Source organism: Ruegeria sp. SATB045, assembly GCF_059613525.1.
In genome coordinates this window covers 1-51,525 of record NZ_JBXWSR010000010.1, presented here as the reverse complement: position 1 = coordinate 51,525, position 51,525 = coordinate 1, and the positions used below count along the sequence as shown (strand labels likewise).

The 51,525-nt window shown below is 55.3% G+C and carries 40 protein-coding genes and 1 pseudogene; 19 read left to right on the top strand and 22 right to left on the bottom strand.

Annotation, left to right across the window (positions count from 1 at the left end; genetic code table 11):
* Nucleotides 1-72: 72 nt before the first annotated feature.
* From AC2FNR_RS01765 to AC2FNR_RS01755, 3 genes are all read right to left on the bottom strand, one after another.
* Nucleotides 73-237 (bottom strand): hypothetical protein, encoded by a 165-nt coding sequence (locus tag AC2FNR_RS01765; RefSeq protein WP_496847765.1) that lies wholly within the window; start codon nt 235-237, stop codon nt 73-75.
* 270 nt (nt 238-507) lie between these two features.
* Nucleotides 508-1,746, bottom strand: a complete 1,239-nt coding sequence (locus AC2FNR_RS01760; RefSeq protein WP_496847764.1) for an L-rhamnose isomerase — start codon at nt 1,744-1,746, stop codon at nt 508-510.
* A 9-nt stretch (nt 1,747-1,755) separates the two neighbouring features.
* Complete coding sequence (locus tag AC2FNR_RS01755; protein WP_496847763.1) at nt 1,756-3,858, bottom strand: bifunctional rhamnulose-1-phosphate aldolase/short-chain dehydrogenase; 2,103 nt, start codon at nt 3,856-3,858, stop codon at nt 1,756-1,758.
* A 187-nt stretch (nt 3,859-4,045) separates the two neighbouring features.
* Between AC2FNR_RS01755 and AC2FNR_RS01750 the strand changes: the two genes are divergently transcribed.
* The 8 genes from AC2FNR_RS01750 to AC2FNR_RS01715 all read left to right on the top strand — a co-directional run bounded on the left by AC2FNR_RS01750 (nt 4,046) and on the right by AC2FNR_RS01715 (nt 11,410).
* Nucleotides 4,046-4,846 (top strand): DeoR/GlpR family DNA-binding transcription regulator, encoded by an 801-nt coding sequence (locus AC2FNR_RS01750; protein ID WP_299895660.1) that lies wholly within the window; start codon nt 4,046-4,048, stop codon nt 4,844-4,846.
* Nucleotides 4,847-4,885: 39 nt separating this feature from the next.
* Complete coding sequence (gene rhaS / locus AC2FNR_RS01745) at nt 4,886-5,887, top strand: rhamnose ABC transporter substrate-binding protein (RefSeq protein ID WP_496847762.1); 1,002 nt, start codon at nt 4,886-4,888, stop codon at nt 5,885-5,887.
* A gap of 69 nt (nt 5,888-5,956) precedes the next feature.
* Nucleotides 5,957-7,489 (top strand): sugar ABC transporter ATP-binding protein, encoded by a 1,533-nt coding sequence (locus AC2FNR_RS01740; RefSeq protein WP_496847761.1) that lies wholly within the window; start codon nt 5,957-5,959, stop codon nt 7,487-7,489.
* A gap of 10 nt (nt 7,490-7,499) precedes the next feature.
* Entirely contained in the window at nt 7,500-8,483 is a 984-nt protein-coding gene (locus AC2FNR_RS01735; protein ID WP_496847760.1) for an ABC transporter permease, read from the top strand.
* Entirely contained in the window at nt 8,480-9,466 is a 987-nt protein-coding gene (locus tag AC2FNR_RS01730; RefSeq protein WP_496847759.1) for an ABC transporter permease, read from the top strand. Before AC2FNR_RS01735 ends, AC2FNR_RS01730 begins: the two co-directional genes overlap by 4 nt.
* Nucleotides 9,466-9,780, top strand: coding sequence for an L-rhamnose mutarotase (gene rhaM, locus AC2FNR_RS01725; RefSeq protein WP_496847758.1), 315 nt, complete (start codon nt 9,466-9,468; stop codon nt 9,778-9,780). Before AC2FNR_RS01730 ends, rhaM begins: the two co-directional genes overlap by 1 nt.
* On the top strand, nt 9,777-11,153 hold the full coding sequence (locus tag AC2FNR_RS01720) for an FGGY-family carbohydrate kinase (protein WP_496847757.1): 1,377 nt from the start codon (nt 9,777-9,779) through the stop codon (nt 11,151-11,153). Before rhaM ends, AC2FNR_RS01720 begins: the two co-directional genes overlap by 4 nt.
* Nucleotides 11,129-11,410, top strand: a complete 282-nt coding sequence (locus tag AC2FNR_RS01715) for a hypothetical protein (protein ID WP_496847756.1) — start codon at nt 11,129-11,131, stop codon at nt 11,408-11,410. The genes AC2FNR_RS01720 and AC2FNR_RS01715 overlap by 25 nt, the downstream gene beginning before the upstream one ends.
* A gap of 279 nt (nt 11,411-11,689) precedes the next feature.
* Here the strand turns inward: AC2FNR_RS01715 and AC2FNR_RS01710 are convergent, their stop codons facing one another.
* Nucleotides 11,690-12,352, bottom strand: coding sequence for a hypothetical protein (locus AC2FNR_RS01710; RefSeq protein WP_496847755.1), 663 nt, complete (start codon nt 12,350-12,352; stop codon nt 11,690-11,692).
* An 807-nt stretch (nt 12,353-13,159) separates the two neighbouring features.
* On the opposite strand from AC2FNR_RS01710, the gene AC2FNR_RS01705 reads away from it, so the two are divergent.
* Nucleotides 13,160-14,425, top strand: a complete 1,266-nt coding sequence (locus AC2FNR_RS01705; protein ID WP_496847754.1) for a TAXI family TRAP transporter solute-binding subunit — start codon at nt 13,160-13,162, stop codon at nt 14,423-14,425.
* 227 nt (nt 14,426-14,652) lie between these two features.
* Nucleotides 14,653-16,530, top strand: coding sequence for a DUF3604 domain-containing protein (locus AC2FNR_RS01700; protein ID WP_496847753.1), 1,878 nt, complete (start codon nt 14,653-14,655; stop codon nt 16,528-16,530).
* Nucleotides 16,531-16,830: 300 nt separating this feature from the next.
* Here the strand turns inward: AC2FNR_RS01700 and AC2FNR_RS01695 are convergent, their stop codons facing one another.
* The 9 genes from AC2FNR_RS01695 to AC2FNR_RS01655 form a co-directional block, all read right to left on the bottom strand.
* Nucleotides 16,831-17,721, bottom strand: coding sequence for a DUF2950 family protein (locus AC2FNR_RS01695; protein ID WP_496847752.1), 891 nt, complete (start codon nt 17,719-17,721; stop codon nt 16,831-16,833).
* A gap of 1 nt (nt 17,722) precedes the next feature.
* On the bottom strand, nt 17,723-19,024 hold the full coding sequence (locus AC2FNR_RS01690) for a DUF3300 domain-containing protein (RefSeq protein ID WP_496847751.1): 1,302 nt from the start codon (nt 19,022-19,024) through the stop codon (nt 17,723-17,725).
* Nucleotides 19,025-19,861: 837 nt separating this feature from the next.
* Nucleotides 19,862-25,396 carry an AAA family ATPase gene (locus tag AC2FNR_RS01685; protein WP_496847750.1) on the bottom strand — a complete coding sequence of 1,845 codons (5,535 nt, stop codon included), beginning with the start codon at nt 25,394-25,396 and terminating at the stop codon, nt 19,862-19,864.
* The gene (locus AC2FNR_RS01680; RefSeq protein ID WP_496847749.1) at nt 25,389-26,702 is read right to left on the bottom strand and encodes a tryptophan 7-halogenase; all 1,314 of its coding nucleotides are present in this window, start codon (nt 26,700-26,702) and stop codon (nt 25,389-25,391) included. The genes AC2FNR_RS01685 and AC2FNR_RS01680 overlap by 8 nt, the downstream gene beginning before the upstream one ends.
* A complete protein-coding gene (locus tag AC2FNR_RS01675) occupies nt 26,699-28,021 on the bottom strand; it encodes an FAD-dependent oxidoreductase (protein WP_496847748.1) in 1,323 nt (440 codons plus the stop codon). Before AC2FNR_RS01675 ends, AC2FNR_RS01680 begins: the two co-directional genes overlap by 4 nt.
* Nucleotides 28,022-28,026: 5 nt before the next feature.
* Entirely contained in the window at nt 28,027-28,548 is a 522-nt protein-coding gene (locus AC2FNR_RS01670) for a hypothetical protein (RefSeq protein ID WP_496847747.1), read from the bottom strand.
* A gap of 24 nt (nt 28,549-28,572) precedes the next feature.
* Nucleotides 28,573-30,840 (bottom strand): TOMM precursor leader peptide-binding protein, encoded by a 2,268-nt coding sequence (locus tag AC2FNR_RS01665; RefSeq protein WP_496847746.1) that lies wholly within the window; start codon nt 30,838-30,840, stop codon nt 28,573-28,575.
* Between the two features lie 14 nt (nt 30,841-30,854).
* Nucleotides 30,855-31,085: a hypothetical protein gene (locus AC2FNR_RS01660; RefSeq protein ID WP_170754847.1), complete on the bottom strand. Its 231-nt coding sequence runs from the start codon at nt 31,083-31,085 to the stop codon at nt 30,855-30,857.
* Between the two features lie 150 nt (nt 31,086-31,235).
* Nucleotides 31,236-32,522 carry a cytochrome P450 gene (locus AC2FNR_RS01655; RefSeq protein ID WP_496847745.1) on the bottom strand — a complete coding sequence of 429 codons (1,287 nt, stop codon included), beginning with the start codon at nt 32,520-32,522 and terminating at the stop codon, nt 31,236-31,238.
* A gap of 26 nt (nt 32,523-32,548) precedes the next feature.
* On the opposite strand from AC2FNR_RS01655, the gene AC2FNR_RS01650 reads away from it, so the two are divergent.
* Nucleotides 32,549-33,865 (top strand): SagB family peptide dehydrogenase, encoded by a 1,317-nt coding sequence (locus AC2FNR_RS01650; RefSeq protein WP_496847744.1) that lies wholly within the window; start codon nt 32,549-32,551, stop codon nt 33,863-33,865.
* Between the two features lie 277 nt (nt 33,866-34,142).
* Here the strand turns inward: AC2FNR_RS01650 and AC2FNR_RS01645 are convergent, their stop codons facing one another.
* Nucleotides 34,143-35,099 (bottom strand): LysR family transcriptional regulator, encoded by a 957-nt coding sequence (locus tag AC2FNR_RS01645; RefSeq protein ID WP_496847743.1) that lies wholly within the window; start codon nt 35,097-35,099, stop codon nt 34,143-34,145.
* Between the two features lie 157 nt (nt 35,100-35,256).
* Here AC2FNR_RS01645 and AC2FNR_RS01640 point away from each other — a divergent pair, with 157 nt between their 5' ends.
* A complete protein-coding gene (locus tag AC2FNR_RS01640) occupies nt 35,257-36,831 on the top strand; it encodes an arylsulfatase (protein ID WP_496847742.1) in 1,575 nt (524 codons plus the stop codon).
* 498 nt (nt 36,832-37,329) lie between these two features.
* Here AC2FNR_RS01640 and AC2FNR_RS01635 read toward each other — a convergent pair whose 3' ends face one another.
* From AC2FNR_RS01635 to AC2FNR_RS01625, 3 genes and pseudogenes are all read right to left on the bottom strand, one after another.
* Entirely contained in the window at nt 37,330-37,569 is a 240-nt protein-coding gene (locus AC2FNR_RS01635) for a hypothetical protein (protein WP_496847741.1), read from the bottom strand.
* Nucleotides 37,570-37,693: 124 nt separating this feature from the next.
* Entirely contained in the window at nt 37,694-39,154 is a 1,461-nt protein-coding gene (locus AC2FNR_RS01630; protein WP_496847740.1) for a catalase, read from the bottom strand.
* 178 nt (nt 39,155-39,332) lie between these two features.
* Nucleotides 39,333-39,649, bottom strand: a pseudogene (locus AC2FNR_RS01625) (DDE-type integrase/transposase/recombinase); the annotation flags it as partial.
* Between the two features lie 333 nt (nt 39,650-39,982).
* Here AC2FNR_RS01625 and AC2FNR_RS01620 point away from each other — a divergent pair.
* The 4 genes from AC2FNR_RS01620 (at nt 39,983) to AC2FNR_RS01605 (ending at nt 43,240) form a co-directional block, all read left to right on the top strand.
* A complete protein-coding gene (locus AC2FNR_RS01620; protein WP_496847739.1) occupies nt 39,983-40,630 on the top strand; it encodes a glycine-rich domain-containing protein in 648 nt (215 codons plus the stop codon).
* Between the two features lie 694 nt (nt 40,631-41,324).
* A complete protein-coding gene (locus AC2FNR_RS01615) occupies nt 41,325-41,663 on the top strand; it encodes a hypothetical protein (protein ID WP_170356634.1) in 339 nt (112 codons plus the stop codon).
* Nucleotides 41,656-42,882, top strand: a complete 1,227-nt coding sequence (locus AC2FNR_RS01610) for an HlyD family secretion protein (protein WP_496847738.1) — start codon at nt 41,656-41,658, stop codon at nt 42,880-42,882. Before AC2FNR_RS01615 ends, AC2FNR_RS01610 begins: the two co-directional genes overlap by 8 nt.
* Nucleotides 42,883-42,913: 31 nt before the next feature.
* A complete protein-coding gene (locus AC2FNR_RS01605; RefSeq protein ID WP_496847737.1) occupies nt 42,914-43,240 on the top strand; it encodes a potassium channel family protein in 327 nt (108 codons plus the stop codon).
* A gap of 98 nt (nt 43,241-43,338) precedes the next feature.
* Here the strand turns inward: AC2FNR_RS01605 and AC2FNR_RS01600 are convergent, their stop codons facing one another.
* From AC2FNR_RS01600 to AC2FNR_RS01585, 4 genes are all read right to left on the bottom strand, one after another.
* The gene (locus tag AC2FNR_RS01600; protein WP_496847736.1) at nt 43,339-43,773 is read right to left on the bottom strand and encodes a c-type cytochrome; all 435 of its coding nucleotides are present in this window, start codon (nt 43,771-43,773) and stop codon (nt 43,339-43,341) included.
* 11 nt (nt 43,774-43,784) lie between these two features.
* Nucleotides 43,785-44,651: a CopD family protein gene (locus AC2FNR_RS01595; RefSeq protein ID WP_496847735.1), complete on the bottom strand. Its 867-nt coding sequence runs from the start codon at nt 44,649-44,651 to the stop codon at nt 43,785-43,787.
* A 2-nt stretch (nt 44,652-44,653) separates the two neighbouring features.
* The gene (locus AC2FNR_RS01590; protein WP_496847734.1) at nt 44,654-44,995 is read right to left on the bottom strand and encodes a copper resistance CopC family protein; all 342 of its coding nucleotides are present in this window, start codon (nt 44,993-44,995) and stop codon (nt 44,654-44,656) included.
* A gap of 131 nt (nt 44,996-45,126) precedes the next feature.
* Entirely contained in the window at nt 45,127-45,840 is a 714-nt protein-coding gene (locus tag AC2FNR_RS01585) for a DUF6629 family protein (RefSeq protein WP_496847733.1), read from the bottom strand.
* Nucleotides 45,841-46,764: 924 nt separating this feature from the next.
* Between AC2FNR_RS01585 and AC2FNR_RS01580 the strand changes: the two genes are divergently transcribed.
* The 3 genes from AC2FNR_RS01580 to AC2FNR_RS01570 all read left to right on the top strand — a co-directional run bounded on the left by AC2FNR_RS01580 (nt 46,765) and on the right by AC2FNR_RS01570 (nt 50,305).
* A complete protein-coding gene (locus AC2FNR_RS01580; protein ID WP_496847732.1) occupies nt 46,765-47,520 on the top strand; it encodes a hypothetical protein in 756 nt (251 codons plus the stop codon).
* Nucleotides 47,517-49,283, top strand: a complete 1,767-nt coding sequence (locus tag AC2FNR_RS01575) for an AAA family ATPase (protein WP_496847731.1) — start codon at nt 47,517-47,519, stop codon at nt 49,281-49,283. The genes AC2FNR_RS01580 and AC2FNR_RS01575 overlap by 4 nt, the downstream gene beginning before the upstream one ends.
* A gap of 452 nt (nt 49,284-49,735) precedes the next feature.
* Nucleotides 49,736-50,305 (top strand): hypothetical protein, encoded by a 570-nt coding sequence (locus tag AC2FNR_RS01570; RefSeq protein ID WP_496847730.1) that lies wholly within the window; start codon nt 49,736-49,738, stop codon nt 50,303-50,305.
* A 55-nt stretch (nt 50,306-50,360) separates the two neighbouring features.
* Here AC2FNR_RS01570 and AC2FNR_RS01565 read toward each other — a convergent pair whose 3' ends face one another.
* A complete protein-coding gene (locus AC2FNR_RS01565; RefSeq protein WP_496847729.1) occupies nt 50,361-51,059 on the bottom strand; it encodes a hypothetical protein in 699 nt (232 codons plus the stop codon).
* Between the last annotated feature and the right edge of the window lie 466 nt (nt 51,060-51,525).

Here is a 51,525-nt window from a genome sequence, read left to right as displayed (position 1 = left end):
ATCAAGCGAACGCGACCGCAATATCAACGCGTCTCAAAAGCCGACTTCTTCAACACAATCAGCCCAAAGCGGTCATCGGAAATTTGTGCTGCGCGCACGCAGAGCAAATTCTGCCGCGTTCGCATCGTCGTTGTCCCAGCGAGGCGGCGAGAATTCCGGCCATTCGAACGTCGCATGGCGGATGTCCTTAACAAACTTCTCACCCTGGCTTTGCTTGGTTCCGGGTTTATGTCTCATCTCCACTCCTTGGCGGTTACGATGCGCCAAGAACCCTCCCTTATCAAATCAGCCTCAACTGTCCCACTGGTACTGACGTAAGGCACTCTGACATTTTTTATTGCGAGCGCACGCAGCAAAAGTTTTGCCACAGGTGTTTGGAAGCTTTTCTGCTTCGCAGGAAGATAACCAGCCGTTCGTCGTGCGTCGCTTCACATTGCGTTCCGAATCCAAATGCTTCTCGATCAGGTAGGTCCCGTAACATCGAGCCGGTGATCCTTGCAAAGGACCTCAACCGCGGTGTGCTACTTTGGTTTGGTATCTGTCGAGTTCTTTGATCAACGCCTGGCCGTTTGGAACATTCTCACGAGCCGAGAACTCATTCCAAATCTCGCCGAACGGCATGTCCTTGTACTCTTCGGTGACCGCAAAACGTTTCGAAAAGTCGAGGTTGTTCTCGGCAGTCTTCAATTCTTCCAATGGAAGCAACAAAGCACGAAGCAAAGCTTTTTGCATGTTGCGTGTGCCAATGACCCATGCTGCTGTCCGACTGATCGTCGCGTCAAAGAAGTCCAATCCGATGTGTGTTCTGCCAAGCAGATCGGCACTAACCAGTTCCTGTGCCATTTGCAGGATATCGTCATTCAGAAGGATAACGTGATCGCTGTCCCACCTCATGGGGCGTGAAACATGCAAGAGGATTTCGTCCAGCGATAAGGCAACCGCGCTCAGCTTGTCGGCGATGTTCTCGGTCGGGTGGAAATGCCCCATGTCGAGGCACAGAAGCGTACCATTGCGGATCGCATAGCCCATATAGAATTCGTGGCTGCCCACGGTGCAGGCTTCGACACCGATCCCAAAAAGCTTGCTTTCGACGGCATCCAGCATCTGTGCTTTGTCCTGATGCGATGCCAGCATGGCATCAAGCGAAGCTTCCAATCGAGCGCGGGCCGACATGCGGTCGAACGGCATGTCTTTGTAACCGTCCGGCACCCAAATGTTGTTCACACAAGGCGAGCTCAGAGTTGCGCCCATTTGTGCGGCGATTTCGCGCGAACGGCGGCCATGCTCAATCCAGAAATCGCGAATACCCTTGTCCGGATGGCTGAGTGTCAGATTATCGTCTGCCTTGGCATGGGCAAAGAAAGTCGGGTTAAAGTCCAGCCCAATGCCCTGATCCTTGGCCCAATCGACCCACGGCGCGAAGTGTCTGACTTCGATCTCGTCGCGGTCGGGGGTTTCATCCGTGTCCAGATACATCGCATGGAGGTTCAAACGATGTTTGCCAGGGATAATCGAATAGGCAAACTCCAGATCGGAGCGCAGTTCATCTGGCGTGCGGGCGCGGCCCGGGTGGTTGCCAGTTGCCTGAATACCGCCTCCTGATGAGCCGGATTTCTGTTCAAACCCGACCACATCATCGCCTTGCCAGCAATGCATCGAGATCGGGATGGTTTTCAGGCGTTCCAGTGCTGATTCGGTATCGACGCCCCAATCGGCAAAGGCGGCTTTTGCGGTCTCGTAGCTCATTTTCGCCTCCTAGCGCGTGAAGGCCTGTACGTTGCCGGCGTCCACATTAATAATGTTTCCCGTGGACTTGGCCGAGGTGTCGGCCGCGAAGAAATAGCAGGCCTCCGCGATGTCTTCGGGCAGGACCGAGCGCTTCAGCATGGAGCGCTGGCGATACATCTCTTCCAGCCCATCCTTGTCAGTGCCGTAGGTGTCTGCGCGCTGCTCCAACCAATCGCCTTCCCAGATTTTCGATCCGCGCAGCACCGCGTCCGGATTCACGACATTGACGCGAATACCGGCCTCCGCCCCTTCCAGAGCGAGGCAGCGGGCAAGGTGAATTTCCGAGGCCTTGGCGGTGCAATAAGCGGCGGCGTTGGGCGAGGCAGCGAGGCCGTTCTTGGAGGCCACGAAGACGACAGAGCCGCCCATATCCTGCACCCGCATGATCCTGAAGGCTTCGCGGCTCACCAGGAAATAGCCCGTGGACAGGATGTCCATGTTCTTGTTCCAAAGAACCAGGGAGGTTTCTTCGATGGGTGCAGAGGAAGCGATACCGGCGTTCGAAACCAGAATATCGATCCCGCCGAATTCAACCGACGCCTCGGCAAAAGCTGCCGCGACTGCGTCTTCGCTGGTGACATTCATGGTGACGCTGCGGACGACGTCTTTGCTATACCGGTTGGCGAGGTTGTCTTGAGTTGAGGCCAAACCCTCTTCGTTGATGTCTGCGAGGACAACGCAGGCACCTTCTTGCAGATACCGTTCCGCAGTCGCCGCGCCAATGCCACCAGCGCCACCGGTGACTAGGGCCACCCGCCCGGCAAGCGACTTGGGTTTCGGCATGCGCTGTAGCTTGGCCTCTTCAAGGAGCCAGTATTCGATGTCGAAGGCTTCCTGTTCCGGCAGGCCCTGATATTCACTGACTGCCGAAGCGCCGCGCATCACGTTGATCGCGTTGACGTAGAATTCGCCTGAGATGCGGGCCGTTGCCTTGTCCTTGGCAAAGGTGATCATGCCAACGCCAGGCACGAGATAGACAACCGCGTTCGGGTCGCGAAGCGCCGGGCTGTCGTTGTGTTTGCAGCGGTCGTAGTAGGCGGCATAGTCCTTGCGGTAGGCCTCGATTTGATCCGGCAGCCCTTCCAGAACATCGTCGATATTTCCCGCTTCGGGGTCGAAGGGCACAACCAGCGGGCGGATTTTCGTGCGCAAGAAATGGTCTGGGCAGGATGTGCCGAGGGCCGCCAGTGGTTCCATGTCCTTGGCATTGACGAATTCCAGCACTGCATCGCTGTCGTTAAAGTGACCAACCATGTGCTGATTACCCGACACGAAGCCGCGGATCGCGGGCATCAGCCGCGCGGCAATGGCGTTCCGTTCTATGGCGGGCAGGCTGTCGTGCACTGCACCACCGAAGGGGGCGACGTCCTTACTGCGCTCACCTAGCCATTTGGTTGCGACGTTGATGACGTCGATCGTCTGGTCATAGCAGTCCTTGGCCGTGTCGGCCCAGGTGAACAGACCATGGCTTTCCAGCACCACGCCATCGGCATCGGGGTTTTCAAGACAGAACTTGTCCAGCCACAATCCCAATTCGTAGCCCGGCTTCTTCCACGGCAACCAACCGATGCGGTCGCCGAATATCTCCTGCGTCAACTCTTTCGAGTTCTTCGACGCGGCAATCGCGATGATCGCGTCAGCATGAACATGATCGACGTGTTTGCGCGGAACATAGGCGTGCAAAGGCGTGTCAATCGAAGCGGCGCGCGGGTTCAGCTTGAAGGTACAGTGCGGCAGATAGCCGACCATCTCGTCTTCAAAATCTACGCCGCGATACAGTGACTTCAGGGCGCGCAGCTTGTCCATGTAAAGCGTGGAAAACCCGTCCATATTCATCGAGCCGATGTCACCACCCGAACCTTTGACCCAAAGCACCTCAACCTCTTCTCCGGTTAGGGGATCGGTCTCGATCACTTTGGCAGACGTATTCCCGCCGCCATAGTTAGTGACCCGTTTGTCGGAACCAAGAATATTCGAGCGGTAGAGCAGAAGCTCCGATTCGCTTTTCCCTTTTGCGTCCTCGTCACTCCAACGGCTTTCCAGAAGCTGGTTTTTTAATAACTTCAACATGTTGTCTCCCGATTGACGCAGAGCGCCCGTAATCCTGACTTGCTACTAGGCTGGGCCGGGCGGCTAAATTTGTCAATCAGTTTCGATCATTTTCGATCACGCTGCACTGCAGAATGATTGATATTGATCGTTTTTGATTGACAGATGATGCGAATCTCGACAGCGTAAGACAACAAGGGAGGCCGCAATGCACGAAAAAGAACGCCACACGATTATCCTGTCCGCGGTCGAAGAACGTCCCGTGGCGACAGTTGTCGAACTGTGCAATCTCACCGGTGCCTCCGAAGCCACCATCCGTCGCGACATCGCAACGCTGGACCAGGAAGGCCAGTTGCGGCGCGTGCGGGGTGGGGCCGAGGCATTGAGCCCGCCGCAGTTCGTTGGCCTGGCAGGGCGCCCCTTCTCGGTCAACGAAACCATGAGGATCGCGGAAAAGCAGGCCATCGCGGCGGCGGCTGTCGATCTTTGCGAGGATGGTGACGCGATCATTATCAACGGTGGCACGACGACGTTTCAAATGGTTCACCCATTGGCCAGTCGGCGGATGCAGGTCTTCACCAACTCGTTCCCGATTGCCGAACATCTGCTGAAGCATTCGAAGAACACGATTATGCTCTCGGGCGGCACGATCTACCGCGAACAAAACATCATCCTTTCGCCCTTCGACAATGACGTCACACGCAACTTCTGTGCGACGCGCATGTTCATGGGTGCCCAGGGGCTTGGGCCACTAGGCTTGATGGAGGCAGATCCGCTGTTGATCCAGGCCGAACAAAAACTGATCGGTCAGGCCGACGAGCTTGTCGTTCTGGCCGATAGCTCGAAATTCGAGCAACGCTCAAGCCTTGTTCTTTGCCCTTTGAACCGGATCACAACTGTTATCACCGATGACCAGATTTCTGACAAAGCGGCCGCCATGCTGGAGGCCGCAGAAGTGACGCTGATCGTTACCCAATCCGGGGGCGCTCAGAGAAACGTGGCCTCGTAGGGGGGCTTTCACCGCGAACGTACTTTAGGGAGGATTCCAATGAAACGTCGCACTTTTACCGCTCTCACCACGAGCTTCACGTTGGCTGCCAGCCTGTTTGGCTCAACCGCCATGGCACAGGACAACATGCGCATCGCGCTTGTCGTGAAGGCCCTTGGCATCGGTTTCTTTGAGGCCGCTGCAGAAGGCGCCGAAGAGGCCGCCAAAGAACTGGGTGGTGTCGAGATCATCTACACCGGCCCCACTGACACCACCGCCGAAGGCCAGATCGAGGTGATCAACTCGTTGATTGCGCAGGGCGTGGATGCCATTGCGGTGTCGGCCAACGATACCGACGCGCTGGTGCCGACGCTAAAGAAAGCGATGCAGCGTGGCATCACGGTAATTAGCTGGGACTCGGGCGTGGCGGAAGAAGGCCGCGCGGTGCACCTGAACCCGTCTTCTAACGCGCTGATCGGTAACATGATCATCAAACTGGCCGCAGATCATCTGCCAGATGGCGGTGACGTTGCCGTTCTTTCAGCCACCACGACCTCGACCAACCAGAACGTCTGGATCGAAGAAATGAACAAGGTGATGGGCAACTATCCCGGCATCAACGTTGTGGCGACGGTCTATGGCGACGACTTGGCCGACAAATCCTATCGCGAGGCCACGGGCCTGATGCAATCGTATCCCGATTTGGATGCCATCATCGCGCCGACCTCGGTTGGCATCGTTGCGGCGGCTCAGGCCGTGGTTGACGCTGGCAAAGTGGGTGAGGTCAACGTGACCGGTCTTGGTCTGCCGTCGGAGATGGCCGGTGCCATCGAGAACGGCGCGTCGAAGTCCTTCGCGATCTGGAACCCGATTGATCTGGGGTACTCGGCCACGATGATTGCGCACGCGTTGGCTTCAGGCAGCGCGAGTGCCGAACCGGGTGCCGAGATCTCGATTGGCCGCGTTGGTACGATCACGCTGGACGAGACAAATTCCGCCGCAATGGCGGACCCGTTCATCTATGACGCTTCGAACATCGATCAGTTCAAGTCGATCTTCTAAGCACACCATTTCCTGCGCGGCCACTATTGCCGCGCAGGACATTTTCATTCCCGATAGCCGAGGCCTTCGATGCTGAAACAAGCCGAAATAGCGATGACGCCCGACAACACGGTCGAGGAAGTCGCTGTACTGGCCCTGAACGGGATCACAAAGACCTTTCCGGGCGTCAAAGCTCTTTCAGAGATTTCGCTTCGCCTCGTTCCCGGCAAAGTCACGGCCTTGGTTGGAGAGAACGGAGCGGGCAAGTCCACGGTCGTCAAAATTCTGACCGGCATCTATCAGCCCGATGGCGGCTCGATCCTTGTAGACGGAAAGCCAACCGGCTTTCCCGTACCGCAGGCCGCGTCCGACAATGGAGTCACGGCCATTCACCAAGAAACGGTGCTGTTTGACGAACTGTCCGTAGCCGAAAACATCTTCCTGGGCCACGCCCCGCGCGGGGCCTTCGGGTTGATCGACCGGAAAAAGATGGCCGAGAAGGCACGCGAAATCCTGAGCGGCATCGGTGCGAACATCGATCCCGAACACAAGCTCAAGGACCTTGGCATCGCCAACAAGCACCTTGTGGCAGTTGCCCGAGCCCTGTCTATCGATGCGCGCGTGGTCATCATGGACGAGCCGACCGCAGCCCTTTCACACAAAGAGATTGAAGAACTTTATGAGCTGGTCGAGGCCCTGAAGGCCCAGGGCAAGGCGATCCTCTTCATCAGCCACAAGTTCGATGAGATTTTTCGAATTGCAGACAACTACACAGTTTTTCGCGATGGCCAGTTGATCGGAGACGGCGCCATCGCGGATGTCAGTGAACCTGAACTTGTCAAGATGATGGTGGGCCGGGATGTCAGTCAGATCTTTCCTGAGCGGGAGTCCAACCCGGGTGACACCGTCCTCAAGGTTGCTGGATATTCCCACCCGACAGAGTTCGAAGACATCGACTTCACCCTGCGGAGGGGCGAAATTCTCGGTTTCTACGGCCTTGTCGGCGCGGGTCGGTCAGAGTTCATGCAGGCTCTCTTCGGGATCACGCGCCCCTCGGCCGGAACTGTCGAGATCGACGGAAATCGCGTGCAGATTAAATCCCCTGCCGATGCAGTCGACAGCGGCATCGTCTATGTGCCCGAGGATCGCGGCAAGCAAGGCGCCATCCTTGATCTGCCCATCTTCCAGAATGTCACACTCCCGTCGCTGGGACGCATCTCCAACAAAGGCTTTCTGAAGCTGGCCGAGGAATTCAAGCTGGCTCGCGAATACACGGAACGGCTGGACCTGCGCGCGGCGTCGCTAGACACCCATGTGGGCAATCTTTCGGGCGGTAACCAGCAGAAGGTCGTGATCGCCAAGTGGCTTGCGACCCAGCCCAAGGTCATCATCCTGGATGAACCCACGAAGGGCGTCGACATCGGATCAAAAGCCGCCGTGCATGAATTCATGGCCGAACTCGCGGCTCAGGGCTTGGCGGTGATCATGGTCAGCTCAGAAATCCCCGAGGTTCTGGGCATGTCCGACCGCGTCATCGTCATGCGCGAAGGCCGGATGGTCGCGGAGCTGGCAAATGGCGATCTGCAACCCGAAACGCTTGTCCGCCACGCCGCCGGTATTTGAGGGAAAGCCCATGCTGAAACGCCTTTTGACATCACGTGAAGCCCTTCTTGTCGGCGCGATCATCCTTTTGTTGGTGCTGATTTCGTCCCGCTTCCCCGCCTTCGTGGCACCCGGCAACCTTGCCAACGTATTCAACGATACTTCGCCGCTGATACTCTTGGCCATCGGCCAGATGATCGTCATCCTGACCAAATGCATCGACCTCAGTGTCGCCGCCAATCTGGCGCTGACGGGCATGGTCGTCTCGATGGTGAATGTCGCCGCACCCGGCTTGCCGATTGTCGTGATCCTTGTGATCGCTGTGGGACTTGGCACCCTGATGGGCATGTTCAACGGTATTCTCGTGTGGAAGCTTGCCATCCCGCCCATCGTCGTGACGCTAGGCACCATGACCATTTTCCGGGGCATAATCTTCGTGATCTCGGACGGAAAGTGGGTCAACAGCCACGAAATGAGCCCGGCATTCAAAGCTTTCCCGCGCACGGAAATCCTTGGCCTGCCGGTTTTGGGCTGGATAGCGATTGTCGCCGTCATTGCCTTCACAATCGTTATGACCCGCACCTCTCTGGGTCGCGCATTTTATGCAGCGGGCGGGAACCCGCACGCGGCGACCTATGCAGGGATCAACGTGGGCAAGACCCAATTCTGGGCCTTCACCATCTCGGGCGCTCTGGCCGGGTTGACGGGTTACCTGTGGGTTTCGCGGTTCGCCGTATCCTACGTTGACATCGCCGGAGGCTTTGAGCTTGACGTAGTGGCGGCCTGTGTGATTGGTGGCGTCTCGATCATGGGTGGCATCGGCACCGTCGCGGGTGCACTGCTTGGCGCGCTGTTCCTTGGCATCATCAAGAACGCCCTGCCGGTCGTCGACATCTCGCCCTTCTGGCAGCTCGCTATCTCGGGCGGCGCGATCATCATCGCCGTGGCCTTAAACGCCCAGGCCAACCGCGAAAAGGGCCGTATCATCCTTAAACGCGCGGAGCATGCGACATGAGTACTACCGACCGTTTCGTTCCCGACCGCCTGCAGTCGCCGCTGGAACAGAGGTTGAAAAGCTGGGAGACGCTGCTCTTACTGGTTGCTATCGGCATCTTTGTCGCCAACAGTTTCGCCTCGCCCTATTTCCTCAACGCCTGGAACCTAAGCGACGCCACCTTCAACTTCACCGAAAAAGCGATGATCGCCTTTGCGATGGCCCTGTTGATTATCTCCGGCGAGATTGATTTGTCGGTTGCCTCGATCATTGCGCTGGCCTCCACCGCCATGGGGGCCGCCGTTCAATTGGGTGTTGGCACGCCTGGGCTTGTGCTGATTGGGCTTGGCGTGGGCCTCATTTGCGGGGCCTTCAACGGCGTGCTTGTGACACGCCTCGGCCTGCCTTCGATCGTTGTCACCATCGGCACCATGAGCCTCTTTCGCGGCATCAGCTATATAGTCCTTGGGGACCAAGCCTACAAAGGTTATCCAGCTGAGTTTTCCTGGTTCGGCCAAGGCTATGTCTGGTGGGTGATCTCATTCGAGTTCGTGCTCTTTGCGATCATTGCGTTGATCTATGCGATCCTCTTACACAAGACGAATTTCGGTCGAGCGGTCTACGCAATTGGGAACAATGCAACCGGTGCGATGTTTTCGGGCATCCGTGTTCAGCGCGTGAAGTTCATCCTGTTTCTTTTGACTGGCCTGATGTCGGGAGTCGCCGCGATCTGTCTTACGTCTCGGCTTGGCTCGACGCGTCCGTCGATTGCCACAGGATGGGAGCTGGAGATCGTCACCATGGTGGTTCTTGGTGGCGTCAGCATTCTCGGTGGCTCAGGCACCATCATCGGCGTTGTCATCGCGGCCTTCGTGATGGGTCTCGTGACCTTCGGGCTGGGACTTTTGAACGTGCCGGGCATCGTGATGTCCATCGTCATCGGGGCGCTCTTGATCGGCGTCATCGCCCTGCCGCGCCTCTGGTCCATGTGGCGGACGCGGTGATGGAGAAGTTGGCCTTCAAGATGAAGCTTAATCCTGGCTGTCGCGCGGAATACATCAGGCGCCACGACGAGATATGGCCGGAACTGTACGACCTGTTGAAGGACGCGGGCGTCAGCGACTATTCGATCCATCTCGACCCTGACACGAACATCCTTTTCGGCGTGCTGTGGCGCAAGGTCGGGCAAACCATGGACGACTTGCGAAGCGATCCCGTGATGAAAAAGTGGTGGGCGCATATGGCGGACATCATGGAGACGCATCCAGACAACGAGCCGGTCGCCACGCCGCTTGAAACTGTCTTCCATATGCCATGACAGGCCACGTCGCGGTTATAGACATCGGCAAAACCAACGCAAAACTTGTGCTGGTCGACCGCGAAACGCTGGCTGAAGTCGCTGTCATTACGCGCCCCAATACCGTCCTGCCTGGCCCGCCCTGGCCGCATTTCGATGTGGAGGGGCATTGGGCGTTTCTGCTGGAGGGGCTGCGCGACTTTCACGCCGCGCATGGCATCGACGCTATTTCCGTTACAACCCACGGCGCTTGTGCTGCCCTTCTCGATAGCAACGGAAACTTGGCCGCTCCGATCCTGGATTACGAGTTTTCCGGTCCGGATGATCTGGCGGGCGACTACGACGCCATTCGCCCGCCCTTTGCGGAAACCGGGTCTCCTAAACTGGCGGGCGGTCTGAACATTGGCGCGCAATTGTACTGGCAGTTTCAAATGGACCCGGAGTTGAAGGACCGGACACACCAGATCGTCACCTACCCGCAATTCTGGGGCGCTCGGCTGACCGGTGTAAAGGCTACAGATGCGACCTCGCTTGGATGCCACACCGATCTTTGGAACCCGGCCGAGGGTGCATTCTCGTCGTTGGTCGCGGCGCTCGGCATCACCGAAAAGATGGCCCCTGTGCGTAAGCCTTCCGATCTCCTCGGGCCAATCCTGCCGCATATTGTCGATGTAACGGGCTTGCCGCCCGCAACCCCGGTCTATTGCGGCATCCACGATTCCAACGCGTCGCTTCTGCCATATATCCTGGCTGAAACGCCTCCTTACAGCGTTGTGTCGACTGGAACCTGGGTGATAGCGATGTCCATTGGCGGGAAAAATGCCACGCCCGATCCAGATCTCGACACCCTGATCAATGTGACGGCCCTCGGGCGTCCAGCGCCCTCAGCGCGTTTCATGGGGGGACGGGAGCATGATGTTGCAACCGGAGGAGACTCCCCCAGCCCAACTCCACAGGATCTAGAACATATCGTTTCCAACCAGATTATGCTGATGCCTGCCGTTGTGCCGGAAACCGGGCCCTTCAAGGGTCAAAACGCTCGATGGATTGGCGCCGAGCCTGAAATTGGAACTGGCAAGCGCAGTGCGGCAGTGGCACTTTATCTGGCGCTTGTGACCGCTGAATGCCTGTCCAGCATTGGGCACGAAGGAAGTATCATCGTCGAAGGCCCTTTCGCGGGAAATCAAACTTATCTTGAAATACTTAGAATTGTGACGGGTTCGGATGTGCGTCGATCACTCGGTTCCACGGGGACAAGTGCCGGTGCCGCTCTCCTTGTAGATGGAGCAACCACCCCACCACTGGCCGAAGTCAACCCGATGTCGATCAGCGACAAGAAATCTGCGGAACTCCTCGGTTACGCCGCCCAATGGCTTCATATCGTGAAAGCGTGAAAACACCGCCTTTGATGATGAAGGTCCGCAATATTGAAACGCGCCTCATCAGCACAACAGTCTTGCTGCACTTGCGAACAATTGCTGCACGAGCAGTGGCTGCAAAGTCTGCTCCTCGTTTGTCCGCCCCGGCTGCGGCGAAATGGTGGAGTGAATTTCGCCCTGCAGACCGGTTATCAATGACCGCTCTGAAGAAACAAGCTGCTTCACAGCAAGAACTATGCCGCGCCCGCGAGCAGTTTCTGCGTCAGCAATAGCGGCATGCGCACAAGTCCGCTTCGTCCGCAGAACGGTCATTCGTCGCAACTCTGTTCAATGTCTGCTTCGCGAAGAAAGCTGACATTCCGGGCCAACGTATTTAGCTGTCATTTTACTGCAAAACACTGTCTGAGCGACCCATCGAACTGTTCTCCGTGCGGCAGGAAACCGTTATTCAACCCGCTTTCTTTTGGCATGCGGCATGCCCGCACACAGCAGAAACGGCTCCCTACATTTATCGGGAGCCGTGTTTGCTGAATAGGTGGGTCTTTCGAAATTCAGGCGTGTCCACCACCGATCAAGCCGATACCCGAAGTCAGGCCGAACCAAGCTTTGACCCGCAGACCAACCGCCTTGATGATACCCATTGCCTGGATCCCATGCGCAACAAGTGTTCCTTCCATGTCACCTTCAAAATTGGTGGTGTAGGATTGAACGATACAGCCGCTGCCGGGCACCAAAAGCTCCCAGTGCTCTGGGTGTACGAGGTCCAGATGAACGACGATTTGACCCCGTTTTGCCTTTTCGCTGGGCTCAATCAGGCGGCCGCTGGGCGCAAGCTGGCCGGAAGAGATCGAGTCTTGAATACGCACGATCCTTGCTGGGAGAACCGTATTGCGCATCGAGATGTTAAAGTTACTTTCACAGGCAACTTCCGCCGCCATGCCTTCGTACAACTCAGTGCGGGATACCTGCGAGAACCCGGCCACGATACGTCCACGCTCGGCGTCTTTGCGGTCAGGGACGATCAGCATGGCGGGGCTCATGGCTGCCTGAGCGGCGCGCGATCCAACGTTGAGCGTGACCTGCTCGACTACACCGTCCACCGAGCTGAGCGTCAACGTCTTGGACAGTTCCACCTGGGCCTGTTTCAGCGAAGCACGCGCTGACGCAAGCTGGGCTGGCAAAACGGCGTTCGCCTGAACTTGTGCTACGCCCAATTGTGTCTCAGCTCTCGAAAGACCTACCCCCAATTATGGACCTGTTGTTCGTCTTGTTCTCTGTACTTGTAGTTTTTACTTCCACAGCTGCGATCGTACTGAAAGGGTCAACACTGCGGGCCGTCTTCGGCCGAGGATTGGCTTCTCTCGGCACAGCGCTTATCATTTCGCCCATAGGGCTCTCGGTCCTATTCGCACTATACCTTCAAGACTGGGTATCGATCGTAGTAGGTACGTCTATCGAACAAGCGGGAAGAACAGCGATATCCTTGTTTGGTGGCATCTTCGTAGCCAATGCTCTCGCTATGGGATTGGCTTTTGGATGTTTGTCTCTGCTACTTGGGATTAGGCTAATACCAAATCGTCCAAAATCACTCATTTCGCCTTAGGCGAGTGAATTTCCACTTCGGGCTCAATGCAGTCATTCGGTGTGCAATGTATGAACGACTTCCCTGCGGACTTTGCCGTCATTGGCCCGCTTTCACCGAAGGACCGCAGACAGCCTAAACCGCACATTCGCAACAAGATTTTGCAATTTCCGAGATGCGAGACATTACCGACAAAAAAGACAAAACTAAAACTCTGGTTTACGATAGGATAAACCGTTGCTTAGACAGCCAGTTTTTGATTTCAACCTAGTTCAAGCGCTCTTGGGATTTTGCGCCACCAACTTAATCTTCAGGGATACTTGACCCGAAGAACTCGAACTTTCGAGTGCCACCCACTGTGATCGGTTTCTCGTTGGCAAAAACACTGCTATCAAATGAGAACGAATTATCTGTTCCGATCATCTGAATGTGAGAATAAATGCGCTTAGCTCTTTTCATTCTCTTTCCGATTATGTTTGTCGGGTTGCTTGTTTTTCTGATCTTTGGCTTGAAACCGCCCAACAGTATTAAGCTGGCTGCTGGCATAAGCGGCGGCGGATATTGGCAAGTTGGACAACTCTACAAAGCAGAACTTGCACGTGACGGCATTCAGGTAATTTTAGTTGAAACCGAGGGGTCTGTTGAGAACATTCAGAAACTTGTTTCTGGCGAAGTGGATGCCGCATTTGTTCAGGGTGGCCTGGAAATACCTCAGGACGAAAACTTACAGTCTTTGGGCGCCATTTTTCTTGAACCCATGGTGGTGTTCCGCGGAAAGTCTAGTCCAGTCGGGGCCAATGCAGGAGAATGGGGAGACATTCGCTTAGCTGCAGGAACCAAGGCGTCCGGTACTCGCGCCGCCGCTTTAGCGCTAATTGAGGCCGCCGAGTTGCAAAATGTCGGCATAAACCTCGTCGACGTCGGGGGCAATGATGCGATAAAGGCGTTATATGCCAACGAAGCGGATGCGGCGTTGTTTGTCGCTCCACTCGATGCACCTTACCTTATGGATGCGATTTTTGATCCAGAAATCATTTTCGTCCCTATGGCTTTGGTCGATGCCCTTGCATTGAAACTTTCCGGAGCGAATTCGGTAACTGTACCGGCGGGATCAATCACACTTGACCCTCCAAGACCACCAGAGGACGTTAAGATCTTAGCATTGCGAGCTTCACTTATCGCCGCATCCGATCTGCACCCTGCAGTAACCGATAGGTTAGTGAATGCAGCAAAGAACATTCATAGCGAACCCAGTATTTTGCAAAGTGCGCGCGAGTATCCGAACACGGCTTCACCGCCTGTACCACTGAACAAAATTGCCACAGAACTCATAAACTCTGGCCCAAACTTTTTGCATGGCGTCTTGCCATATTGGATCGCAGCACAGTTTGGCAGCGTGCTGTTATTGCTGTTGCCTTTGTTGTTCTTAGTACCGTTTTTACGGATCGTCCCGTCCAGTTACGTGTGGTTTCAAAAGCGCCGGGTCTGGCGTTTTTATCAGCGTATCACGGCGCTTGAGGAGGAACTCAGCAAGGCTCAGACCTCAACTGAGCTTGAAGAAGTCGCCAGAAATATCGAAAACGTGGACACCGCCCTTGCAAATCTGAATCTGCCGCTCGCATACCGCCAGGGAGCATATGATGCACGTTTGCACATAGGCCTAATTCGACAGGAGATTGCGCGTCGTCAAACTGCAAAAAGTTGATGAAACCTCAACGTTCGCAAGTAAACCACGCTAAAATACCTTTTTAATTTGAGACTTCGATACAGGTGTGTGCTTTAGTTATTGCGTGTACGCCGCTTTGGGGTCGCAGCCATCGTTTGCAGAGTTTAATTGAGCGGCCGCTGTGCTGGACGAATAGAGTTCAGATTATGCGTCATAGTTACTTGTATTGAGCGTTGTAAACTTTGAGCAAAATATGAGGTTAGGAAATGATCCGTTTAGCATCTATTCTGACTATCGCGCTTGCGGCTGGTGCGTACGCCGAGGACGTCCCAAGCACTCAACCTGGCGACAGAGAATATTCCCCCTACCCACAACAAAACTTCCCTAATCAAGTCTATTTCGGCGACACTCACTTGCATACATCATACTCTGCCGATGCCGGTATGATCGGCAATGTACTTGGCCCTGATGAAGCATACAGGTTTGCCAAAGGGGAAGTCGTTACATCCAGCACCGGTGTCGAAGCGAGGTTGCGCCGACCATTGGATTTTCTGGTTGTTGCCGATCACGCCGAGAACCTTGGTCTTGCGCCGCTGCTCTCAGCCAAAGATGCCACGCTGCTCTCCACGGAGTTTGGCCAGCAACTGAACGCGGCTGTCGAGGCCGGTGATCCCGTTGGCGCATGGTCGATTTGGAGCCAAGCCAAGTCCACTGGCACAGACCCATTGGCAGATTATCAGGAGATTTACCAAACAGCGTGGAGCAACATTACCTCTGCCGCTGAGGCACACAACCAACCGGGTTTGTTTACCGCGCTTATCGGGTTCGAGTGGACCTCAAACCCACAGCGGAACAACCTGCACAGGAATGTCATATTCAACGGTGGCAAAGAGGGCGCTGACAAGATCATCCCGTTCTCGAACTTTGATAGCTTCGACCCCGAAGACCTTTGGGCATGGATGGAACAAGCCGAAGAGACAACAGGCCAAAAGCTGCTTGCGATCCCGCACAATGGCAATTTGTCCAACGGGTTGATGTTCGACGAAGTGCGCTTGTCCGGCGAACCGTTCGATGTTGAGTATTTCAAACAGCGTGCCAAGTGGGAACCGATCTACGAAATCACGCAAATGAAAGGTGACGGCGAAGCACATCCCATGCTGTCACCAGACGATGAATTTGCTGACTTCGAAACGTGGGACAAAGGACAACTTGGACCAGAGCCCAAGACACCGGAGATGCTTCCACGCGAGTATGCGCGGGCTGCATTGCGGCGGGGGCTTGGATACGAGGCGGAAACAGGGACAAACCCATTCAAATTTGGCGTGATCGGCTCAACTGACGCTCATACATCGCTGTCCACGGTTGGCGAGGACAATTTCTTCGGGAAAGTCGCGGCTGTTGAACCTACTGCTGACCCGATCCGATTTGAAGAAGTCGTCGGCGGCATTGGTGGGGACGAGAGTGTTGCCCAATTTGCATGGCAGACTTCGGCGTCGGGTTTGGCGGCCGTTTGGGCAAGGGAAAACACCCGCGAGGCCATTTGGGATGCTTTTGCTCGGAAGGAAGTCTATGCGACCACGGGGCCGCTCATGCGTATTCGTGTTTTTGCCGGATTTGAATTCGACGAAACAGACCTGCCACGTGCGGATTTTGCCGCGTATGGATATGAAAATGGTGTTCCGATGGGGGCGGATTTGCCAGCGGATAGTGAAGGTCGGTCTCCGCGCCTTCTCATCCGTGCGCTCCGTGACCCCGATGGGGCTAACCTCGACCGTATTCAGATTGTCAAAGGCTGGCTGAACAGTGACGGCACAACGTCGGAACGTGTTTATGATGTTGCTTGTGGCGGGCGTGAACTTCTAAACGCGGGGTGTGACGGCCCGGTTGGCAATACGGTGGATGTAGAAAACGCGTCTTGGACAAATGACATCGGCCAGGCAATTCTCACCGGATATTGGGAAGACCCGAACTTCGACCCAACGCAAAACGCGTTTTACTATGTCAGAGTGCTGGCAATACCAACGCCGCGATGGACGACATACGATGCAAAGGTGTTCGGAACGGAGATCCCAGACGAAGCACCGCACTCGATACAGGAGCGGGCCTACACATCACCAATTTGGTACACACCCAGGGATGAGTGATATCAGGTTAAGACTAAAAATCACTTAGTCTGTTCTGGGCGCACAGCAGTCATTCGGCAATTTCAGATGAAAGACCGCTCTGCGAACTATCCGATCATTCAGTTTAAACGTGTTAAGGCAGAAGAATGGATCAAACCGTAAGATGGGCAATTTGCTCGCAGTCACAATGTGTGTTGCAAGAGCGATCCAGGCTGAACCTGTTCGGGTACACGTAACCATCGAATTGAAGCTTGTTAAACGATCCGCAAATAGTGGCCTCAGCAAAGCAGCAGAGTTTAAGTGCCACTATCAATCCAAACATTACTCGACCGGTGACCAATTAGTGTCTGGATCATAGGCAGTTATTTCAGCAGCAATACTGAGTGTTTCCGGGCCAAAATCTGCCTCGTAGACTATGCCGTTTTCGCCAACCAGAAAGGAATGGATACCAGTTTCTCCGTAGTCTGCCGGTATTGCCAGCAGGGCATGTCCTGCAACGAAGTGATCCCCGACGAAATAAGGGTAGGCACCCCCAGGAGCGTTAGGGCCCTGCTCTTGCAGGATTGTGTAATAATAGCCAAGAAACGGCTCGGCTTCATAGTCAGCCTGACCGTCACTCCACCCCGAAGCTGCAGCGCGGGCGAGCGCTGCACCGACAAAGCTGTCTTTACCGGGCCAGAATAGTCCGTTTTGCTCTTCGGGATCAGAAATGATCGTCTGAGCGAATTCCATAACGCCATTCCCGTTATGGTCCACAAGCCGGAAAGCTGCCTGCAGGTCAACATAGGCTTCAAGCAAATCGATCACTTCCAACTCATTCAAGCCTATTTCACGAGCTGAAAGTTCCTCGATACCAGCCTCCAGGTCAAAGCGCCAACCATCATCTTTTCGCAGAATTGGGATAGGAAAAGGCCAATTGTCTTCACCCAGAAGAAGTACAACACCATCGTCCTCTGGCCGGAAACGATACCCCTCGGCATACATGCTAAGCAATTCCTGCCTTCTTTCTTGATCTTCCGCCGGATCACCCGTTCCAACCAGATCTTCGGCTTCAGGCCCGAAAATTTCGATCAGCTTGCTCTGATCATTAGCCTTCAACGCATCAACAAAAGCATCCAGTGCGGTTTGCGGCGTGTCAAATCTGGCTCCTTCAGAGAGAGCCGGGCTGGTGGTCGCGGCAAGCAACAAAATTGAAAATACTGATCTACGCATCTTATCGTCTCCGCTTGCCTTTAGCGGCGTGTCCACGCTTGGACGCGCTTTGAGTTCTGCTGCCGGACGCCTTTTTCTTCATCGCTTGCCCTTTGGATGCCGCGGGCTTGCGCTGCGTCGATGCGGCTTTCTTCGCCTGCGGCTTTTTAGCGGTCTGGGGTCTTTGTGCTACTGGCTTTTTCGCTGCATCTGGACGTTTAGTACGATCAATGGCCTGTTGCTTTGCAGCGGCCTTATCCCGATTTGCGTTGCTCCGGTTCGCTAGTGCCCCGCCTGCTACAGCCCCTGCACCGGCGCCGACCGCAGCTGCTGCCGCCCCGCGGTCCCGGCTGATATCTGCAGCACCAGATTCTCGGCTCAACTTTGCACGCAGCTCATCCGTGCGACCGTCAGGACGGCTAACCGGCAAGTCGCCGCGGCCGCTTTCAGGTCTTTTGTGGTCTGCTATTTTGTTCCGGGCCTCCTGTTGCCGGTCAGGATCGGGGTTCCATCCGACATCCGTTCGGTCACCTAAATCTATATCATTGCCGATATTGACGTTGCCATCGACGTCTATGTCGATGTTTGGATTTCTGTAAATCGGACCGCCGCCCCAGCCACCGCAATTTCGGCACCCCCAGTAGTCATACCAATCATCGTCGTCGTCAAAAATTTCGTCGATCAGGGCAACGGCGCCAAACGTTAGTAGTGCTGCGCCCACAACATCCCCGGTTGACGGGCCAGTATAAACCGTCTCGGGATTGTATTGTGGGACGTATACCGTTTCGGGTTCTGTCGGTGTAATTACTACTGTGTCGTCGTTAGACACTTCGACAGTTTGCTCGGGGCCTGAAACAAGAGCGCCGCTGTCAATTGCCTGATCCCGCATAACCTGCACCGCATCCATCACATCATCGGACTGGGCCAACATGGCTGTGCCGACTGTCTCGGTCCAGTCGATATGGGTGGCCATCTGCCCAACAACTTCGGGAAACGCCGTTGCCAACACGCTGACAGAAGGATCCCATCCCATTGCTTCGATTTCCGGCTCAAGTTCAACGGGGTCGCGGTCGGCGTTATCCAGCAAATACCGCTCAGCCTTAACAATTTCCAATGGCTGGGTGGCCGCGACAAATATCTGTATGAGTAACGTGTCGGGATAAAGAGCAACCGGGGCGACCAATGTCTGCAACTCAGCGTCAGTTAGCAGGCTGGACGAGGTCGCCGAGGTATCATCTTTTCCCGCCACATCTTCGGACGACTCTTGCGCTAACGCGAAAGTAGATACGCAAACACCGAATGCAATTAATAGAAACCTAAACATATTGCGATCCTTCGATTTCTTGAAGGATCACCTAAGACTGCGATTCTGGCAACCGGTCAGTCAAATAGACGGTTTTGGGGTAATAATGACCCCCAAATCAAGTTTGAGCGAGTGTTCGCTTTGGGCTCGAAGAAGACGTTCACTGCACTTTGTATGAGTGTCTGCTATTCTTAGTTACCGGTCGTTCCGTCATGCTCGAACCTGAGGCTTTGAAGCGCCAGTTCCAATGATTAGTGTGGTATATTTAGTGGTATGCATTTCACCTTCTAAGGTTTTATAAAATTTTAAAAAAGGTTATATAAAATATATGGTTGCTCCTCGGTTCGCCATTTGTATCCTTGTCAGGCGACACATAGATTTGCCACCAGCGACAGAACCTTGCCACTTTCGCCTCACTTCCTTCATCCAGTACCTAGACCAATTTCAATGATCCTGATTTCTCTTTTGGAAAAATCAGGGCTGATTTGCAGATCAGACGCCGAAGGCGCCTGTTCCTGCTGATCTGCCACGTGGCGAACGCGGATATCGGCATTCAATATTGACTCGCTTAGTGATGAGCAGGCCCCGGCGCTTCAAGCGTACTCTAATTGATGGGAAATTGGATCCCAAGATCAAAGCGGAAACCACCCGCACAGCGACCTGCAATGGAAACCGCCGCGCAAGTTCACAAGAGCCAAAAACCAATACCGCTTAGTTGTCCGGTGAAACGGGGGCTGGATCACACACAAAACAATGCCTCGCATTCGTCTGGGTGGAAACTCAACGAGTCCTTTGCCAGTGACGACTTGTTTTGTCGCGCCAACACAATTGAAAGCGAAGCGTTGTGGTTTAGGTCTCCTAAGCGAACTTCTGAAGCGACGCTCGAACGTCAGGGGGTACGGCTGTAAAGCGAACGGTAAAGCATCCGTCCTGATCGTTTTGATCCAGTACTTTCGCAAACACCGTCAGGGGTTCGGTAGAACCGTTTGCTTGCGTGATTTGAATTTGCAGATCCGTAAGGGGGCTGGGTGCCTCTGTCGTCATAATACAGGCTTCCGACGGGGAAAGTTTAAAAAGCTTGCCCTCTTGGGCGTCGCCAACGACTTGCTTGCCAACGACAGTCCTAAAGTGAACGGGTAGAGGTGGATTTATCTCGACCAATTCGACCGGTTGAGCGGACAGGCTGATGTCATAAGTTCCACCCACGCCAAAAAGTTCGTGCAGCACCAGCGGCTTGCCAGCACCCTTGGGTTCGACTGTGCGCTTGCTGCCAAGTTCCAGGGGCGCTCTTGACGACTTGAGTGTCTCATCTGCAATCAGAATTTGCCCACCGACAGTATAGCTTTCGATCCGCGCCGCCAGATTGGTCGTGCTACCGACAACACTGTATTTTGCGCGCTTGTCCGAGCCGATGTTTCCGACCACAACTTCACCTGTGTTCACCCCGATTCCCATCTCGATTTCAGGAAAACCATTCGCGGTGTTCCACTCGTTCACCCGCACCATCCGCTGCTGCATTTCCAAAGCACAGGCCAGGGCGCGTTCAGTGTCGTCGGGTCTTTGCAGGGGGGCGCCAAACACCACAAGGATTGCATCACCGATAAAGGCATCAATCGTGCCGTTGTATTTCTGAATGACGTTTGTCATCTCACTGAGATAGCTGTTCAGCATAGCCACGATGTTTTCTGGCGGCAGTGTGTCGGACAAGGTCGAGAAACCCCGCAGGTCTGACATCAACACCGTGACCGTCGTCTTCTTACCGCTAAAGTCGATCCCGTCCGCAGATTTCAACAGTTGATCGACGACTTCGCTGGCCAGAAACTGGCCAAAGGTCTGTTCTAGGAACTTGGCGTGAACCTCAAGTTGTTCGGTGCGCTCGCGGACTTTGTCTTCGAGATGTTCAACGATCTCGGCATTGCGCATAGATACCGCAATCTGACCCGAAAGCAGTGAAAGCAAATGAGCGCGTTCAGGTTTAAACGCTGCACTGACCAGATTGTTTTCCAGAAATACAAGGCCGATCAGTTCGTTCTGGTGCAGGATCGGCTGACACAGAACCGAACGTGTTTCGTTTTCCTGGACATAGGCGTCCACCATGAACCGCTCATCAATCTGAGCGTCGTCCACAAGGACAACATCATGCGTACGCGCCGTATAGTTGATCACGCTGGCCGGGACCAAACGTGCGCCTTCAGCCGAGTCGAGCCGAACGGGTTCCTGAACGCCAGTTCCGTCGGATATGACGCTAACCTCGGTTTCGATCACCAGATCGTCCCCGCGCGCCAGTAATAGAACGCCGCGCTGCGCACCGGCGTTCTCGATCAAAATTCCAAGCAGCCGATCCAATAGGCGCCCCACAACCACTTCGGCTGAAATGGTTTGCGCGGCCTTAAGTAAGGTGTTCAGGTCAAGATCTTGCCCAAGCAAGTGATTGGTCGCGACTTGCGTACTCGCAGAAATGCTTTCTGTCACAGGCTGGCTGGTGGCGCGACGCTCGCGATGTTCGGCAAGCAGTTGCGGGAACTCCAGCTCAAGCTCTTCGACTTTGCGTTGAGCCCCCCAAAGGCGGTAGGCATGTCGTGCATCCCGCAGATACATCATCCCGATCCGGGCATTCGGTCGTGGGGTCATGATGTACCGCGCGGCCAGTTCGCAGGCCAACGCTTCGTCCTGAAGGAACCGACCTTTTTGAGCCGCCTCAATAGCCCCGTCAAACAGATCGAGGACTTCGACATCTTTGCCATCCAGACGTGCGACTTCAGCAGCGACCATTAGGCGTTTGGCTTCAAAGTTATCTGGGCCGGACTCAGCCCATTGGCCCAACCTTTCAAGATTTGCATCAAGCTGGGCTCTGAGATCCGGGTCGGGGTCACCGTGCTGCAGAATAGCCGCAATGGACAGGGACTGATAAAGCAGGTGATCGGCAAGACAAGGATGGTTGATCACAAAGCTCAGAAGGGGCTCAACGAGTTTTGTCTCGAGCAGTGCGTCATGAGGGCGTCCAAAGACATACAGAGCCTGCGCTTTCAAAATCCGATAGAAACAGATGGCCATGGACATCTGGTTCTGCTCGCACGCTGACAGAAACGCGGCTTCGTCCAGGTCGTCAGTGGAGAAATCGGCACTGGATTGCGTGCGCCCGGCCAGGGTCGAAAGCCCCAGACGATAGGCGTTGATACCTGCGGCTGCCCCATGGTTCTGGGCTTTGTGCAGAGCGCCCAGTTGCGCGGGCATCGCATCCAGAACCTGGTCCAGCGGTTTGCCGGCAAAACTGTCTATCACGACCCGGTACATGACCAGATATCCAGCCCACAAGATATCGCCCGAGTTCATTCCCTCGCGATAGCCTCGTTCGATCACCGGAATCGCATTGCGAACATGTTGGACCCACGGGATCAACTCGACACCTGTGACCAGGCAAACGGTTGCAGTCGGCGCACGCGCTCCGAACTTGTCACACAACCGCAGGGCCAATTCCCCAAAGGCCAGACCTTCGCGGTACTTGCCCATGAATGCACCGATGATCAGGCCAAAATTGGCAAAGAACAACGCGGATTCCGGTGCGTTGCCATGCTTGAGCGACAGTTGAACAGAGGTGCCGACGATCTGTGGGAAAAGTTCCTGCCTGTTCAGGAAGGCCGCAATGGTCAAATGCCGCAAACAACGTTGGGCCAGCGCGATTTCTGGGCTGTCCACGTCCGGGTTTCCGAAAAGATCCGCAGGGTTGCCCTCGCCCAGCATACCGGCTGCCTGACCGATAGCGTTTTGCCCAGCCTCTTCGAGGTTCTCGAGGCTCATCTGAACCCCGACAAGCTCCAGCGCTTTTATCCCTGCGTTGATGGCTTCGTCGAACTCCATCAAAAGGGTGTGCTGGGCGATCCGTGTAAAGTAGATCTCGGCTTTCTCTAGGTCGGTGCGCGCATGTTCAAGGGTTGCGTTAACGATTTCGGTGCAACGTTCGAAATTACCAGTTAGATATTCCAGAGATGCTGACAGGTTTTGGGCCTCGAACATCAACTCGTAATTCTGGTTCCAGCCGTCCGACCCCAAAAGCTCTGAGGCGGTGTTCACGAAAGACAGCGCGGCACCGTACGCGGCCGAGTCAAAGGCCTTGCGGGCGGCTATCAGGTCAAGATGGGCAAGATCAAGCTGTTCTGCTCGGTCCTCCATATCGTCCCGGCCGATATTCAACTGATCGACCACCTCGAAGATACGGTCGTTTATTTCATCTTCCGCAAGCCGGGCTCTCAGTTGGCGTCCGATTGCAAGGTGCACGCTGCTGTGGCCGTCTGTTTCGATTAGGCCATACGCCGCCTGTTGCACTCTGTCGTGCTGAAATGCGAAATCCCGCACGACAAGCGGCGACAGCGCGTTGTCCATTTCCGTCACCACAAGATCGGACAATGGCTGAATCATCTCTTCCCTAATTGCGGGCAACAGACATTCAAATGCTTGTTGAGGTTCGATCTTGAGGATCAGTGCCAGTGTTTCAATATCGAAACGGTTGCCAATACAGGCCGCAATTTGCAGTACGTTCTGCGTATCCTGTTGAAGGCGCCGCAGTTTTTCAAGCAACAGATCAACCACGTTGTCGGTTATTTTGGCAGCGCGGATCGCCTGGATGTCCCAAACCCATTTCGCGGGTTCACCGTTTGACTCGGATTGCTGGGTGATCAGTTTTTCATGGTGCAGATCCGTAAGGAACTGACGCACGAATAGAGGATTACCCTGCGTTTTTTGTACCACAAGTTGCGCTAGGTCGATCAGTCGTGATGCGTCGGCGTGTAGCGTATCTGCAATCAGGCTGGCGATATCCGACATACCCAATGGGGCAAGGGACAGGCTGGACAGACGTCCCCCGGCTTCTTTTACAGCATCCAGAGCACGGGTCATCGGATGCATCGCGTCCACTTCGTTGCTGCGGTACGCTCCGATCAGCAGAAGGCGCCCGATTTCTTCATCGGTCAAAATCACGGACAACAGGCCAAGCGTTGCGCTGTCGGCCCATTGCAGGTCGTCCAGGAAAAGCACCACAACCCGGTCATGTGCACACAAAGCACGCAAGAACCGCCGAACTGTTTGATTGAAACGGTTCATCGACTCGGCGGCGTCCAGTTCCGGAGCTTCCGGCTGCGGGCCGATGATCAGTTCAAGTTCGGGTACAACGTCCAACAGAACCGAGGCGTTGGGCGCCAGGGCTTCGTTCAGTTCTTTGTGCCAGGTCGCGTGGCGTGTCTGGCTTTCGGTCAAGAGCTGCCGCACGAGGTCTTTCAGCGCGACTGTCAGCCCCGAATACGGGTCGTTCTTCTTGAACTGTTCAAATTTGCCTTTGATGAAATACCCGCGTTCACGGGTGATCGGTTTGTGGACTTCGTTGACCAGCGCGGTTTTACCAACGCCTGAATACCCTGAAACCAGCATCATTTCAGCCGGCCCCTGCCGAACGCGTTCAAAGGCCTCTAGCAAGGTGCGCACTTCGCGGTCACGACCGTATAGCCGCTGGGGCACAGTGAAGCGTTCTGTCTGGTCCCGACGTCCCGGTTCAAACCGGTCCAGGTTCACGCCAAGGCGAACGGCTTCGAGATCGGCAATAATTCCTGCGGCGCTCTGGTATCGGTCTTCAGCCTTTTTGGCCATCATACGCCCGACAATCTTCGACAGGGGCAGCGATACATCTGGATTGCGGCGATGCGCCGGAACCGGTTCACGCGCTACGTGGCAATGCACCAGTTCCAGCTTGTCTTCGGCCTCAAACGGGGGTACGCCGGTCAGCATTTCGTAGAAAGTCGCACCCATGGAATAAAAGTCGGTGCGATGATCAAGGGTCCGGTTCATGCGTCCGGTCTGTTCCGGCGAGATATAGGGAAGCGTACCCTCCAGAACTTCCGGGCTTTTCAGAACAGGATGTTCGGTCGAAAACTGCGTCGCAATCCCAAAGTCGATCAGTTTGACCTCTCCCGTGCCGGGATTGATCAATACGTTCTGAGGCGAGATATCCTTGTGAATGACGTTGGCTTGGTGGATGCCCTCTATGGCGCGGGTGATCTGCAGGGCGGTCTCAAGGAATTCGTCATGTGACAGCGCCCGGCTGGAGAGCAGTTCACCGACTGAAATGCCATCGAAGTCTTCCAGCACCATCATCAGCGATTTGTCGTGACGATTGAGTTGAAGAGCACGGATCACGCCCGGCAGGTTCAGGCTGTTGGTAATCTCAAACTCGCTGCGGTATCGCGCAAGTCGGCTGGCGCTGGGGAAGTCGTTCTTGAGGATCTTGATGACCACATGTTCCCCGTCCGAGTCCCGTGTTGCGCGAAACACAAAGGAGTTGGTGCCTTCATAGAGACGTTCGGACAATTGGAAGCCCGGGACGAAGGACATATTGATATTAGACATGTGTGCCGTTACCCGCCGACGTATTGTTTGCGTTATAATAGCCTATACCATGGCCAACTTGTGCAAAATTTAGTTCCGAGAAGTTTCCGAACGGGATGAATTTAGTCAGCTTGGGCAAGATGTCCTGCTCCCAAATATCCTGTTTCGTGCAAGCGCCGATTTCCGTGCCCGGTAAGTCGCGTCCGACATCCAGAAAATCACTCATGGCACCGATATGCCCCCTCAGGTACGCGTGTTTTCCAGCGTACTCAAGACTGCGCGCAGCCAAATCCCAGAACGGGCTGTTCCAGCGTGAACCACGCACATAGTGCCAGGCGATAAACAACGAGTTGCGCAAGACATAAGCCCGCATTGTTCTGTTGGCATGATCGACGGCTTGGATATCTGTTGTGCTTTGGGGGTGATGGTCCGTCATCCAGCGCTGCGCAATACGGACCTGCATGATCGTTGCGCCAATGGCGGTGGCCTCAAGCGGTTCAACGAACGAGGCCGCGTTGCCGATAGTAAAGACGCGCCCATCAAACCACGTGCGCCGCATGAAATTCGGAAAACTGACCCGAACGCGAATCTCGGCCAGTTCCGCACCTTCTTCTTTGAGGAAGCTGTCGAAATCCGCCAATACGTCCTCATCGCTGTTTAGCGAGGGATTGAAAACATATCCGCACGATGTCCATTCCCTGAGCGGTATCTGGAAGATCCACCCGTGTGGCCGGGCAACGATGCGGGACATGCTGGTGTCCTGGCTGGGCGGAAGGCGGCGCACCATCGCGCGGCCTGTCGGGATCCAATCCATTCGGATGATGTCAGGGTCTGCCGGTGCTTGATCCCACGCCCCCGGAGGAAAACCGCGCGCGTCCAGAACATAGTCGCAGTGCAGATGGCTGCCATCCTCAAAACCAATGTTCACGCCGCCGGGCAAGCTGTCCAACGAAACCACCCTCGCATCCATCTGGGTCGCGCGCACATGGTCTCGGATAATGCCAGTCACGCGACCGGCGTCAAAGTGGTATCCGAACAGGCGCGGTGGCTGGAAGCGGTTCACGAAATCCACGTCCCGTGATCCCCAACCTTCATAATAGGACCCCGATTTGACCGTCGCGCCGCACCGTTCCGCGATTTCATCCGGACCGACGCCGGTGACTTCGTCTAGCCACAACGGGAACCGCGGTGTGGTTCCCTCACCAACGCCGATCGTCGGAATGCGGGAATCGTAGATATGCCAAAGCTGCGCCTTTGGGAAATAGCGGGTCATATGGGCCGCAGCGATGAATCCGGCGGTGCCTCCGCCCAATACAGCAACTTTCATGCTACGGCCTCGTTCAAAAAGGATTCGGGTGCGCGTAGCATATGCTGAAACTCCAGCAAAACTATGGCCAACGCTGGGTCAAATGGCGCGGCTTGAACAAGACTTTCGATCTGAGGTGTCAGGTTGGTATTTGCTTCAGGGTCTGTCCATGTTCCGGTGGCAATGTGCCACGGCCATTCATTGTGCCGGGCCAATTGAGACTGGAAAGACCGCGCGTGTGGTTCTGGCTGATCCAACCATCGCGAAAGCAGCTGGACCCCCCGCGCGGCCGCAGTCATTCCTAGCCCGGCATAGGGATCCAGCGCGCAAACACTATCGCCAAGAGCAAACAGGTTTTCGGGCCACGAGGGATAGTCCTCATACCGACGTCGACGGTTTGCCGTGCGTCCAAACAAATGCGGCGGCGCGACTGTTTCGGCGTGTTCCAATATGTCAATCAAGGTGGGGTCGGACAAACCAGCCGCCAGCTTCAGTACACCCGGCCCATCAGCGGGCAGAGGTTCAGTTTCGGGCGTTTGCAATACCACGCCCCAAAGGTCATTTTCAGCACGCATTATCATTCCCGCACGTCCGCTCGATTGGCGGGTAGGGGCCAGCGCAAGCCCGTGCCAGTCAGGGGCTTTATCCGCAGGCAGGCGAACCCAAAGTGAAACGTATTGCCGACCGGGCGCGATCTCGGTTCGGGTGATGCGATACGTGTCTCCGAAGTGCTGGGCTAGCCACCGCGGCAGACGCGAGGCCGCGCCGCTGGCATCGATGACAAGGTCGGCATTGTCCAAGACCTGAACAACGCCCGTGGTCGTCTGAACCCGGACACCAGAGACGCGCGATGCGTCTGGCGTGAGCGTCAGACCCATGACGCGATCGCCTTGGCGGATGCGTATATTTCCGGCGCGGCTCAGTAATCGGGTCAGCGCCGTTTCAATCAGGCACCGCGAAGCGCCGTACAGGGTTATGCCGGTTTCAACCCGCGGGAGCCATCCCGAAGATACCCGCATCGCGACATCCGCGCCCGCATCGTATGGTACTGCACCCAGCGCGATCAATTCCGCGCGCCAACCGGGCACCAGATCGTCAAACGCGCGGGCCCCGGCACCCATAAGCATGTGCAGGCAATGGCTTTGCGGCACGGCTGAGCGGGCCGCTGGGGCGCTGCTGTTTGGTTGGGCATATTCAGACCGTTCAAGCACCGTGACGCGCGTAAACCGGTCTTTCAGCATATGGGCGCACAGCAGCCCTGCTATGCCGCCACCAATGACCAGCGCATGTGCGCTTTCCTTGGCTGGCGTAAAGGGCTGAGAGGCTGCTGGCGTGACCATGCCTGTCAGAATGCGTCCTTGGGGACATCATAAGAGATGCGTTCGAACGTCTGCGACACGACAAACTGAAAACCATTGGTTTTGCCTTCCTCATCCCGCGGGACAAAAGGTCCAATAATGCGCCGTTGGTTGGGATTCAGGAAATACTGGTTGTTGTAGTAGTCCCCGGTCGGAAAATTGAGGTGGAACAGATACGTCCCCGGTGAGCTTTCGACACCGTGGACCTTGACCGCGCCAGTAATCGATTGGCACGATTTGCCATCAACCTGCAGTTCAAATTCTCGCAGCACAAAAAGGTCTTCTAGGGCTTTTCCGTGTTCGTGTTCCTGGATCAGTTGGTCAAGGCTCCCAAGGTCTTCCTGCCGGTAGTGCATGACCTTCCCGGGCTCTTTCCAGTCGATGGTCAGGATGCTTGGTCCAGTGTACAGGTATTCACCCTTGTTATCGTAGACGATCGAATGACCGGTCCACATCCCGATCATAATGTCGAAAGGGCGGGCATAGTCAAAAGTGGTAGGGCTGATCATATCTTAAATCCTATTTGGTTGCGGTCAAAACTGTATCACATGCGGGTTCAGGTCGTTCTCTTGCGTCCGCTCAGCAAGCCAACCCTGCTCTACGGGAACGTCATAAGGCCGTCCGGGGCCGAACCGCGCCCAGAAGTGGCGCAAGCCCGGTGCAACGACCCGCACAACGGGGAAATTCACGTCCGGTCGGGTCTGATCCAGTACCAGAACGTCGATGTTCTTTGCTTTCAGACGTGAGAGGCAGGTCTGGATATCCTCAAGCACGTCGTCAGCTGCGAGGCTGTGCGTGCTGTCCACCGCAAGCATGGGCTGCGTTTCGTCGGGCACAAGGTAGCGCGCCTCATGCAGCCGTGTTGTGCGCCACCAATCTATTGCATCCGAATTGCCAAGATAGCTTTGCTGCATGGTTGTGCCACACGTTTTAGGAACGGCTTCAAGGGATTGGTTTATTTCCGTCAAAGCTCGCGACAGGGCAACCTCTGGGTCGAGGTGACAACCAAAGCCGTAGATGATGTCTTCTTCTTGTTTGTCTGTTCGGGCCGAGATCGCTGCGAATGTTGGGATGCCGATATCGCTTGTAACGTCTATCACCGTGAGGGTTCGATGCAGTTGGGCATAGTGCGCAGACAGGTCACGACCGTAAGAGTCGCGCGCAGCGGCCAGGTCGACGCCTGGCCGGTTCAGCCGGTTGTACCACCAGATCGCGACAGCGTCGCGTTCGATCAGCTCCAATAGCCCCTGCAGAATAGCTTCTTCCAGTGTTCCGCCGGCGGCACAGCCGTTAGAGTCGGCGCGGCCGAAACTTGGGCCGGGTCCTCGATAGCCAAAATAGCACATGGAGGTCGGCAGATGGCGTATGCGCGCTTCTCCCAATGACCAGAGCGGTGTCCATTCGATTTGTGCCTCAGGGTCGAAAGGTTCAGGCACCCAATAGGCCTTGTGCGTCTTGCGATTAAGCTCGGCCCGATCCGCAAACTGCTGGGCGCTATAGCCCTGACACGCGTTTGGCAGGATCGCCGTGTCTAGGTCCCGGTACCGGGCAAGATGCCGAGGTTCCGAGCCGTCGAACACTCCGCAGTACCGTTCCAATGACTCAGCTATCGCGCTGATGCGAGCCTGTTCGGGGTTGCGCCCCTTGCCGCCAGACCGTCGCCGCAGACCCTCGCGCAGGAAGAACTTGCTGTCGTGCAAATCCGAGAAGTTGTGATCGGCGGAATAAGTCGGTGTGATCCACTCGGGGCTGCCGTCTGGCCCGCTGCGGATACCTGGTTCCAGCGCGCCGACAATACCGGTGATCGGACTGACATGCCTGTCCAGAGCAGCCTGAATATCGGCGGGGCGGCGCGATCTGTGCCCGCCATCTGTTCCTTGCAGCTTGGGGCGGGATCGCAGAACCGGTCTATCGGGTGTCGTTCGCGTCTGTGCGGGATCGCCACATACAGGGCATTGAGGGCGACGCGTCAGAACATGGGTCTTTCGTTGCATTGACAGATGATCTGTACAGATCACTCGGTCGGCCAACATCGCTGGTCGGCCAGTTCCGATCCAGCGCGCTACTTCCGTCGCGATTTCGGCCAAGGCTGCAAATTTTGATGCGGCAAGACTACCTTGCGGGGCCAGCCGCGCTTTGTCCAAGCCACTTAAACGACCAATGTGGGTATCGACCCTCCGGTGCCACCGAAGGCGCTGCGTCAAACATTCAAGACATGCGGTTTCGCCCGGAACAAACGCCGGGCCCAGCCAACTTTCCATTCCGCCAGGGCTAACCAGTATCCATGGTCTTTGTTCTGCGACGGCCTTTTTGTTCCACTCGGCCAAGTCCCGGTTTAGGTAATCGTCTGCAACAACGACACTCAGTTCACCGCGATCCGCGACACAAAGCCCGTTCCTTTCAAGCAACATGCGCAGATCTTCGGCAGTTCCATCGTCGCAGATTACATCGACCGTCGCGTTTGCTAGACGTTCCGCCGCTTGCGACGGCAATGCCCCAGCGCATTCCCAGAAGGCTCGCTGCTCGCGGGGGATGGGGGCCGTATCTTCGGCTAGAAAGCCGCGCTGTTTCAGAATGTCCAACGCTGAGAATATGTCGGCACTGACATAGCGCCGGCACAGTTGGTCAAATATGTCGTCAACCAGAAAAGACCCGTCCAGCAATGGTGCCAGATCCGAGAAAATTGGGCTGGTCAGGCAAACATGGCCCTTGTGGCTGAAAAGGTACAAGCCCTCTTCCGGGACAACGATCGCCTCTAGGCTTGATTTAAACCGCGGTGCCGCAATGGCACTGGCATACATTGGGGCCCATGCCCTTAGCAGCACGCCGGTGGAGCGACTGCGGTGTTATGCTCATGCAAATCATCGTCATGCACACCGTCTGGCCGGTCGCCGACGTTTACGATCTGAGTGAAGGTTTTGCCGATCTCTTCGCCATACGCCTTGACCGCTGAGGTCGGATCCTGCTCTAGCAGCGTCCGGAACTCTGGGTCTTTCCAAGCCTTGGCGTGCATTTTGCCCCAGTCTTCATTTGTTGGTGCTGTCATGGAACATCCCTCCCTATTTTAGGTCGCCTTCTGCCAATCTGCATTAGGCCTTAGCGTTTTGTTAACCTTTTCACAGGCTAAGGAGTCGATCAAGGTGCGAGTTGGGTTTCTGTTGTCTTGTTCACAACCGGTTCATCTACATGTCTAAATTCAGGTTTGGTTTCTGCTTAGAACTTCAAACTGACCTTCTGTCCCAGCTATCGGGCGAAGGCTGTATTTTTGTGCAATTACTTGAATTATAACGGCCATCTGCAAAAGTGACTGAGCGGCCGCGACGCAAACTCTTGGACCTGCCCCGAAAGGAATATAAGCTTTGGCTGAGTTGGGCTTTACGCGGCCCGCGGCAAAGCGGCCGGGTTGAAACTGGGATGGCTGAGCAAAGTAACGAGGATCCCGATGCAGCAACTCCGGGCTGATCCAAACCCCAATACCTTCAGGCAGTTGATAGTCGTGCAGCGTAAAGCTTTTGGCGATTTCTCGGTAGAGAATAGGCGCAGGGGGCGACAGGCGCATCGACTCGCGAAGGATTGCCACCGTATCGCTTGCGCCAAGGGTCGCAACGTTCAGACGTTTCTCTTCATCAACAGCCGTCGCCTCGGCATGCAGCCCTTCATGCAACTTGTGGCTGGCGACATCGCGCCAAAACTGGGTCAGGGCGAATGGAATCGTGAGATGCCCGGCAAACAGCATCTGAACAATCTCGCCAATAACATCTTGCCTAGACAGAGTTTCAGGCGCGTTGCGCTGGGCCGCAACCAATGCCGACAGAATGTCACCGCGATCGACAAACTCGTCAAACCGCGCATGGATAAGGGCAACCACATTGTCCATGCGCGCGGGCGCACGAGGACGCGTCATCTGCAGTGCTCCAGTGACATGTCTCAGGGTTGCGGTGAAATCCTCGCCATAGGCTTCTTGCATGGTCACAAGTCCACTGCGCCTGTGGTCCGTACCAAAGCCCTGAACGTCGGCATCCAACACGCTGCGCATTGCGAGGCGACTGATCAACAACCGAACCTCGTGGGGCAGGTCAATCTGTTCACCGCCTTTCCAGCGCGCTATGGTTTCATGTGCAAGCTCAGCTACCAAAGCCAGTCGAGGTGCGCGCAGACTGCTGCGAAACAACGGCAGCAAAACCTGTCGTCGAGCCCGCCAAGTCTCGGGGTCATTCAGTGTTGTCAGGCCGTCGCCCCAATAGCCTGTATTCGAATCTCGCAAAAAGTCGGGCTTACGCAGGTCGGCCTCGTGAAATCGAAGCAACGCTCGCACCATATCGGCGTCGTGCACAAAGACGATCAGGCCAGCACCCAGGTCAAATTGCGACACGCTACCGAAGGTGTCGAACAGGTATTCCAGAAACGTCAGCGGGCTGCGTTGGAAGAACTGTGCGTTCAGACGCGCGTGTTGAGCCCCAACCGGGCCGGGCGGCAAAGTCACGGCGATAGCCTGGCAGGAGGAATATGATGGAGCGACCGACTATCTGGGCCTATGGGCTGGCGCCTGATGTTCTGCTGGAAACGATAGCGGGGGAAACGAGGCTCAATAGTCCGATGGGGTCGATCAACCTGACAGACGATGCCCATGTGACGCTTGCCCAGAAGCTTGCGCTGGGCTTTATGAGTGAAACAGACCTCACGAATTTCGTATCCGGAAACCCGGAGGCAGAGGATGTCTGTGCATCGTTTTTGTTTCGTCTGGATCAACGCGGGTTTCTCTGTCGGTTCGTTATGCAGGATGACAAGCCTATCGCGGTTTGTGTTCCGCAACGCTCCCCTGTCTCGGGCCTTCCGAATTTCACGCCTAAAAACAGTCTCAGGCTGTCTCGTGAAACACTGTTGTCTCCGCAAAAGCAAGGGTTGCAGGCGCGGGTACCAGGAAGCTGGGCTTCGATGCAACTTTTGGACGCCAAACTGTCACCGCTGATTTTCGAGCTCTCTGCCGGATCAGATTCCGCAAATGCAGCAAACTGTGTGCCCGAGATTGAGCAGGAAGTTTTCGAAGCTGTTATCTGCCTGTTCGCTTGGTGCGGTTTGCTGGAGTGCGACGAAAAACCCGCTGCGCCGGTTCACGAAACCCTATTTGTCGAGCGCACCCGCCTAGGGTTCACCCGCGCGCATATTGGCAAAACCGGAGCAGCGCAGCGCCCAACCCAAGCCCCGGGCAATGACCCGGAAATAGTCCTGCCGAAACATGATGTAGACGCCCTTGCCGCAGGTGATCCTCCGTTCGCCGTGGTGTCCCGCAATCGCCAGAGCCGCCGTGAACAAGGGCGCACACCAATTGCGAAGGATCAATTGAGCGAGTTGTTGTTCCGGTGTTTCCATCCGTTGGGTCAACACCATTCTTATCCGAGCGGAGGCGGCCTTTACGCGTTGACCGCGTATCTTTTGGTCAATCGTTGCGAAGGTCTAGAAGCCGGTCTGTACGTCTATGACAGTGCTGAGCATGGCCTTAACATGATCGCAGAAGTTAACGCCCTGTTGTGTAGCATGCTGAAGGACGCCGCCGCGTCGGCAAACCGCTCTGAACATACGCAAGTTCTGCTACTGCTCTCTGCGGATATGACTGCCGTCCGAGCGGCCTATGGCGATTTGGCCTACGCGTTGGTGTTGAAAGAGGTTGGCGCGGTTTATCAGAACATCCAACTTGTGGGTACGGCGATGAAACTGGCGACCTGTCCTCTGGGAACGGCAAACTCGGTCGCGTTCGCGGCTGTTAGCGGCCGTGACCTACACAATATGCCTTTGGTTGGGGAAATGATGATTGGATCAATCGACTAAGCGGCCGACGACCCCCGCAAAATTTGGCTGGCCACGTCTGTTTCAAACCACCTATCAGTTCCTTTAACCGAAACAATACTGATGAGCCGATACAATCGATGTGGCCCGCCCCTTTGAAAAAACGGTTTGCGCAATGAAATTATCCAGTGAAACACCGGCACTGCTGCGTGTCAGAAAATTTGACCCTTAGGGGCCACTGGCGCTGCCAGAAGAGCACATGCAGTTGTGTTACATGTTCCGGCTGATTGAGAACACTCGAGGCGCTGTACCCCTTCCGTTAGCTGAAGAGATTTACGGTCTGGGCGTTGCGGTGAGAGCACGGCAGGCTCTCCGATAATGCCCTATAACTAACAAGCTCATTCCAAAACAATTCAACTGCGGCAGATGTGTTCTGCGACTTGCGCGCCGCACAGATGTTCCAAGTCAAATTCTGTTTCGTCGACACGGGTCTGACAGTCTTTGTGCGGATCAGTTCCGCGAACGAGTCCGGCATCCCTCCCACCACGAAGTCAGGCTCCGCCAACAGCCCGGTCAGGAGGTTGTAGTCGTCGCATTCGATATGCGGCTGTGAATTGACCTTATCGACGGCCTCAACACCGCCACCAAGTGCCTTCGTCAAGGCAGCTTTCCAGTGTTTATGCAGATGCGGTGACGCAAAGGGAAAGTCGAAAATACCTGCCATGGTTTGCGGACCGCGCTGGTGAATCTCATGGTCTCGATGAGCGACGAATTGGATAGTTTGCTTCTCCATCACCATGATCTCGACGTCTTCGGCTTCGGGTGTGTAAGTCAGATCGCCGAGGAACACGTCGAATTCGCCCGCCTGCAATAAGTCTAGTGGACGCGCGTAGGCACTTACCAGAATTCGGAAACGCAGGTCAGGTATCGCCCGTCGCACGACGCGTAAGACAGGCAGGATCAAAGTTCTTGTGGTGAGCGGCCCGCACCCAATTAGCAAAGTGCCCGGCCCGGATTCACGCAATCCAGCCACGCGAGTTGCATAGCGGTTCAAATCTTCACGGAGCGCCTGCGCAATTGGCAGAAATTCTTGCCCCGCGCGTGTCAATGTGCTGCTGTTGCGGCTGCGATGGAACAAAACAAGGCCCGTTTGATCCTCAGCCTGCCCGACATAGCGGGACAAGGACGCGTTCGAGACACCCATCACACGAGCCGCATTTTGAAAGCTGCCGGTTTCCGCTAATACCAGAAAGGCGGTCAATGCGTTTTCGTTCATCGTGCGGCCAATTTCATTTCAAGTTTCGTGTTTTAGATTTCACAATATGAAATCATGGTAAAGCTCTGTTGCGACAAGAAAGTCTCAATCGCTATCCCTGATGGACCCTTCGATACTTCCACCATCGAGATCTTTTTCTAAGTCCACAGAGGTAACAATGTTCGCTCTTCGATCTATTGCGGTATCCGCCACGCTGGCCACGGCGACGGTTTGTGCCCTGCCGGTATTGGCCGAAACCGACCAGCCCAATATTCTTGTCATCATGGCCGATGATGTCGGCTGGGCCAGTCTTGGCAGCTATCATCAGGGTGTGAAAAGCATCCAAACCCCCAATCTTGATCAACTGGCCGCCGACGGTATGCGTCTGACGGATTACTACGCGCAGCCAAGCTGCACTGCCGGGCGATCCGCCTTCATCACCGGACAGTTGCCGGTACGTACCGGAATGCACACGGTCGGCCTGCCCGGAGACCCTGAAAAAGGTCTGAGCGAGGATGATCCAACCCTGGCCAATATGCTGAAGTCTCTGGGCTATGCGACCGGGCAATTTGGCAAGAACCACCTGGGAGATATGAATAAATTCTTGCCGACGGTGAAAGGTTTCGATGAATATTGGGGCTGGCTCTATCATCTGAACGCGATGGAATACACATCCGATCCAGACTGGCCTAAGGACCAGAACTTCAACGATACATTTGGCCCTCGGAACATCATTCATGCCTATGCCACGGATACAGTCGATGAAACGGTAGATCCGCGTTGGGGTTTGGTTGGCAAACAACGCATCATCGACGATGGCCCAGCCCCGCCCGAGCGGCAAAAGACGCTGGACGACGAAGTGACAGCCCACACGCTGGACTTCATCAACCGCGCAGTCGACAGCGAAACGCCGTTCTTTGTCTGGATGGCCCCGGCGCGCGCGCACGTCTGGACGCATCTGAGCCCCGAATACGAGGCCATGCTGGGTGACGGGCGCGGCCTGCAGGACGTCGTGATGAAAGAGCTGGACGACAACGTGGGCAAAGTCATGGCGCGACTGGAAGAATTGGGGGTCTCGGACAACACTATTGTTGTCTTTACGTCTGACAACGGACCGGAAACCATGACCTGGCCGGACGGTGGAACAACGCCGTTCCATGGCGAAAAGGGCACTACCTGGGAAGGCGGCTTCCGCGTCCCCGCCATCATTCGCTGGCCCGGTAAAGTTCCTGCCGGAACTGTGAGCAACGGTATTTTTGCCGGTCTTGACTGGATGCCCACCCTTGTTGCCGCTGCTGGCGGGCCCGATGATCTGACCGGTTCATTGCTGGAGGGTTACGAGGGCTATCAGGTGCACCTGGATGGGTACAACCAACTGTCGTTCCTAACTGGTGAGGGGGAGAGTAACCGGGAAGAGATCATCTACTATGAGGGCCCCGATCTGCAAGCCGTGCGCCATGGCGATTGGAAAGCACATTTTACGATCCAGACCGAAGGTTGGGCAGGGCCAAAAAAGGAGCTGAACGCCCCTTTGCTGTTCAACCTGCGTCGCGATCCCTACGAAAAAGCGGCCGAAGAGTCGGGGATGTATACACGGTGGATGGGCAACAAAATGTGGGCCTTTGGTCCTGCTGCCAAAATCGTCCAAAACCACCTATCTACGTTCAAGGACTATCCTCCGCGGGGTTCGGACATAACCAAACAGTCTCACGTTGAAGAACAGATTTCGACCGAAGGCGGGATGTCACAGTAGAAATCAATTCTCGGGAGGCACCAGTCGTTGTCTCCCGATCCTTAATAGAACTCGCGGGAAACACCTGCTGACGGAGGTCCGCTTCCTCGATAACATCTTTGTCGAGCGGCTCCGGTGGTCGTTGAAATACGAATGCGTCTACCTGCACGTCTGGTAGACCGGATCAGATGCAAAAGCGGGCGTTGAGAAATGGATCGAGTTTTGCAACCAAAAGCGTCATCATTCCGCTCTTGGCGGTAAGCCACCAGCCGTGGTCTATTGGCTGCGAAAAGAAAAAACAAACCGATCAGCAGGAGCAAAAAAGTAGCTTAATCTACGCCGCAGACTGTCCAATAATTGGGGAGAAGCTCACTGTTGTGCGATGCGGTAAGCAAGAATTTGTGTGCACAATGTGTGTCAAGTCTCGGACGAAAGCCCGAGGAGCATGTCGGCAGAGCGGTCCGCAGCAACTAGAAAGACTAGCTGACGGACACAATTAGCTCTGCCCTCCAGTCGCGCCTACAAGGTTTTCTTATAGAATTCAGTGTAGTCAGCATCGAACACGGGTTTCTCAACTGGTAGATTCAAAGCCGCGCGCAATTTGTTGGCAATATGGCGTCGCGACCAGTTGACGGCAGCAAGTCCCGAGCCATGATCGCTTTCAAGCTCCTCAATCAGAGTTGCAACTTGATGGTACAAGTCATCCTGCGGCGTATCAAACGCTAGCGCGGTTGCCGGGACAGCTGCGGTTACGGTCATTCCGGACCCCGCTGCCAAAAGGGTGCGGCGGTTTATTGAAAGACGGTCGTGAGAGTTTGTCATAGAAAAAGTCCTGAAATTGTGAAAAAGCCCGACCGCGTAGCGCACGCCGGGCCAGGTGTCGTTACAGGTCTGCAACATCGCCGAGATTGATCCCCAACGCGTCCGCGATGCCCTGCGCATAGGCCGGATCGGCCCTATGACAGTTACGGATGTGACGGTGCTTGATCTCGATACGAGCCGGAGCGATGGCTCGCGCTGTGTTGTCAAACAGCTGTTGTTTCTGATCTGCAGTCATCAATTGAAACAAGGCACGGGGTTGCGAGTAGTAGTCTTCATCCTCGCGATGGTTCCAGTGATCGGCCTGACCCTCAAGCGACAAGGGCGGTTCGGAAAAATCGGGCTGTTCTTGCCACTCTTCGAACATGTTCGGTTCATAACCCAGAGTAGACCCATAGTTGCCGTCGACTCGCATCGCGCCATCGCGGTGATAAGAATGGAAAGGACAACGCGGCGCGTTGACCGGAATTTGCGAATGGTTCACGCCCAGCCGGTAGCGAGCTGCGTCACCATAGGAAAACAGCCTCCCGTGCAACATTTTATCCGGTGAGAAACCGATGCCTGGTACTACGCTGGAAGGCGCGAACGAGGCCTGCTCAACCTCCGCATAATAGTTTTCGGGGTTCCGGTTCAGCTCGAACTCACCAACTTCGATGAGAGGATAGTCCGCCTTGGGCCAGATTTTGGTCAGATCGAACGGGTTGATGTGATAGCTGCCCGCTTCTTTCTCGGGTATGATTTGCACAAACATCGTCCACTTCGGAAAACTGCCCTGCTCGATGTTGTCATACAAGTCACGCTGGTGGCTTTCACGGTCTGCAGCGACGATTTCAGCGGCATCGGCATCGGTCAGGTTCTTAATCCCTTGCGCGCTTTTGAAGTGGAACTTGACCCAGAAGCGTTCGTTGTCTGCATTGATCAGGCTGAATGTGTGGCTACCAAAACCGTCCATGTGCCGATAGGTTGCGGGTAGGCCACGATCCGACATCACAATGGTGACCTGATGCAGGGCTTCAGGTAGGTTAGTCCAAAAATCCCAGTTGTTGTCTGCACTACGCATGTTTGTGCGCGGGTCTCGTTTGACCGCGTGGTTAAGGTCGGGAAATTTCAGCGGATCGCGCAAAAAGAAGACCGGGGTGTTGTTGCCGACGAGATCCCAATTGCCTTCGTCAGTATAGAATTTCATGGCAAAGCCACGAATGTCTCGCTCAGCATCTGCCGCTCCGCGCTCACCCGCTACGGTTGAAAATCGAACGAACATCTCTGTCTTTTTTCCGATTTTGGAAAAGATGTTGGCGCGAGTGAATTTAGTGATGTCATGGGTTACCTTGAACGTTCCGTACGCTCCGGAACCTTTGGCGTGCATGCGGCGTTCCGGAATCACTTCGCGGTCAAAATGTGCCATTTTTTCAAGAAACCATACATCCTGCAGCAGCGCGGGGCCGCGACGACCTGCTGTCATGATGTTTTGGTTGTCAGGGACCGGGGCCCCGAATGCGGTGGTTAACTTAGGTTTCTTAGCCATTCACTTTCTCCTCTATTTGTGCGTCGAAGCTATCGTTAGGGGAAATTTTGTGAACCGGGCTAATTTCAACTTATGGTCGCATTTTAAACACGTGTTAGGGATCAAATTGTGTAAAAATATTTTTGAATAAAAGTCCAAAATGTAGCTTACTTACAGGCCGACGAAGGGGACTGTTGCATTAATCTATTTGGTCTGGATTTGCGCGGGCGAGCGTCGATGAACTACGCGCTTCGAATAGCTTTGCGATGAACTGGAGCTCTCCAAGAATGCCTGATTGTTTGTGACGAATGTGGCCTTGTTTGAGGGTCTCTAGGCCGCTCAGGGTGGCTTTGGCCGTTCGCAAAGAGCGAAAGCTTTGGCGGAATCCAAACAGTCTTTTCATGGCGGCATGATCACTCTCGATCAGTTGTTTCGCCACTTTCGGTCGATGTGCCGAATGCTGTCAAAATGCGGATCATAACGATGATTGATTTCGCGAACGACACGCCGATACTTTCCACCTTGGTGTGGACAAAGCCGCGTGAGGCTGTCCTGACGCTTTGGATGGTTATGATTTCAGCGGGACAAACGTTCCCATGTTAAGCGAGTCATCTGTTTCGTCTGCCGTTCACACACCTACGATCGGAGCTGACCTGACGGGTTGCGATGCTAGCAAAGGCCCTGAGAAGGGCACCGTTCCCTCAAGGGCAACTGGAGCTTACACGGCGGGGTCTTCCGGGCTTCTGGTAGCGGCAATGTCCGCGCAGCCCGAGAGAACCAGCGTGTCACATACTTGTCATATTTGTGCGATAGCCAAAAACTGAAAAAGAGAAAACACAGGAGGCTCCGATGACCTCTCTCAATATTCAGCTATGGGAGCTGATTAAGACGCACAAGATGCCTGATGATGCTGCAGGCAAACCGTTCATTGAACAACTGATGGACGAATACCGCATCTCTCTCGATACCGCCAAAGTAGCGATCGCCGAATATCAAAAATTCATGTATCTTTGTGCTACACGGCACGAGCGTAATGTGCCCTCGAAGGCGGTGGATTTGGTGTGGCATTTGCATATGCAGCACAGTCGCGACTATTGGGATGTCTTTTGCAAGAAGCTGGGCAAGCCCGTGCACCACAATCCTGGTAGCCTGGGCGCGCAACATCTGGATGACTACAAGGCCACCGTCAAAGCCTATTCGGCCCTGTTCGGAGCGCCCCCAAAAGGGATCTGGAGACAAAAAGGCAGGCTTGGAACTTTTCTGATGTTGATCTTCTTGGCGGCGTTCATTGGCATCGGCGGTAGCTCCATCGTGCAAAGTGACAATCTACTATTTGGAGTTCTTTGGCTGACTGTACCGGTCGTTTGTTTTGTGATCGCCCTCAACAGCCTGACGTCGACAAGTGAACTCACGCTGATATTTGAAAGCGGCGACCCGTTTGCCGACGACGATGCAGGTGATTGTGGTTCGGGCGATGGGGGTGGTTGCGGCGATTGAGCCGTAAGTCGTGCATGCTGGTTACGGTTGCTCAGGGTCGTAGCACGCTCAAAGAATGACAAACTCGCCCTTGATCGGTTTAGCCAAAAACCCCAATCCGATCCGCGAGGCCGCAAATCATGCGCAGAACGACCAGCGCAAGATTGACAAAAAACCTCAAATATCAAACCTGCAACGATGCGATCCCAGCCAATTGATACAGCCGGGCCGATAGAGGGTGATGAAAATCGTGTGCCAGGTGCGACACGCCGCGTCAGCCTGAAAATGGAAGAAACACGCAGATTTATGGAAGAACTATGGAGGATTTTCCAGTTAGGTTTTGGTGGAGCCTAGGGGAAACGCCGCCGAACACCTAATGCACTGATAGTAAACACTATTGCAGTGCGTTGGTTTGCAGTGTGTCTCACCTTAGTGTCACACTCCAATATGCACAACCTCTTCCGCCAAGCTGTGCAAATCAAAGCGTGCAAACCTCTTTACTGCCCTGCTTGGTCTACTGTTCAGACCTACTGCTTTTCCATTTTGAAGTGTTGCGAACGATGTGTAGCGGTTGTGTGCAGGTCTGCTCGCCAACAACCTTAATCACGCCGTACCAAGCCGTATCAAAGCCACTTCGCCATCTGCAGCGAGATTGGTCTTTTTGATTTCAATCAGTTATATTCGAATGTGATCACTTGGATTTTTGGGGGTACAGGTGAACAGTTCTATTTCTGATGAGGCGATGGCGAGGCTCCCATTCTGGGTAACACCTCCGGGGGAGACAGACGGGTTTCTGATCGTTGTCGGATTGGTTCTAGTGATAGTGCTGCTGGGTTTTGGTGCACTCTACTTCACCGTACAGGCCATCCCAGACCGCATGGCAGCAGGTGCTCATAAGGTCCAAATGCAGTTGGTCGGTGTGCTTGGGTTGATCTCTCTCTTCACCCTGAACAACGCTTTCTGGATCGCGGCTATTTTGATTGCCGCCGTGCCGTTGCATGAAATCTTTCCACTCAAGACCGAAGTAGACGTCTCGGAGAGCGACGATGCTTGAGTTGGTCTTCTCTGCACTGATCACAATCGTCCCGGACTATCTGTATCGCCGCTACAAGCAAGGCAAGCGTTGGGGGCACGAAATAACCCTGTTCAATGTCTGGTATGAATTGCGGTGGGGTTTGACCGCCTGTGCAATATTGGCTGTGACGCTGATCACGGTGATCTTCTATTTCCACCCCTCAACGCGGAATGTCTCTGCGGCGTTTCGCACAATTACCATTCTGTCGGATCGCGTGGGGCGGGTCGCGGAAGTCTACGTTGCCAATAATGAAGACGTTTTAGCTGGCGAGGCCATTTTCCGACTGGACACCACACGGCAGGAGGCAGCAGCGCAAACTGCTCAGCGTCGTATCGAAGAGATTGAGGCGGCCTTGGGCCTGACCGCAACGGAAGTCGCGAGCGCCACCGCTCGGGTGGAGGCGACGGAAGCTGACCTTGCACAGGCTACGAGCGATTTGGAGCGACGTCTGGAGCTGGCGGAACGAAACAACTCCGTTGTTAGTGAGCAGGAACTGGAACGCTTGCAAACAGCGGTGTCCGGCGCGGAAAGTCAGCGTGCTGCCGCTACGGCCACGCTGGATGGTGCCAAATTGCGCCAAACCACTCTTCTACCTGCCCAGCTTGAAACTGCACGTGCGGTTTTGAGCGAGTCGGAGAACGAGATATCAAAATCCACTGTGTTTGCCGAGGTGGATGGGACCGTAACTCAGTTCCTCCTTAAGCCGGGCGATATCGTTAACCCAATTCTACGCCCTGCCGGGATTTTAGTGCCTGAGGTCACGGGGCAGGGGCGTTTTATCGCGGCTTTTGGTCAGATTTCTGCCAGTGTACTAAAGCCGGGTATGCTGGTGGAAATTACCTGCGCGTCTAAACCGTTGACCATCGTCCCGATGGTTGTGGATGACGTGCAAGGGGCGATTGCTGCGGGGCAGTTCCGACCGGGTGATGCGCTGCTGGATCAGCAGGATCGAGCGCGACCCGGTACAGTTACAGCGTTCCTAGCACCTATTTTTCCAGAGCATCTTGATAGCATCCCGCCCGGTAGTGCGTGCGTTGGCGTTGCTTATACGAGCCGAGCAAAGGAAATCGACGCTGGTGAGATCACAGGCCTGTCCGCCTTCATTGCAAGAATTGTGGATGGCATGGGTATAGCAAATGCAATTGTCTTGCGTGCGCAAGCCATCCTGCTTCCGGTGAAGACATTGGTATTCAACTAGGCCCCAACCGGCAGAGAGGTAGAGTTTCGCTATGGGTTGCGACGCCAGCTACATTTGCACGTTTCTATCGGTTTTCTTTTACGACCTAATCTACCTGTCACCCATAATTGTGTTTTTATTGGTTCTGGTTAGCACACTGGGGATATCGATTGGCAAGATCGAAGGCTGGTCAACTGGATCGAGCCTCTACCACGCGTTAATAAACGCTACCACGGTAGGTTACGGCGACATTAAACCTGAGAAACCTGCGAGCCGGGCTTTGGCCGTTATCAACGCATTTGTTGGGCTGATCTTTGTCGGAATTATTGTCGGTATAGGCGTCCATGCCGTCGAGACCGCGATGACAGCTGAGTTCTAATTTTGCAGGCTGAACTAGTGGGTTGAGATTGCGCATCCGCACATTGCCGCTGGCGCAAGGTAGCGAGTGTACTGTCGGTAAACTGGGCCTACAGTCTTCTACTGGTGCGGAAGGTTGCGGCTGGCCTGAATTTGCTGAACATCGTCGGGCCAAGTGGAGCGTATGTAGGCCAGCACGTCCCATATGTCTTCGTCAGTCATGGTGCTTTCAAAGCCGGGCATGCCACTGTTAAAGTCTTTGATACCGCGTGCTGCCAATGCGTCTGCCCCACCTAGTTTAGTATACTCGAACAGTAGCTGGTTATCATGGTGCCATGTGTGCCCTGTCACGTCATGTGGTGGACCAGGTAACACTCCGTCATCGTCGGGTGTCTGCCAGTTGGGTTGGCCTTCCAGATTAGCTCCATGGCATGAGGCACAGTGCTCCGCGTAGAGTTCCTGCCCACTAGCTTGGTCTCTATCTAACAACTCATGATCTGCAGCGACGCTAGTTCCAATACTGCATATTGCGAGTGCGCAAAGGTGTTTGTTCATCTCTACCTACCTTAACTCGGAAGCGTTAGTACGCTCGTGAGTGTTGCCGTTGTCGCCAGAACCGCTAATACGACTATTGTCTCAACCTCGATAGATCGGGCGAGGTGACGCGCTGCCTTTGCTTCTCCACTTTGCATGGCGGGAACAAATCGAAGCTTGTTGGCAGCGGCGAGGATCAACAACAGCCCTGCAAGGAACACTTTGAACAACAGTGCCTGCCCGTAGCCAGTGAACAAGAGCCCTTGGAGATTGCCCACAAGTAGCCAAGCCATCCATAGGCCAACACCGATCAAGGCCGGTACAACCAATGCGGCAGTTTGCCCAAACCTATGACCTAGTTCAGCAGCATCCGTGAGGTGTTCAGGCATGAGTGCCATACTCCGTAGCGGGCTAAAGATGCCCGCCCAGAAGGCTACACAAAGCAGGTGCAACAGGAGTAAGATTTGGACGCCAACACTCTCGAGTTCGGGTACGTGCCCGATCTGTGCAAAGGACCACAAAGCCGCTGTGCCACCCAACAGTGCGATCCATTGACCAAAGCGAGGAACAGACAGCCCCACAAGGATCATCACTGCGCCGATAAGGCGGTAGACAAGGGCGTCGCCCACGGATGTCTGCCAAAGCAGACCAAGCATCTCTGGATCGACCATGCCGTCAACTCCGCCTGTTAAGGAGGCTCCACGAAGCATGAAACCAACAACCGTTGCGGTGAGAGCGAGCCACCCTAAGGCCCTAGCTTGGCGCTTTATCCCGAGGTTTATCGGTGCGACAACGCCGGAATAGAGGCAACTAACAATTACAAGCCCGGTGGACCCCGCAAAGCCGATGTAGAGCCCCAGCTTTGCGAGGATCGTGGCAATACCCCAAATATCTGGCATGCTCATTCCACGGTAAAGGAAAACTCGCCCTGCATCGCATGGCCGTCTTCACCTAAACCACGCCATTCGATGACATAGGTGCCCGTTCCATTGCTCGGCAGTGGGATCGTGAACTCTTGACCAAAACTTGTCTGGTCGCCCAAATCTAGGCTTACGGTCGAGTGTTCTTCATGGGCCAGCTCTATCCGTGTCAGCCGGATGTCCTTAGAGAAGTTGAGGCCAATTTCAGCGGGCACAGTGGTTATTGTGGCTCCGTCGGCAGGGGTTGTTTCTTCGACCTTGGAATGCGCCAGCACGCCGCTGGGAAGAGCAACCATGAGTGCGAGCGTTATGATCTTTTTCACGGTCCAGTCCTCAATTTATCCCGTTGGCACGTTGAATTTCACGAATGTACGCGATCACCGGATAGGTTCGCAGTTTCCGCAGCAAACTGAGACTGGTTCGAATTGGTCTGACAGCACCCGCAATACGTCCGTCAGACAATGGCCCGGAGATCATCACTCTGCTCCTCTAAGTATTGTACAGTCTTACCTCGAAGAACGTCATAGGAAATGACGATGCTGCAAAGCGCAGCGAAGAAACACCACACCGAAGGTAGAACAAACAATTCATAACCGAAGAGCGTGACCAAAAACGACGCTGTAAGCGCTAGGCCAAACTTGAAAGCGGTGGGGTTCGATGAGGCTGCTAGCGCAGTACATGCAGTAAAGAAGTAAATGTATTGGATGTTTGGGATAAGGGTCATACCTTGTAGGTACAAAATATGCCCTCCCCATTCATCGCTAGAGGTGGGAAGTACGGGGTGATTGATTGCGTTCAACATAAGGTAAGTTCCCACAGCCAAACCACCAATGATAAGTCCACCGAATAAGTGTTTACGCCACTTTCGCTTTTCGATCAGAAAACCTGCAGTTGGGCCAGCAACAGGCCAATAGAAAAACGCGAAAAAAATGAAGCCATAGTTTACTATCGTTAAAAGTCTCAAAGACAATTGGTCGGATATCCCGAGCCAGACCAAACCCTCAAGACTTTGTTGTAAACCGAAAACTAACGGAAAAGATGACAGGAATATTAGGCCACGCCCCAACTTCTGTCTGCATGCAGAAATCATGGTAGCTGCACCAGCAACGGACAATATTCCCCCCGCGACAAAACTTGCCGTAGCTGAAAAGCACATCTTTAACTCCATTCAGTACATATATCTTTAGCCAGCATCATATGTCGGTGATTGTAGCAGCCAAGCTTTTCATCTCACTATAGGCACACAAGGTCGGCTTTTAGCGGCCTTTTGACTTTGCAGATTACGAATTTGGTATTCCGGAAACAGCGGCAGCATTGGGAATGTCGGTTCAAACCCTGCAATCCGGGTTGCGAAATGCGGGCACAAACCTGTCGGATACTCGGCAGGAAAGGGATTGCACTCTCCAGTTCCTGAACTATCAGGGTCATGCCCGAACGTTCCATATGCTTTGCTATTGTGTCGCCGCACACTGCAAGACGCCGTGCCAGAGTACCAGCCTCTTTAGGGTATCTAGTACGCAACGACACCCGAAGGGTCCTACGTGTGGTGCTTGGTCTAGTGCGGGGTTTTGGAGTTGTGTCGGGCAGTGGCCAACGAAAGTAGTAGATGCCGTGTCGGGACAGTGAGAGATACGCATGCAGCTTCATTTTGTGTCACACCTGTGTGTCACACCACTCTAATGCTTGCTATCTAGTTGTTCTGTTAGGTTTTGGTGGAGCCTAGGGGATGCGATCCTGAGGTGATAGGTTTCAATAAAATCAGTGACTTAAATGTAAGGGAGTTCCTGCGCTGTAACAACCCACTGTAACACTTTTTCAGTTGTTGGCAGAGACGCAAGGTGCGATTTGCATCCTAAGGAAATCCGCAGTTGGTTACTCTACCACGCAGGTAGATGGCCGCAGAGCGGACGTTGCATTTTGTCCGCACAAGCACTGCAAGCGTAAGTCTATCACTTTTAAAACTCAGCGCATTCAAACGTGTTTTTGATAATCTTGCGATACAATCGGATTTGACGAGGCAGGACCGCAGTCAGAACTTACCAAACCTGCCAATGGCGGGCAACAATCTCCTTCACCGGAAGAAACTATTGCCGTGCTCACTGACGCGAAAACGCAGGGGCTTTTGGGCTGTGGCGGCGCGGTGCTTGACCGATTGGCGGCGCAGTACGCGATTGGGAGCCTCGCGTTCAATGTTGCGCTTACAGCTACACGTGACGCGCTGGTCGAAAGCGGCATTGCCCAGCGCGTACTTGATGCAGTTGGCGCGTTGTTCTTGCCCGGCGACGTGATTGAACTCTGCGCCATTGGCGCAGATGGCAGTGTTGTGGTGCTCTGTGAAAAGCTGGGCTCTGCCGACGGCGAAACGGCTATTCTCGATTTCATCACGGCGCAATTCGGGTATCGCAACCTCTATCTTGGCGTCTGTCCGCGTAAAGAACACATGGTCGGTGAACGCCGCCGGGCCAAGGCGCAGGACGTCGCTTGCCGCCGTCACTTGGTGGCGGACTTTGATTTTAAAGACGCCCCGGACGTGGACCCGAACTGGACGCAGACCGTGGCTGCGCTGAGCGCGCTGCACCCGGACCTTACCGTCCACAGTGGCAACGGCTTCCAAATTTGGTTTCGAGTGCAGGAGCAACGGAACAGCGCGCTGCAATCGTCGTCAATCGGTCCACTGGCTGATGCGCTTGCCGTGCTTGGGTCGGACCCGGTAGCGGACCCAGCCCGCATCATGCGGCTGCCCTACACCCTTAACATTCCCAACGAGCGCAAACGGCAGCGGGGGGCGGTGTTGCGCCTTGCACTGCCCGTAGAACAATCCGCCAAGCAACAGGAACTTGCTGCATGATGTATGCACCGGCACCCACCCCCGAAGAACTCCGAAACACTCTTGTCGGAGTTGCCGCCCAGCTTGGATTGCCCGGACGCAAAGGCACGCCCACGTCCGCAGGGGCAACGCCCAGCGCGGACACAGTGCCGGACAAGGTGGCTTTTCTTGAGCCGTTCAAGATGCTGATGGAAGGGTTGCCGAACACTGACCGCATTGGCCGGGACGAACAAGTGGCAGTCGCCCACGCCGTGCGCGGCGCAGTGGAAGGAACCGGCTTTGAAGCAGAAGGGCGCGACCTGTTTCTTGAATGGTCTGCTCGCTGGGCTTGGGGCGGCGACGCGGCGCACGACGCGCTGCTTTACGCTACGATCCGTGATACACGCACTGGCTGGACATGGCTGCGCGGCTTTGCCGGACGATTGGACCAAGCGCTGGGCGAACGTGTGGCCCATGCTGACGCTATGGCCGTTTTTGGTGCAACCCCAGTCAATTCGGCAGATGTGGACGCGCTTGCCGCTCAGGTATCGACCGGAAGTGCAATTGCACGCGCTTTGGCGGGGTTCACGCTTGCTCCAGTGCTGGCACCTGCACCTGGCCAAATCCCACCCCGTCGCTGGCTGTACGGCAAAAGCGTAATCGCTGGGTTTGTATCGGTATTGGTTGCCCCCGGCGGCACCGGGAAAAGCGCCCTTACGACAGCTGAAACGTTGGCTATGGCGACGGAAAAAACACTGTTCAATGATGACAATCCAACCCGTCCGTTGAAGGTGTGGAGCCACAACGCAGAGGACCCGCAGGACGAACAGTTGCGCCGACTGGCTGCGGCTCAAGCGCACTACGGGATTACAGACACAGACATTGGCGAGCGGCTGTTCATGACGTCTGGACGTGATCTGAACCTGTGTCTGGCGCGAATGGGCCGTGATGGGCCGGAAGTCGTGTCGGGTGTGGTGGACGCGTTGGTAAGCATGATGCTGGACGCGAAAGTAGACCTACTGGTTTTGGACCCTCTGGGTGCAATCCACAGCCTGCCAGAGAACGACAACACGGCGGTCAACACGCTGATGGGCGCTCTGCGCCAAGTCGCGGACCGCACCGGCGCGGCAATCGTTCTGGTTCACCACGTCGGCAAAGCAGCGGGCGCAGATATGAGCGCATCGGGCGCAAGTGCCGCACGCGGTGCGTCTGCTATCGTAGACGGCGCACGCGTTGTCCGTCAGTTGGTCCGCATGTCAGAAAAAGAGGCCCGCCAGTTTGGCGTTGCTGACGATGAACGCCACCAATTCGTGCGCGTGGAAAACGGCAAAGCCAACCTCGCGCCTGCCGCGAAAGCGCGCTGGCGGCGTTTGGTCTCGGTCAAGCTGCACAACGGAACACCTGAGTATCCGGCAGGGGACACTGTTGCGGTAGTAGAAGATTGGACACCGCCCGGTCCGACGGTCGGGACACCCAGCGACCTTCACCGCGTCCAAGCGGCCATTGACAGCAGCCCGGCCGCACCCCGCGCGAATTCCCAAGCGCGTAATTGGGTTGGGTGGCTGGTTGCCGAAGTCCTAGGGATTGACGCAGGGGGCTACGGGACGAAAGCCGCCGACCGAACCCCGGAACAGGCACGGGGCTACCAAGTCGTTTCGGACATGATCGAAGGTTGGCTGGCTGACGGCGGTTTGCGTCGTGAAACTGAACGCGACCGGGAAAAGGGGCGGAACATGGAAGTGATCTGCTCAGGCACCCCAGCCGTTTTGAACGAAACGCAATGTGCCGGGGGCGACGACAAATGACACAGCCCGTCCCCTGCCAGTCTCATTTCCTACGCGCGCACAGACCTGTCGCCGTGCATCTGGCAGGGGGCTTCCCCCACCTCCCCCACCTTGGGTGGGGTTCCGTGGGGAAGCTGGGAAAAACCGTAGCTGGGCAGGGGGTGTGCCCTCTAAAAAGGGGCACCCCCCACCCCACTTGGTTTCCTAAGGGGGCGGTGGTGGTGGGGAAAGTAAAACGCCTTGTTTTCTTGGGTTTCGTCCCCCTGCCGGAAGTGGGGGAAATTGGGGTTTCCGTGCCCGGAGCGGGCCGTGTCGAAGCGAGGAAAATTACATGATCTGACCATCATCCTAGCTGAACGAAAAGGTCGTTCGGGCAGGGGAATGCAGCGATAAGCGTGCGGGTAACGCTGCCCCGCAGGAGCGATAAATCAGAAAGTGCGCGCGTAGCGCACCCTCAGACGACGTTCCGGTCTGTGGAAGTGGAAACGAGATACGAAAAGGGACAAGATATGTCTCAGACCCCCGCAGCGTCTAGCGCACGAAATAAGCAGGCCCGTTCCTGCGAACTCCTAACTTACTGCGGCGAGTTGCCGTGTGAAATTCCCGCCAAAACAAAAGCACCGGCCAACTATGCTTGGTTGTCCCCCCAACTTGCTCAAAAAATCGACTTTGGCGCCGAACGAAACTGGTTGGAGAAAAACACAAAATTTGCCGCCCACTTGCTTCGCCTGCCCGTGCGATGGCGCGGCTTCATCGCAGATTGCCATGTGGCTGTCTTTCGCGTCGCTGACCCCAAGAAAAAGGGTAAGTGGCGTGTAGGAGTTGTGGAGTTTGACAAAGGCGAACCCGCGTCTTTTCACCCCACTGCTATCGGCTGGCCAGATAAAAAAGGTATGAAAAGCGCCCGCTGGGTGAACGCCTGCGCTTTGGACTTGCTTTGGTGCGAAGCTGAAATCCATCCGCAAGTCGGCGTTCTCTTGAAAAAGATGGTGATCCCCGAACGCTGCACACTGACCGAAGAACTCAGCGTTGACTTCGCCTAGTTGAGTTTCACCCAGCCGACGCACAGCGGCGCAGTCAGCGCCGCTGGCACTCTTGCTAAATCTGCGCCCCCGCAGCAACCAACGCCAGCCAGCGTTTGCACACCTCTGCGTCCGTAGGTCGGGCCAGATAGTCCCGTAGCGTCCGAAGCACCGCCAATTGTTTCGCTTGATCTGTGATCCCCGCCATTATGGGTTCCAACAGACCAGCGTTTTCCCGATAGACCTGAGCCAGCACGGCAAGTTCATCCTCACTGGCGGGTTGCGTCCGGGGACGGCCAGCACGTCCGAAGCCTTTCCCGCGCCGGGCCTTCGGGGCCTTGGGTTTGTCCGGCGCGGTGCGCTTTGAAGGTGGACAATCTCGCCCATGATCCACTTTCCACGTCCGGGGCGTAGCATCGGGTTTTGAGTCACGTCCGCGAACCTCTGCCGGACGTGGGCCAGCCGCAGAAACGCGACGGGGCAAGGCTTGGGTCAGCGCGTTGCGCCAAGCCGTCCCGTTCTGCCGGTCGATTTGTGTCCGCCGGTACCGCCACCGAAGCCAGTCAACCGCCGCTGGCGGCAACGTCGCTGCGTCCAGATCGCCCAGCGCGTCGCGAAATGCGTATTCGTGTTCGCCCAGGTCAATCGTGCTACCTGGCAACCACGGGTTTTTCTTCCACTGATCACCTAGCCGATTGGCAGCGCGGCGGGCTTCGGCGCGGTTCCATTCCTCGGCAGACACGCTGCCCGTTTCAAACCGGCGTTTCTGGCGCACACGGTAGGCCCTCGCGGCGTGAGGTCCGCAATGGCTAAGGCACCGGCCCTGCTTGCTTTCCTTGATTGCGGGGTTGGGGCAAGCGGCCCCTGTTTTCAGTCGCGCGCCGCAAGTTCGCGCTCCGGGGCTACCCATTCGGTAGGGCTCGCCTCGTTCGTGAAACAGGCTTTCGTGTTCTTGCGATGCAAATTTCATGGCTGATGACGATTACTGCTATGCCGCTCATGGGATGTGTTGTTTTATTACAAAACTGACGCCATGGCACTAAAATACTTGTAATATTTGGCGGTGCAGTTGATCCAAACGAACTCTTGAAGATGGAAGCTTCATCGTTGTCCGCTTTGTGCTGTATTGCGGTCGCTAGCAAAACTTAGGCGAACTTCTGCATCGAGCCGATTGTGTTGAAAAACTCTGCTTGAACTGGGCTTTCACCGCTGATTCACTTCTCCCGAGGCGAGGGAGAGCT

Coding starts and splice junctions, on each gene's coding strand:
- AC2FNR_RS01585 (WP_496847733.1), bottom strand. CDS start 45,840: ATGGAGTTAAAGATGTGCTTTTCAGCTACGGCAAGTTTTGTCGCGGGG.
- AC2FNR_RS01680 (WP_496847749.1), bottom strand. CDS start 26,702: ATGAAAGTTGCTGTATTGGGCGGAGGCACCGCCGGATTCATCGCTGCG.
- AC2FNR_RS01620 (WP_496847739.1), top strand. CDS start 39,983: ATGACCTCTCTCAATATTCAGCTATGGGAGCTGATTAAGACGCACAAG.
- AC2FNR_RS01605 (WP_496847737.1), top strand. CDS start 42,914: ATGGGTTGCGACGCCAGCTACATTTGCACGTTTCTATCGGTTTTCTTT.
- AC2FNR_RS01715 (WP_496847756.1), top strand. CDS start 11,129: ATGGCTTCATATCGTGAAAGCGTGAAAACACCGCCTTTGATGATGAAG.
- AC2FNR_RS01730 (WP_496847759.1), top strand. CDS start 8,480: ATGAGTACTACCGACCGTTTCGTTCCCGACCGCCTGCAGTCGCCGCTG.
- AC2FNR_RS01645 (WP_496847743.1), bottom strand. CDS start 35,099: ATGAACGAAAACGCATTGACCGCCTTTCTGGTATTAGCGGAAACCGGC.
- AC2FNR_RS01685 (WP_496847750.1), bottom strand. CDS start 25,396: ATGTCTAATATCAATATGTCCTTCGTCCCGGGCTTCCAATTGTCCGAA.
- AC2FNR_RS01610 (WP_496847738.1), top strand. CDS start 41,656: ATGCTTGAGTTGGTCTTCTCTGCACTGATCACAATCGTCCCGGACTAT.
- AC2FNR_RS01650 (WP_496847744.1), top strand. CDS start 32,549: ATGGAGCGACCGACTATCTGGGCCTATGGGCTGGCGCCTGATGTTCTG.
- AC2FNR_RS01600 (WP_496847736.1), bottom strand. CDS start 43,773: ATGAACAAACACCTTTGCGCACTCGCAATATGCAGTATTGGAACTAGC.
- AC2FNR_RS01735 (WP_496847760.1), top strand. CDS start 7,500: ATGCTGAAACGCCTTTTGACATCACGTGAAGCCCTTCTTGTCGGCGCG.
- rhaS (WP_496847762.1), top strand. CDS start 4,886: ATGAAACGTCGCACTTTTACCGCTCTCACCACGAGCTTCACGTTGGCT.
- AC2FNR_RS01595 (WP_496847735.1), bottom strand. CDS start 44,651: ATGCCAGATATTTGGGGTATTGCCACGATCCTCGCAAAGCTGGGGCTC.
- AC2FNR_RS01750 (WP_299895660.1), top strand. CDS start 4,046: ATGCACGAAAAAGAACGCCACACGATTATCCTGTCCGCGGTCGAAGAA.
- AC2FNR_RS01635 (WP_496847741.1), bottom strand. CDS start 37,569: ATGACCGTAACCGCAGCTGTCCCGGCAACCGCGCTAGCGTTTGATACG.
- rhaM (WP_496847758.1), top strand. CDS start 9,466: ATGGAGAAGTTGGCCTTCAAGATGAAGCTTAATCCTGGCTGTCGCGCG.
- AC2FNR_RS01740 (WP_496847761.1), top strand. CDS start 5,957: ATGCTGAAACAAGCCGAAATAGCGATGACGCCCGACAACACGGTCGAG.
- AC2FNR_RS01765 (WP_496847765.1), bottom strand. CDS start 237: ATGAGACATAAACCCGGAACCAAGCAAAGCCAGGGTGAGAAGTTTGTT.
- AC2FNR_RS01690 (WP_496847751.1), bottom strand. CDS start 19,024: ATGTTTAGGTTTCTATTAATTGCATTCGGTGTTTGCGTATCTACTTTC.
- AC2FNR_RS01760 (WP_496847764.1), bottom strand. CDS start 1,746: ATGAGCTACGAGACCGCAAAAGCCGCCTTTGCCGATTGGGGCGTCGAT.
- AC2FNR_RS01665 (WP_496847746.1), bottom strand. CDS start 30,840: ATGTATGCCAGTGCCATTGCGGCACCGCGGTTTAAATCAAGCCTAGAG.
- AC2FNR_RS01575 (WP_496847731.1), top strand. CDS start 47,517: ATGATGTATGCACCGGCACCCACCCCCGAAGAACTCCGAAACACTCTT.
- AC2FNR_RS01755 (WP_496847763.1), bottom strand. CDS start 3,858: ATGTTGAAGTTATTAAAAAACCAGCTTCTGGAAAGCCGTTGGAGTGAC.
- AC2FNR_RS01720 (WP_496847757.1), top strand. CDS start 9,777: ATGACAGGCCACGTCGCGGTTATAGACATCGGCAAAACCAACGCAAAA.
- AC2FNR_RS01660 (WP_170754847.1), bottom strand. CDS start 31,085: ATGACAGCACCAACAAATGAAGACTGGGGCAAAATGCACGCCAAGGCT.
- AC2FNR_RS01630 (WP_496847740.1), bottom strand. CDS start 39,154: ATGGCTAAGAAACCTAAGTTAACCACCGCATTCGGGGCCCCGGTCCCT.
- AC2FNR_RS01670 (WP_496847747.1), bottom strand. CDS start 28,548: ATGATCAGCCCTACCACTTTTGACTATGCCCGCCCTTTCGACATTATG.
- AC2FNR_RS01700 (WP_496847753.1), top strand. CDS start 14,653: ATGATCCGTTTAGCATCTATTCTGACTATCGCGCTTGCGGCTGGTGCG.
- AC2FNR_RS01640 (WP_496847742.1), top strand. CDS start 35,257: ATGTTCGCTCTTCGATCTATTGCGGTATCCGCCACGCTGGCCACGGCG.
- AC2FNR_RS01695 (WP_496847752.1), bottom strand. CDS start 17,721: ATGCGTAGATCAGTATTTTCAATTTTGTTGCTTGCCGCGACCACCAGC.
- AC2FNR_RS01705 (WP_496847754.1), top strand. CDS start 13,160: ATGCGCTTAGCTCTTTTCATTCTCTTTCCGATTATGTTTGTCGGGTTG.
- AC2FNR_RS01675 (WP_496847748.1), bottom strand. CDS start 28,021: ATGGTCACGCCAGCAGCCTCTCAGCCCTTTACGCCAGCCAAGGAAAGC.